A 51,246-nucleotide genomic window follows, 5' to 3' on the forward strand; every position below is an offset into this window, starting at 1 on the left:
ACCATCAGCCTGTCCATGATATCGTAGATGAAAATAGAACTTGGAGACACCTCGATTTTTGGGAATATAAGACATACTTACACGCTCGTCTTCCGAGGACGAAGTGTAAACAATGCGGAAAAACACGTACTGTCCAAGTGGAGTGGTCAAGACCAAACAATCATTTCACTTGGAAATTTGAATCTTATGTCTTATCGCTGATGAAAGAAATGCCCGTAGCTGCTGTTGCCAGAGAAGTTCGGGAACACGATACTCGATTATGGCGTATATTTCACTATTATGTGCATCGTGCGATGCAGGAATTAGATCTGAGTACAGTTAGACGAATTGCCATTGACGAAACGTCTGTCCGTAGAGGGCATGATTATATTACATTATTTGTTGATGTTGATACGAAAAAGGTCTTATTTGCAACTGAAGGCAAAGACTCCAGTGTTTTATCTCAGTTTAAACAACACCTTGAAGATAAAGGGATACCTGCTTCACAAATTGAAGAGTGTTGCTGTGACATGTCCCCCGCCTTTATCAATGGGATTGAAAGCACATTTCCGAATGCCAAAATAACTTATGACAAATTTCATGTCATGAAAATGGTCAATGAGGCGGTAGATACCGTTCGTCGTGCAGAACAAAAAGAAGTCGATGACTTAAAAAAGACACGATACATCTGGTTGAAAAACGAACAAAACCTTACGGCTAAACAGCGTGAACAGCTGATCAAACTCAAAGATACAAACTTAAAAACAGCTAGAGCATACAAGATTAAACTTGCCCTTCAAGACTTTTGGACGTATCCGGCAATCTTAGCCGATATATATTTCAACGAATGGTACAACTGGGCTATTCGTTCACAGCTTGAACCAATAAAAGAGGTCGCTCGTTCCCTTAAGAGACATCAAGAGGGTATCCTTCGATGGTTCCAAACAAAAATCACAAATGGCCTTCTTGAAGGCATTAACAGTCTCGTTCAAGCATCAAAACGTAAAGCAAGGGGCTATAGAACAACCAAAAACTTCATCAGTATGGTTTATGCAACGGCTAATAAGTTAGATGTTGTAGCTCAGCCCTAAGGGCTGGACTTATTCCTTGTCAGCTTAATAACACCCACCTCTATTCTCGGGAGAGCGGTCAAGCGGTTTGGGCTTGAGGGCTCTCCCGAGAATAGAGATACTATGAAAAGCTGACAAGGATAATCTTCTCTACTTCTTGCTAATTCCACAGTAAATAGCGAAGAGCCTAACATTAATTAAATAATTATGTCATATTTTATTACATAAATAGTGATTTTTTATTAAATTTTTATATTATAAAGAATAACAGAAATAATTTTTGACCATACATAATTTTCTGATATTTTATGTAGCGGTTAAAAATTAACTACTATTCATTCAATTTAATTTTTAAAAGTGATGGAGGGACGATGATGAAAGGAAAAATCTATCGAATCTTCTTAGTGGTTATGACAATTATGATGATTTTAAGTGCATGTAGCAACAGCAGCTCTAGCAATTCGACATCAGGTGGTTCGGATTCCTCTGAAAGTAATACTAAGCCAACATATGGAGGAAAGTTAGTTAGAGCAGCTATTTATGGTGACCCGCAGAACTTGGATCCTGCGATACGTGCACATGGAACCTCTACTTCTATGATTACATGGAATATTTTTGAACCTCTTATTCGCTTTGATGCAGTAAAAGGAGTGTTTAATCCTGCAAATGCTGAGAGTTGGAAAATCAGCGATGATGGATTGGTTTATACATTTAAGCTAAGAAAAGGTGTGTTATTCCATAACGGACGGGAAGTGACTGCGGAAGATTTTAAATATTCTTTAGAAAGAGTTTTGAATCCGAAAACTGCTTCTCCAAATGCCGGAAGTTTAACAATTATTAAAGGAGCCCAAGAGTTTATTGATGGGAAAAGCAAAGAAGTTAGTGGCATCAAAGTAATTGATCCATACAATCTAGAAATTACTCTTACTAAACCAGATAATACATTTTTAACCATTATGTCTCTTCCTTATGCAGCTGCTGTTCCAAAAGAGGTAGTGGAGGAAAAGGGAGAAAAGTTTGGACAAGAGCCGGTTGGAGCAGGTCCATTTAAATTTAAGAGCTGGATAAGGGATAGTGAAATCGTTCTTGAAGGAAATAAAGAGTATTATGGGGGAAGACCTTATTTGGATGAAGTAGTTTATAAGATTATGACGGATCAATCCACTCGTGACAATGCATTTGCTTCCAAACAGTTAGATATGATGGTGTTAGGTGATGCTCAATACCCTAAATATAAAAATGATCCTACTTTTAAAAATCAAATAATTGAAGTGCCTGAATTATTTACAAGAAACCTGAAGTTTAATTTGAAGAAAAAAGGCCCTTGGCAAGATGTTCGTGTACGACAAGCTATCAACTATGCTATTGACAGAGATTCTATTATTAAAGCGGTTCTTCAAGGAAAAGCTTATCCTGCGGTAGGAATCTTACCGCCTACGATTAAGGGATACAACAAGAATGTTACTACGTACAAATACAACCCAGAAAAAGCAAAAGAATTACTGAAGGAAGCTGGGTATGAGGATGGTTTTACCTTAAAAATCTTAACGACTGATCATCCTGCCTTTGGTTTACCAGCAGTTGAAGCATTAAGTGGATACTTGGAGAAAGTTGGAATTAAAGTGAAAATAGAACAAGTTGATTTTGCATCACTCTTGGATCGCGTTAACGCTGGAGATTTTGATGCGGCTATGTATTCAAACGGCGGGCAAACCCATCCTGTTGAATATCTCACACGTTATTTTCATAGTAAATACTTTGGAGCTTCGGGGAACACTGGATATTACAAAAATGAAAAAGTAGATGCCTTGCTTGACGAGGCGGCGCAAACGACAGATGAAGACAAAATGATTAGCTTGGTGCAGCAAGCGGAGGATTTAATTATGAAGGATGCACCTTGGTGGTTCTTTAACTACAATAAAGCAGTTATTGTACATCAACCGTGGGTTAAGGGTTTGCAGCCAGTGCCAACTGACATTGATTACCAAGATTTGACAAAAGTGTGGATTGACGAAAAAATGAAATAACCAAGGAGGGAGCTAGATGGTTGGCTACGCTGTCCAACGTTTGCTCGGTGCAATTCCGATATGGATTGCCATAACTTTGATTACGTTTATTTTGATGAACGTTATCCCTGGGGATCCGGTAACGCAATTAATGGATGCCCGCGGCGGTTCGATGGATAAAAAAGTAATCGAACAGATTCGTGAGGAATGGGGTCTTAATGATCCTCTTCCTTTACAATATTTACATTTTATTCAAGGGTTTGTACAAGGTGATTTAGGTACGTCTTATCAAACAAGAAGTCCTGTTACAGATCTTTTATTAGAAAGAATTCCTGTAACGGCACAAATTACATTCCTTGGATTAATTGTGGCCATCGTTTTTGGGATAACGATAGGTATCATTGGTGCTTTAAAACGAGGATCTTGGCTTGACTCTTTAGTAAGCTCATTTTCCATTGCTGGTGTATCCTTACCTTCTTTCCTTATTGGTTTGATTTTGATGTATATATTTGCTGTGAAGTTTCAACTATTACCTGCTTCTGGCTATGCTTCAGGAGAATTGAAATTTTTAATCTTGCCTTCGATAACTCTTGGATTGGGCGTATGCGGAGTAATTGCTAGAATTACACGGTCTTCCATGATTGATATCTTGAAAATGGATTTTATGACAACAGCATATGCAAAAGGGATCTCTTCTTGGCGTGTTGTTTTGCTACATGCTTTAAAAAATGCACTTCCTCCAATTATGACGATTATTGGTGTTCAGATGGGCTTTCTGCTTTCCGGAGCTGTTATAACGGAAACAATTTTTGCACTTCCAGGAATCGGGCGGTTACTTGTTGACGGTATTTTACAAAGAGATCTTCCTACAGTACAGGGATGTGTTGTTTTTATTACTAGCGTGTTTTTAATCATTAACTTAATTACTGATATTTTTTGCCGATGGATTGATCCGAGAATACGGCTGGATACTTAACAAGAAAAAGGAAATGGCATGAAAAATTCTATGAAAAACTCCTGTGGGAGCAGTTGCAGGAATACAACTTTTGGAGTGCTATGTCTGTAAATTAGGTTAATACAACAAACTTGCTACTTCCTTTACTTAGGTTAGGTACTTGGTGTACGTAGTAATCTCGCTATTAACTTAAAACAACAGGGATGCAAGTTTTTTATAAAGTACCGTAATTTCGATGAATAAAAAGGGGATGATCGTATGAATTTGGTAAATTCACCCGTACTGAAGCGGGAAGTTGTACAGCCGAAAAAAAATGAAAAGAAAAGGAAAATGCGTTTTTCCCTTTCCATGATTGGAATTGGAGCTATGGGAGCAGTGGTGTTAGGAACAATAGCTGTTCCACTCTTTGCTCCATATAATCCAAATGTCAATGATTTGACTCAAGTATTACAGCCACCTTCTGCAGCACATTGGTTTGGAACGGATCATCTAGGCAGGGATATTTTTACTCGCGTTTTATATGGGGGACAGAAGTCTTTGATTATTGCAATTGTCGTTCAATTAATTGCGGTGGTTCTAGGAAGTCTTTTAGGACTTTTAGCAGGCTACTTTAGTGGAGTTGTTGATAAGATTATTATGACTATTACCAATATTATGTTCAGTTTTCCGGGACTTTTATTTGCGATTGCAATCATGGCAGCATTAGGGCCTGGAATTGCCAATCTAATTTTGGCTTTAGCACTCGTTAGCTGGCCGGAAATCTGCAGGCTAGTTCGCGCTCAAACCCTATCACTAAAAGAAAGGGAGTTTGTTGAAGGGGGGTATGCACTAGGAGCAAGCACATTCCGCATTTTGTTTCGCTATATTCTGCCTAACTGTTATGGGAATATCACTGTAATCGCTACATTAGGGATGGCCTCGACAATTTTAGCTGAATCAAGCTTAAGCTTTCTAGGACTTGGAGTTCAACCACCCGATCCTAGTTGGGGTTCAATGATAAATCAAGGGAAAGATTACATGTTTAATGCACCATGGTTTCTTTTTATTCCTGGAGCAGTAATGTTCATCACAATACTGGGCATCAATTTGTTAGGAGATGCTCTTCGTGATTATTTTGATCCAAAAATGAAATCGAATAAATAATGTTGGAAAGGAGGAAGGAATTAATGTCCGCTTTACTTGATGTGAGGGATTTACGTGTAGGTTATTACAATAATGAAGGAATTACAGAGGTATTAAGAGGCGTTAACTTTTCCGTAAGAAAGGGAGAAAGCCTCGGGATTGTAGGGGAATCTGGATGCGGAAAGAGCATGACTTCCATGGCCGTTATGGGGCTTTTGAAAAACAAGGGATTAGTTGCTTTTGGGGGCGAGATTTTATGGGAAGGCAAGAATTTGTTACAACTAAAGAAAAAGGATTGGAGACAACTGAGAGGAAACAAAATTTCGATGATTTTTCAAGAACCAATGACCGCATTAAATCCTTTGTTAACGATCGGTCGTCAAATAACAGAACAAATTTGCGCTCACCAATCAGTCAGTAAGAAAGAAGCGGAAAAATTAGCCATTGAACTATTGCAGATGGTTGGAATTCCTTCTCCTGAGCAAAGGATGAGAAACTATCCGCATGAAATGTCTGGAGGGATGAGACAAAGAGTAATGATTGCAATGGCAATAAGTTGTCAACCTCAATTATTAATCGCTGATGAACCTACGACGGCATTGGATGTGACGATTCAAGCCCAGATTCTTGAGCTTCTTTCAAGTTTAAGAGAGAAACTAAATATGTCTCTTATCCTTATAACTCATGATTTAGGAGTGGTAGCAAACCATTGCCAAAGGGTGATTGTTATGTATGCAGGAAAGGTGGTGGAAGAGGCAAGCAAAGATGAGTTATTTAATAATCCAATTCATCCGTATACAAAGGGATTGCTGAAATCTGTTACTTCTTTGGAAGAAAAAGTGGATCGAATTTATTCCATTCCCGGTCGTGTTCCTTTACCAGGGGATATTAAGGAAGGTTGTGTTTTTCAAGATCGCTGTCCCCTTGCGGAAGGTCGTTGCTATACCCAAGAACCACCATTTGTACATGTAGAAGGTGCCAGGAAGGTGAGTTGCTGGAAATATAAAGAAAGCTCAGAGGAGGTCTTGTAAAATGCAAAGCCTACAAAAAAAAGAATCATTAATGGAAATTAAAAGATTAAGGAAATATTACCCTATTAAGAAAAACTTTTTTCAAAAATTAAAAGGAGAAAAAAATGGAATTATCAAAGCAGTTGATGATGTGAATTTCACTATTTATCGAGGAGAAACATTAGCGCTTGTAGGAGAATCAGGATGTGGAAAAAGCACAACCGGTCGTTCGATATTAAGACTCATTGAGCCGACAAATGGAGAAGTATATTTTGAAGGAAAGAATATCCTAAAGTATTCAGAAGAAGAATTAAAAATGGCTCGGCGTGAGATGCAAATTGTGTTTCAAGACCCATATGCATCATTGCATCCGCGAATGACAGTCGAAGAAATTATTATGGAACCATTGACGATTCATCGTATAGGCAAATTGTCAGAACGAAAGAAAAAAGTAGAAGAATTAATGGAAACAGTAGGCCTTTCTCCAAAAATGAAAGATCGATATCCACATGAATTTTCAGGTGGGCAGCGACAGCGCATTGGTATTGCAAAAGCATTAGCCTTAAATCCAAAACTAGTAATTTGTGACGAACCAGTTTCTGCACTGGATGTCTCTGTTCAAGCACAGGTAATTAATTTGCTGAAAGATCTACAGCAAAAATATTCCTTAACCTATTTGTTTATTTCACATGATTTAAGTGTGGTTAAACATATTTCAGATCGGGTCGGTGTGATGTATTTAGGGAAATTAGTAGAAATTGCCCACACTTCGGAGCTATTTGAGCGGCCTTCCCATCCTTACACTCAAGCCCTTCTTTCTGCTAGACCGGTTATTAATAAGGAAGAACGTCGAGAACGTATTGTTTTGGAAGGGGAGTTGCCAAGTCCGCTTAATCCACCAAGAGGATGTCGCTTCCATACCCGATGTCCGTTTAAAATAGCTAAATGTGAAGAAGAAGAACCGGTAATGAAAGATATAGGGGGGGGGCACTATTTAGCTTGTCACTTGAATTAAGACGAGCTATTTATTGGTTATTATATCACCTTTATTTTGGAATGAATAAATGCAATGACAAAAAAATCCTTTTATTTATTAGCTTTTATTGTATTTTTATCGATGACAGGATATGGAATCGTATTACCAGCCCTTCCCTATTTAGCAGAAGACATGGGGCTTAGCTCTTTCCAAATGGGTAGTCTTATTACTGGATGGGCTTTTGCACAATTTATCGTCGTTCCTTTTTGGGGAAGGATCATTGACCTAATAGGTAGAAAGCCCATTTTAATTTTTGGGTTATTTGGGTTTGGCATAGCTTTTTCCTTGTTGCTTTTTGCACACACGTATAGTCAACTGCTCTTGATTCGAATTATTGGCGCTATTCTTTCAACAGGGATGTTACCTGCTTCCTATGCGATGGTAATTGATTATTGTGGGAAGGAGAAGCGGGGACCTGCACTTGCAAAGTTAGCTGCCGCAAACGCTCTTGGATTCCTGTGTGGTCCAGTAGTTGGAGGGATTTTTTCTCCAATAGGGGTTTCGGTACCATTTATGATTGCCGGCTTATTAAGCTTTGCATCAATTCCACTAGCTTGGATTTTTCTTAAAGAACCAATAGAAAAACATTCTGAGAAAAATGTTTTGTCCTTTAAAAGCTCTCTAAGAATCATGTTCCACCGAGGTTATCGGGAGCTATTTATAATTACCTTTGGTTTAGCTGTGGCTGCTTCAAGCGTATTTTCGATGCTAGGTTATTTTATGATTGATCGATTTAATTCCACTGCAAGTGAAACAGGTATTGCTTTTAGTACTCAATCTATGGCAGCTGTCGTTATTCAGATGTTTATAATGGGGTTTATTTACAGGAAATTTAAGGAAGAAGAAATTGCGAAAATAGGGTTAGTACTAGAAACATTTGGGTATTCGTTTATTGCTTTTTCGTTTCAACTTTGGATGATCTTTATTGGCTGCGCTTTTATTGGAGCGGGTCAGGCATTAGCGCGTCCTACTCTGTTAGCTATTTTATCAAGACAAGAAAAGATGGGGAAAGGAATGGTGATGGGGCTGCAACAATCCATGGATAGCTTCGGCCGTAGTGTTGGACCATTGTTGGCTGGATGGCTTTTTACATTTGGTTCATCAGCACCGTTTATCGGTTCGTCAATCATCTGTTTTGCGCTTTTTCTTTTTTTCTTCTACCTCGGTGCACGTCAGCAAAATAATATTGAGTATCAAAATTCAGGAGGGAAAGATGGATATTTTGTTAAATGATTCCATTATTTCACGAGAAGATCTTACTATTGATCCAGAAGATCGAGGCTATCAATTTGGGGATGGCATATATGAAGTGGTGCGCATTTACGAGCGTCAGCTATTTGAATGGGAGGCACATGCCAAGAGGCTGGAATATAGTGCAAAAGAGCTCATGATTAGCTTGCCGGTAAGAATCGAGGAGTTATACCAAAACCTTTTAAAGCTCATCAAAAAAAGTAGTGTTTCAGTAGGCTATGTATATATACAGGTAACTCGCGGAACAGCTCCAAGAGCGCACGGATTCCCGGAAAATTGTAAGCCGAATTTAATCGCATATGCACGCGAAATGGCACGCCCGCTTATGAAAATGAAGAATGGAGTTCGGGCTGTTACGGCAGATGACATTCGATGGTTAAGAGTGGATATTAAAAGTTTAAATCTTTTAGGAAATGTATTGGCTAAGCAAAAAGCGATTGAGGCGAAGGCAGAGGAAGCAATTCTTATCCGTAATGGCATTGTAACGGAAGGGAGCAGTTCGAATGTATTTGCGATCCGCGAGGGGAAATGTTTTACACACCCAGCGAACCATTACATTCTAAATGGCATTACTCGACAGTTAGTTCTTCGGTTATTGAATGAAATAGGTGTAGCAGTCGAAGAAAGTCCTATTACCAAAGAAGAATTATTCGAAATGGATGAGATATTTATTACAAGTACTATACATGAGATTTGTCCAGTTATAGAGATTGATGGAGTGAAAATAGGGAATGGAGCCCCGGGAGTACTAACGGGGAAACTTCAATCGTTATTTGATAAACTTATTTTCCCTGCCTCTTCCATTCATTATTCATCATGACTAAAAAATCTAGCAAACCTGTTCAAAAGCATGTAAGTTAACTTACTTTATCAAACTTTCATTTAGGGAGTGTGGCCATATGCAAATAGCTCAAGAGTTTACATTTTCTAAACGTTTTCCTCATTTGCCTTTAGTCGGGGCAGCTTTTTCGGGCAAACAATCAAATGTAATCCCACTTTCATTCGGATTTCCTGCTCCGGAGCTGCTTCCTGTTAAACAATTGTCCAGCGCTTCAGTGACTGCACTACAAACACAAGGAAAGGAAGCTTTACAATACACGGGAGGAATTGGTCAGCAAAAGGTGATTCAATGGATTAAACAACGCGCTTTATTACGTTCCATTGAAGTAGAAGATAGCAATATTATGATTACTACAGGATCAATGCAGGGAATTGACTTAGTCACTAGGACGCTGACAGATCCAGGAGATCACGTTTGGATAGAATCACCTTCTTTTTTCGGGGCAATACGTTTATTCCTTTTAGCAGAAGTGCAATTAACCTCTTTTCCGATTGATGAATATGGATTAAGGGTTGATTTAGTCGAGCAAGCGCTTATTGATGCTAGAAAGAATAATAAACCCATACCGAAATTTTTATATGTTATGCCGAATTATCATAATCCTAGTGGAGTTAGTCTTTCGGTGGAAAGAAGAAAAAAACTTGCTGAACTTGCCTATGAATATAACTTTTTCGTGGTGGAAGATGATGCTTATGTCGAATTAAGCTTTTCAGGGAAATATCTCCCAGCCATTTATTCTTTTGGCCCGGAACGAGTTATCTATCTAAGTACATTTTCTAAAATTGTTGCACCTGGAATACGAATGGGATGGACAATTACTGATAAGCGAATACTAGAAAAAATGAAAATGTTAAAATCTGATGGTGCCACAAGTGTATTTGTACAGGAAATTACTTCTCAATTTTTAAGTAATATGGATTTTGATAGACATCTTAACCAATTAATCCATTGCTATCGTTCTAGGAGAGATGCAATGATCCAATCTATCAATGATTATTTTGGTGATAATGTTTCTTTTATCATCCCAGATGGCGGATTTTTCATTTGGTTAACATTTCCTAACGATGTAGATACGACCGGTTTTTTACAACAATCGATTGACAGAGGTGTCAGTTATATTGATGGAAGACATTTCTATTTTGGAAATGTAGAGACAAACCATCTCCGCCTTTGCTTCACATATTGTAATGAGGAGCAGATTCGGAAAGGAATTAGTTGGATAGCAGATTCCTACTTTGAGTACAAAAAGAAATTCGATGTATTAGGAGGAGGAGTGTAAAAATGTCTAATTTATCTGTCAAAACTAAGAAAATATCGCCAAATGTTTATATCAGGATTGACATTCCTCAAGAATATATCGATAAATTGAAAGAGATTTGTTCAATGGTAATTGTTGAACCATGGAAATACGGTCAACCAGAACCTGTTCCGAGTTCTGATTTATCTGAATGCAATGTAATTCTTACTTTAGGATTACATGATCCTCTTCATATTTTAAAAAATGCTCCAAATGTGCAATGGGTTCAGTCTATAAGTGTAGGGACGGATGCAATGATAAATGATGATGTTATTAACAGTGATGTGATTATTACGAATACTAAAGGTTGCACTTCTGTACCAATTGCCGAGCATACTATTGCTATGATCACCTCTTTCGCACGAGGAGTTCCTACAATGATTCGGAATCAAAAAGAACGAAAATGGGAAAGAATTCCTGTAATAGATTTGGAAAATGCTACTGTTGGGATTATTGGTTATGGAGAAATTGGTTTTGAAATTGCAAAAAGATGTCGATCACTAGGGATGCAAGTAATTGGTTGCCGGCGTAACCTAGGAAAAAAGAATCGCGAGTTTGAGCCAGCGAACATAGTAGTTGGGATGGACCAAGTTGACGACGTGATTTCCCATTCAGATTTTTTAGTGCTGGCTCTTCCTTCAACAAGGGAAACTGTTCATTTCTTCAATAGGGAACGATTAAGAAAAATGAAACAAGGAAGCTATTTGATTAATGTTGGCCGCGGAAATACGGTAGTGGAAGAAGATTTAATAGAATGCTTGATTAATAATAGGATTGCTGGAGCAGCTTTAGATGTTTTTGAGGTAGAACCGCTTCCGAAAGAACATCCTTTTTGGCAATTGGAAAATGTGATTGTTTCGCCTCATAATGCATACTATTCGCCGAAAACAATGGATCGATATATGGACTTGTTTATGCGGAACCTTAAGCTTTTTTCAGAAGGTAAGCCATTGATCAATATCGTAGATAAACAGTTGGGGTATTAAATAACTCAATTTTCACACAGTAAAAATTAATATCAATTCTTGATGTATATATAAGATTGATGATGTATAAAATTTTGTGTAAAGCATTTTGCTAGGCAAAAAGAAAAAAGGTAGGGTATTCTCTGATTTGAACCAAAAATCTTAGAGAAAGGAGTACCCTACCTATGTCTAAAAGTATACCGAATGTAGACTGGGCAAATCAACTGGAAAGTGTCATTCGTCAGTTTGTGAAGGAAAAATTAGAGCTGATTATGCGGGAAGAAATCAAACATTTCCTCGAAATCGAACAGGCGGACACATCCAATATGAGAAACGGCTACTATCAACGAAATCTAGATACGCAATATGGCCGGATTGAGGGTCTTTTGGTTCCAAGAGACCGAAACGGGGAATTTCAAACACAGTTGTTTGCCCCTTACCAACGGCACACCGGCTGGCTGGAGGAAGCAATGATTAGGATGTATCAAAGTGGCATGAGTACACGGGAAATTGGCAAGTTTATCGAACGAATTCTAGGAAGCACCTATTCTCCTGCGACGATCAGCCGGATTACCGATGTCGTGAAGGAAGACATCGAGAAATGGCACGCTCGTCCACTACACCAGCGTTATTCGGTCTTATATTTGGACGGCTTGTACGTGAAACTTCGCCGGGATACGGTAGAGAAAGAAGTTATTTATGTGGTATTAGGAGTGAATGAAGAAGGATATCGCGAAATTCTGGATTTCTTCGTGGGAGGACAAGAAAGCGCCTATGGATGGCGGGAGATTCTCCAACAGCTCTACAAAAGAGGCGTCAAGGAAGTGCTTCTGGGCGTATTCGATGGACTACCGGGGCTGGAGGAAGCCTTTAAGGCGGTGTATCCGAAAGCTGATGTGCAGCGCTGTGTCGTGCACAAAGTCCGCAACACCCTCAGCCGTGTTCGGAAAAAAGACCAATTCGAAGTGGCCGAGGATCTCAAGCTGATTTATCGCGCGCCGAATAAGGAGATGGCGTTACAAATGTTTCAACAGTTTGAGTCGAAATGGTCCAGCAAGTATCCGAGAGAAGTTCAATCTTGGGCAAATGAGTTGGATGTCCTTCTCACCTTTATGGACTATCCAAGCAGTATTCGAAGTGTGATTTATACGACCAATGCCATCGAACGAACGATCAAGGAGATTCGGAAACGCCTAAAACCGATGAACAGTTTGAGCAGTTTAGAAAAAGTCGTATATTTGACGATACAGGACTTTAACGAGAAATGGGCAGGGCGAAAGTTGCGAGGATTTGCCGAAGCGCATGAAGCCCTCGAGCGAATGTTTGAAGAACGTTATCATTAACCAAATACTGTAAATAAACAAAATAGGGGGATTCTCCCTTTCCACACATGAGACTGAATATTCAGTCTACTGTGTGGAGAAAATCAGTCCCCTATCAAATCAAATCCATTTCAGAGAAACCCTACCCCATTTACATTACACAAAATTCTTGACGGTACCACATCAAACCGACATTCATCTCCCACTTTCGCTTCGCTTAGAAGTGGGAGACTTCTGTCGGAGGTAAGTTAAAAGCCGACAAGCCATAAACTGTGACAGCCTCTATTCTGCTAACCAGATAAAGTAAGCTAAGAAGACAAAGAACAACACATACATCATAGGATGAACGTCCCTATATTCCCCTTTAAAGATTTTGGTCAACGGATACAAGATAAATCCTAAGGCGATCCCGGTCGCAATGCTAAAGGTTAAAGACATGGCAATAATCGTAATGAAGGCCGGAATGGCAAACTCAAGCTTGTTCCATTCAATAGATGCCAGCGCACTCGCCATCAACACCCCGACAATAATGAGCGCCGGAGACGTCAATCCTGGATGCTCCAAAAAGATTTCTAATAACGGGGAGAAGAAGAGAGAAACCAAGAACAAGCCCGCCACGACCATAGAGGTAAAACCGGTGCGCCCGCCCGCAGCGACCCCAGCCGAAGATTCAAGATAAGAGGTTGTGGTCGAAGTCCCCAGCACAGCTCCGGCAATTGTCGCAATAGAGTCTGAAGCCAGCGCCCGGTTCGCCCGGGGGAGCTTGTTGTTTTTCAAAAACCCAGCCTGGTTGGCTACCGCCATCAATGTTCCTGCCGTATCAAAAAAGTCAACGAACAAGAAGGTAAAAATAACAACCAGCATTTGGGCCGTAAAGAACTCTTCCGGATGACTTAAAGGATAAGTGATGGCCTCCCCAAATGTTGGCGCAATGCTGGGTACACTGGACACAATGGCGGATGGAACAGAAACAATACCTGCCACCATACCGGCCAATGCGGTTAAGATCAGCCCATAGAAGATGCCGCCTTTAAAACCACGGATCATAAACAAGGCGGTAATGACAAGCCCGAAAATAGCCAGCAATGTCGGAGGCGCAGTTAATTCACCCAAACGCACAAAAGTGACTTCATCGGCCTCGATAATACCAGCATTTTTCATACCAATGAAGGCAATAAAGAAACCAATCCCTGCACCAGCGGCCAATTTGAGCTGCAGAGGAATCGCATTAATGATCGTTTCGCGCACTTTGGTAATCGTCAAAATAAAGAAAATGACACCCGATACCAGTACACCTGCTAGCGCTGCTTGCCAGGGAATTCCCATGCCTATCACGACGGTATAAGCAAAGAAAGCATTCAGCCCCATGCCTGGCGCCAAGGCAATCGGATATTTAGCCCACAACCCCATAATTAAACAGCCAATCGCTGAGGCAAGTGCCGTTGCTACAAAGACAGCCCCTGGGTCCATCCCGGCATCAGCCAAAATAAAAGCATTAACGAACAAAATGTAAGCCATAGCCAAAAAAGTGGTCAAACCTGCCACAAACTCTTGCCGGTAAGTCGTTTGGTGCTTTTCAAATTCAAAATAACGCTCCATTTTGCTCCTCCTCATTTCATATAACTTGATGGCAAGAAAAAAGCCTAGGCTCTTTCTACCTAGGCTTTGCTACTGAGTGAAAATGACATGCAGAGATGCTGAAATGACAGAGGAGGACCTCTTCATTCCTGTTTCTCCGCACGTAGTCAAGCAATTTACGGTTGCCTGGTAGAGACACCTGAGCCATATTCTCAGGCATATACGCGCGAAACACACATATTTTTACACGGAGCACCCTGTTTTAACGAACGTGATGCATAAACACAAAACTGAACATCTTCAGTGTAAAAAATCGGTCGGATTTTGTCAATATAAAAGACGAACATTTTTTGTATTTGGTATAAAAAAGTTCGTGTAATACATTTCCGCATACACATCTTTCTGGTCTGTTACTCCCACTCAATCGTGGCCGGTGGCTTGGAGGTGATATCATACACCACGCGGTTGACGCCGGGCACTTCATTGCAAATGCGGTTGGAGATCGTTTCTAATACTTCATAAGGAATGCGCGCCCAGTCAGCTGTCATACCGTCCACAGAGGTTACAGCCCTGATTCCCACTGTATAATCGTAAGTGCGGGCATCCCCCATCACGCCGACAGAGCGTATGTTGGGCAAGGTGGTAAAGTATTGCCAAATCTCCCGCTCCAGGCCGGCCTTTTTAATTTCCTCCCGTAAGATATAGTCTGATTCCCGCACAATCTCCAATTTCTCTTCAGTCACTTCGCCCAGCACCCGGATAGCCAGGCCGGGACCAGGAAAAGGCTGACGCCACACAATTTCTTCTGGGAGCCCCAGTTCTTCCCCTAATTTGCGCACTTCATCCTTAAACAGCGTATTAAGGGGCTCAATAAGGTCCATCTTCATCTCTTCCGGCAGCCCGCCCACGTTATGGTGGGATTTAATCGTTTGGGCTGTTTCCGTTCCGCTTTCTATAATATCCGTATACAGCGTTCCTTGGGCCAGAAACTCAATGCCTTCTAACTTGCCTGCTTCCTCTTCAAACACATAGATAAACTCATTGCCAATAATTTTACGCTTCTGTTCCGGATCAGAAACCCCTTTTAGCTTTTGCAAGAAGCGCTGGCGGGCGTCCACTTTGATCACATTCATCTGAAACTTGTCGGAGAAGGTTTGCATGACACTTTCCGCTTCACCTTTGCGCAACAAGCCGTGGTCCACAAATATGCAAATGAGTTGGTCACCGATGGCGCGGTGAACCAGGGTAGCCACAACCGAGGAGTCCACCCCTCCGCTCAAAGCACACAGCACCTTTTTATCTCCCACTTGTTCCCGGATGGCTGCCACGGCTTGATCAATAAACGCACCCATCGTCCATTCACCTTGACAACCACACACGTCATAAACGAACCGTTTTAACATGTCCATACCATTTAAGGTATGTTTAACCTCGGGATGAAACTGAACAGCATACAACCCGCGATCCGCATCTTCCATCGCCGCCACCGGACAAGACGGGCTTTCCGCCGTAACGAGAAACCCGGAAGGAGGTTCTTTCACCAGGTCCCCGTGACTCATCCACACAACCTGCTCCTCTTGAAGTCCCTTAAACAAACGGGAAGTGGTATTTAAACGGAGTTTCGCCTTCCCATATTCCCGATGCTGCGCTTTTTCAACCTGTCCTCCAAAATGGTGAGACAAAAGTTGCATGCCATAACAAATCCCCAAAATGGGGAGGCCCAGTTCAAAAATGCGCTGGTCACAACGGGGAGCCCCTTCGTCATACACACTGTTAGGACCGCCTGAAAAAATGATCCCTTTGGGGTTGAGTTCCCGTATTTTATCTGCCGGCACATGGTAAGGCAGCAGTTCACTATACACCCCCAGCTCACGGATGCGCCTGGCAATCAGCTGGTTATACTGCCCCCCAAAATCAAGTACTACTATCATTTCAGCTGGTCTTTCCATTGAAGATGTCCTCCTATCTGTTTGAGTCCTCTCTGTCAAGCATGTTTGTTTTCTTTTTATTTCTAACAGTCCCCAAGCCAAAGGTCAACCTTCAATTTTTGCCTTGCTCATGATTTTAACTGCTTCATCACGGCCTGCCAGATCTGATAAACCTGTCTCATTCTTGAGACAGAGGGTTGGCGGTTGCCGTACCGGGTTTCTTCAAAGGAGCGGATTAAAGGATTGATGTTGTCCGGATCCAAATGGGTTTCCAGGGACAGGATGTATTCGCGCAAGGTTTGGGAAGGGTGCTTAGGTTTAATAAACCGTCCCAGATAACGAATCAACAGGGCGTAGGTGTTCAGCAGCCACTCACGGTCCATGCCTTGCCGGTAACGCCAGATCACCCAGGATAAGATCACTTTGCGCCAAAACAAGAGGACCGTCAAGCTGAGCAGCAACACACATACCAATCCCGCTGCCGCCATCCAACCTGCCGTCTTAAACCCGGCTGCTGAACCTTGTTCATCGGTTAACGCCGCTGCCGGCTCACTGTCCTCATGCTCCAAGCGTTCAGCCAGCTGTTGCTCCAAAAAGTCTTCCTCTACAGCAGCCATCTCCTGCTCTTGGCTCAGCTCCACATCATCTTGCACAAATTGATAAGGATTCTGAAACGTGCGGGTCGGCTCAAAGGGAACCCAGCCGGTACCCGGGAAGTACACTTCAACCCAGGAATGGGCATTTTTATTGCGTACCACTGTAGTCAACTTGCCGTCTGTGCGTTCCACTACTTCGCCGGAAGTAAACCCTTTTACCCAGCGGGCCGGAATATCCAAGGTGCGCAACATCACAACCATCGCTGAGGAAAAGTTGTCACAGTAACCCCGTTTTGTTTCAAACAAAAACTGGTCTACATAATCCTCATCAGGACCAGGTACAGGGACATCCTCTGTTTCATATTCATAGCCGTTCCGGCGAAAGTAGGACTCAATGGCCCGCACCTGGTCATACATGGTCGCTGCCCCTGCCGCCGCTTCCTGGGCCAGTTCCCGCACTCTGTCCGGCAGTGAATCTGGCAGTTGGGTGTAACGGTTCATGATCTCTGGAGGCACTTGTTCTTTGTTGGTTTCCTTTAAAGCCTTAACTGAATAGGACGGGTACTCGCTGACGAGCTCATACCCTGCAAGCGGGGCAGGCTGATGACGGCCGCTCCGGGCATAACTATACCATCTGCCAGAAAATATGTCCCAGCCGAGAACAACATCGGTATCGGCAAAAACGCGCAACTCAAGGGGGTCCCCTGGGTAGAACAGCTGGGACCGCTCCCCTTCATAATACAACTCTGCCCGGATGATCTCTGTTTCAGTTCCGCTTTCTGTTAAGGAAAATCCCATTTCTGTTTTGATTTGGCCTACTTCTTCAAAGGGAAAGAAAATTTCCATGCTGTCAGTATTTTCCCAGCCCCGGCCGTTGTAATAATCCCGCGATTCTCCCCGCCAATAATGAAGGGTATCTGTCAAGGCATGGAACACCACTGTATCATCCTGGATGAACGGGCCGCCCAGCACCTTATCCGAACCCCCATAGCCAACGCGCTGCACGCCCTTCTCCTTCATCCCGGAACCTTCCCCGTAGCCCTGAATAAAAGCTACCGGATCTGGCCAGGCAGGCTCCGCTTTTGGGGCTGTATAAGCCACACCTGCCGCCACCAAGATAATAATCAAACTCATCGCCAGCCAGCTCAAGGGCCGGGCGACTGATTCCAGCCGTTGTTGAGCTTCTGTTTGCCGGGCAATGCGCCACCATTGCACTAAGGACAGGAGCAAAAATCCGCTTATTACTGCACGAATAACCGCTGCTTGGGCCTCAAAGGGGGTAAAAGTATCCAAAACAGCCAGATAAGTGATGGTCATAACCACAAAGTACAACGCCCTTTGCCTAAGCAACACACTTTGATATAAGGACAAGGCAATCAGCCAAATAAGCACAAAAAAGAACAAAGTCCGGCTTAAAAAGGACACACTGACCCATTCTCGCTGCAAAATAAACAGGACAGCTCCAAGCACATCCTGGACGAGATAGGCTAACCAACTCACACTGAACAACGGAACGGTAAAGTATAACTGATGAATAAAGAAAAGTACCATGAAACTGAGCAGCGGAAGGGAGATATACCATTTCACACTTAGGACTTTTAACCCCAAGACAGCGGCAAAGAAAAGCACAAAGGGATAAACAGCATGTGTAGCTGTTAACAGGGGAAGCGGCCGCAACCACTCCCAAAACAGCAAGGTGAGCAAAATGATCATGGCCATAGCTGGAAAGGGATACAGTGGTCTAGCTTGGTGTTTGGGCAAAAGAAGCATCTATCTCACTCCTTGACAGGCGAGAGGGAAATGATGCTGATGCAATCATGTACACGGGGATACCCTCCTTGTGGAGTAGCAAAAGATATTGTTGCTCAGCCGGTGACGCCTCCCGACCCCCTTTAATCCAAAAAAATGCGGCTTTCATTTTGCGGTAAGATAAGTCGGCCAACAACATGGCCATTTGTTTATTAAGCACCGGTGAAAGCATAACGGCCGTTGTTCCCCTCGGCAAATGCACCACTTCACGGAGCACCGTGTTGCCAAAAGCATAGGTCGCATCAGCTTTAACATGGGCCAAATGTTCAAAAATGCGGTAGAGCTGCTCGCTTTCCCGCCTAGGGGGAAGTACAACAGGGGTCTGTCCGTAAGACACCAAACCGCAGGAAAAACGATGCTTTAAAGCATAGCGGGCCAGAGAAGCGGCCAGGGATACGGCCATTTCAAACAATGGATGTTCTTCATCTCCATAAGCTTGCCTTTCCCGGTCTAAAAACAGCATCACATCATGGCTGACCTGATGTTCGAATTCTTTTGTTTTAAGCCCCGCACTTTTGGCGCTGGCTTTCCAATGGATACGGGCCAGACGGTCCCCGGGGGCATAGTCCCTTGCCCCGATCACGGAAGCCGTTTCTTCCCTTTTTTTGACACGGGCGGCACGGACCATCCCTGAATGAAGATCATTTCCAATCGACCAGCTGACAATTTCCTGATAGCGAGGGTAAACAAGCAAAGTTTGCTTCTCTTCCACCGTTTTAGAGCAGCTGATCAGCCCAAACCAGTTCCCTGTCAGAAGCTCTAACCGCTGCCACTGGTAACTGCCCCGGGGAAGATTTTCGATCTGGTACGTGACTTTAAACGCGCGTTTAAACCAGGGATGGACCACAAGTTCAGGCCCTGATGTTCGTGCTTTCAGCTTTGCCGGAAGGTGATCCTTAAGCACGAGATAAACCAGGGGCAGTCTGTAAGGATTATGGATGACCAGAGTGACTTCGAGTGCTTCACCGGCCACACATCTCGTTTTATCCACCTTCCGGGTCACCGTCACCCCACTTAAGCCAAAAAAATATTGAAATAAGGAGACGGATGCAACTGGCAGATAGGCATAGAAAATAAACCAGCTGACAAAGCCACCTTGAAATTTGCCAAAGACATATGTGGCGAAAAGCAAAACCAAAATGGTAAACAATCCTCGAGAGGGGGGAGAAGACATGGGATCACTCCTAGCTTTTTTAACACTTTAGCTTTTCAACGCCTCTTCCACGACAGGAACCCGGATCTGTCCTAACACATCATCGATGACCTGTTCCACACTGGCCCCGTTCAAACGGGCTTCAGAGGTGAGAATGAGGCGGTGACCAAGCGTATAAGGGGCCAAAAGTTTGACATCATCCGGGATACAGTAGTCCCGGCCGCGGATAAAGGCTAAAGCTTGAGCCGCATAAAGCAAAGCAATAGATCCCCGCGGACTGGCTCCAAGATAGACGCTGGGATGCTCACGGGTGGCACGGACAAGGGAGACAATATACTCCTTCACAGAATCCTCCACGTGCACCTGGCGGACCTCTTGTTGCAGTTTCAACAGTTCCTCTACAGACATCACCGCATCTAACTGGTCAATGGGATGGCCCTGTTGAACCCGGGACAGCATGTGGATCTCTTCATCCTTGCCCGGATAACCCAGCTTTAATTTTAATAGAAAACGATCCAGCTGGGCTTCAGGCAAAGGATAAGTCCCTTCGTATTCTATGGGATTTTGGGTGGCCATGACCAAAAAGGGAGACGGCAGCAGACGGGTTTTACCGTCAACGGTGACACTGCCCTCTTCCATGGCTTCCAGCAAGGCAGCCTGGGTTTTGGGGGAGGTGCGGTTGATTTCATCTGCCAAAACAATGTGCCCAAAAATGGGGCCCGGCCGAAACTCAAAGCAGAGTTCCTTTTGATTAAAAATAGACACACCTGTGACATCAGAGGGCAACAAATCAGGGGTAAATTGAATTCGTTTAAAAGAGCAGCCTAAAGAGCGGGCCAAAGAGCGGACAAGCATCGTTTTGCCGACACCTGGCACATCCTCGAGCAAAATATGTCCTTTGGCCAATATGGCCACCAAAGTCAGTTCTACGATCTTTTCTTTTCCGATCATCACCTTGTGCACATTGTGCATGACTTCAGCTATTCTTGCATGATACCGGTCAAGTGAAACGAGTTTTGAATTTGTCATAAGCTCCTCCTTGTTTGGTCAATTGAACATTCCTACTATTCTATTAATACCACTCTTTGTCAGTCTCTACACCCTGCCTTGATTCTTAAGACAGCAGGAATTTTTAAGACGTAAAAAGAATAAATAACAGAATAAATTAAAGAATAAATTGAAGAGGAAAAGCGCTAGAATGGAGAAGAAAGCATGTATATTTTTATTGTAAATCCCATCGCAGGCAATGGTAAGGGGTTAAAAGTGTGGACAAAAGCAAGAAAAGAACTGGACAAGCGGGGGATTGCTTATCGCTCTTTTTACACTAAGCAGGCTGGTCATGCCACAGAATTGGCGAAACAACTGGCTGAGTTGTACAAAGAAAAAATAACGGCTATGATTGCTGTCGGCGGAGATGGTACCATACATGAAGTGATGAACGGTCTGTCCAAAAACGCCCATATCCCCTTTGGCGCCGTTCCTGCTGGATCTGGCAACGACTTTGTCCGGGGGTATGGATTACCTCGCCGTCCCTTGTCTGCCTTAAATCATATCTTAAAGCGTTCTTCCGCTTCGCTTCCACGCTATGACGTAGGTGTCTATCATTTGGGTCACAAACACAAGGGAAAAAGATATTTTATTAACGGGATTGGGATTGGGTTTGACGGAGAAGTGGCCAAATATACTAACCAAGCCAGCTATAAAAGATGGCTGAACACTTTGAAGTTGGGTCCACTGGCCTATTTCATTTCAGCGCTAAGATTATTGTACAAATACCAGACCAAGGAGGTCATTATAAGGGTAGACGGGCGGGAATACGTTTTTTCGGACGTCTGGCTCGTCGCCATATGTAACATCGCCTATTATGGGGGTGGAATGAAGATTATTCCCGACGCTCGCCCCAATGATGGTAAGCTGAACATTTGTGTCATTGACCGTCTTAAACCCTGGCAAGTGCTTCTGGCATTAGGCTCTGTATACTTTGGCTGGCACACACGCCTTAAGGCCGTTAAGCTGCTAAAGGGTGAAATGATTCAGGTCACCAGCGAGGAGCCAATGACAGTCCACGCCGATGGCGAAATCATCGGCACTTCTCCTATCGTTTTAACGATTGAAAAGAGATCCCGGATCATTTGTAAATAATGCGTTGTAACCTGAACAATTTAATGCGTAGGGGTCTTTTGCTTGGTATGAGTGGCAAAACGCTCTGGATCTCCCTCTGTTAAACATTTATAAATGGAACACCAGGAACGCTTGGCAAAATAAATGGGTACCTTCTGCTCTTTGGCCCGCTGTTTAATCACTTTGGATAAGTTGTGATTGATATAATCCGTTAAGACCAAAACAGCATCTATGTTCTTTGGAATCTCCCGTTTAACCTGCTGGCACTTGCGGCCTGACAAATGACAGATATGGCATACCCCCAACGCTTTTAGCTGGTCGGTAATATTACCCAAATGATCGCCACCGACAACCAGTAATGAACGCATGAATCATCCCCTCTTTTGTTGGGTTTATATTGTAAACTTGGATGATGAATCGATCTATCGACATGAAGATAATGATAATCAATATCAATTAGATTGTAAGAAAAATACACCCGCTTGTCAATGATAATGATTATCAAAACCAATAACCCATGGAAATCACAATGCCGCCAGCGAACAGGCGGAAAAAACAATCCCCTCGTGAACAAAAGAGGATTGTTTTTTCCAATAACTTGCTTTTACCAACTTTTGTTTAGCCATCCGCTCTCACTGTGGTATCCTCAGCTTTAGTCACAGAGAGGGAGCGCCATGCTTCAATGATGAGAAAGAGACACAGCACAAACAGGAAGAAGGCTGAAATGGCCAAGAAATAGTTGCCTTCCGCAAAATTCTCCCGCATTAACACAAACAGAGCGCTGATGGTCACGACAAACATAAAGATCATGGGGATAACGGTAAAGTAAGATTTGACCCCTTTCTTAATCAGCCATACAGACACAGCCAGCAGGGCGATGGCACCCAGCATCTGGTTGGCCGAACCGAACAAGGGCCATACAGTGGACCAAGTGCCGGACAGCGCCAGGGCACCTGCACCAATCAACACAATTAAAGTGGATAAGTGAATGTTTTTGGCTAAAGCCGGAGCCCGCTGCTCAGCCAGTTCCTGCACAGCATAACGGCCAAGACGGGTGGCTGAATCCAGGGTAGTGAACAAGAAGGCTGAAGCCGTCAAAGCAGCAAAGGTGGTTGCGGTTGCTTCAGCAATGCCCCAATGGGACATGAAGTAACCAATGCCTGCTGCAAACGTTCCGATGGGTCCGCCAAGTTCAGCCAGCCGGGCAGCATACTCTGCTTGAGTCAGATAGGCTACCGTACCAATGACAATGATGGCCAGGAAGCCCTCCAGCAACATGCCCCCATACGTGATAAATTTGCCGCTTTTCTCGTTATCCAACTGCTTGGCTGTGGTTCCCGAAGACACCAGGGAGTGGAAGCCGGAAATGGCACCGCAAGCAATAGTGATAAACAAAATGGGAAACAGATAGCCCAGGTTTTCATTATAAAATCCTGTGAAAGCTTCCATTTGAATGGTCGGAGCTGCAATAATGATCCCCAGTACAGCCCCAAACATCATCCCATATAGCAAGAAAGAGTTCAGATAATCCCGGGGCTGCAACAACACCCAGACGGGCAAGACGGAAGCAACATAAGCATAAATGAGCAAAATCCAGATCCATGTTGTGGCACTTAAATTTAACGGGTAGTTTATGCCCATCCATACGGAGGCCAGCATGGCAAGCATACCAATAACGGTGGCTACCACCAAATTCACCCGCAGCTGGTTTACCATGAACCCAAACAAGATGGCCAGCCCTAAAAAGAGCATTGACGCTGTAGCGGCCTGTGGTACCGCTTCAAATGTATTAGCTACAAGGATCGCAAATACACCCACAATTAAAATAAGGGCGGAAATAGAGAAAAGTAGGAATAAAATTTGCCCGCGGTTGCCAATATACTCCTTAATCACGGTTCCTATGGATTGGGCTTTGTGGCGGATGGACGCTTGCAAAGAACTGTAATCATGCACCCCGCCGACAAAAATGCTGCCAATGACGACCCACAACACTGCAGGCAACCAGCCAAATACGGCTGCTGTAATCGGCCCGACAATGGGTCCGCCACCGGCGATGGACGCATAGTGGTGTCCTAACAGGACGGGCTTTTTGGCCGGCACATAATCCACACCGTCGTGCATGGTATGGGCAGGTGTCGGACGGTTCGGATCAATGCCCAGCTTCCGGTCCAGAAATTTGCCATAAGTGAAGTAAGCAATAATGAAAATGACACCACAAATCAGCATTAACGTGAGAAAGTTCACCTGTTCACAACCTCCTCTTCAGTTGTTTTTGTAAAGGTTCAACAAACGGCTCCCCTTTGGGATGAATATGCACTTTTTTTTCAGCAAGATCAACAATGGCGAGATAAATTTCAGCCCACCCATGCCAACCATATTTGATAAACCTCAGTTTCCTAAACCGCCTCACCTCCCTCAAGAGTTCGTCTGCAACCGGCTGGTCCGTTACTATCACACCCAAAAAAATGGTGGACATGTGTTCCCGGTGCTGGGGAACAAACTGTTTGACACTCTTTAACAGTTCCTCTTTAAACTTGTCCAGAAATCCTTTTTCTAAGGGGATATGCGGTTGAGCAACGAATACGCACTGCTGATTCTCCACGGCCCAGATCTTGATGGATTTGGTCATCAGGTACCTTTCATCTCTGCGTTTATACAACGCCATAAAAGCGAGCGGGATTTGTCCCAATCTCTCTTCCCGGTACACGTCAAAGAAGTGGACAAACCGGTTGGCGAGCTTCTGGATATAATGTTCACTGCTCTTTTGTTGGGTCATGACTTCATCCCCTCTTCACCGGTCAAAACAGATCGACGCGATTAGCCACCACAATCGACTTAAAAGGGCCTAAAATGAGACGGTTAACTCTATCTTTTAAATTATCTGACTAATTAAATTATAGCATTGGCTAAAAAAACCTGCCACCCTAAAGGTGGCAGGCTAGTAGAGGAGAGGTTGAGGAGGGGGATTACATCATGCCGCCCATGTCAGGCATATTGTTGTTGTTTTTGTCTTCTTCTTCCGGCTCGTCAGCAACGATGGCTTCAGTGGTTAAGAACATAGCGGATACACTGGCTGCGTTTTGCAGGGCAGAACGGGTCACTTTAGCCGGGTCAACGATACCAGCTTCCAGCATATTGACCCATTCACCAGTTGCAGCGTTAAATCCGATGCCCACAGGTTCTTTCTTCAAGCGTTCAACAATAACAGAGCCTTCCAAACCTGCGTTTTGAGCGATTTGACGCACAGGCTCTTCAAGAGCACGCAGCACAATGTTCACACCTGTTTTCTCATCGCCTTCAACTTCCAGCTTCTCAACAGCCGGAATGACGTTAACCAGAGCCGTACCACCACCGGAGACAATCCCTTCTTCAACAGCTGCACGGGTAGAGTTCAGAGCGTCTTCAATGCGCAGCTTCTTCTCTTTCAGCTCAGTTTCGGTGGCAGCACCCACTTTGATTACAGCCACACCACCGGCCAGTTTGGCTAAGCGCTCTTGTAATTTTTCTTTGTCAAATTCAGAAGTGGTTTCTTCCAGTTGAGCGCGGATTTGGTTCACGCGTGCAGTAATTTTGTCGGAGTCGCCATGTCCTTCAACAATGGTGGTGTGCTCTTTGCTGACCACAACTTTAGCAGCGCGACCCAGCTGGTCAATGCGGGCAGATTTCAGCTCCAAGCCAAGGTCTTCAGTGATGACTTGACCGCCAGTCAGGATAGCGATATCTTCAAGCATGGCTTTGCGTCGATCACCAAAACCAGGTGCTTTAACAGCTACAGCGTTGAAGGTACCACGCAGCTTGTTAACCACTAATGTGGCCAGTGCTTCCCCTTCCACATCTTCAGCAATGATCAACAGCGGCTTGCCTTGCTGTACCACTTGCTCCAGGATCGGCAATACTTCTTGGATGTTGGAGATTTTCTTATCAGTGATTAAGATGTACGGATTTTCAAGGACAGCTTCCATTTTGTCCGTGTCTGTTACCATGTAAGGAGAGACATAACCGCGGTCAAATTGCATACCTTCAACAACTTCTAATTCAGTAGCAAAACCTTTGGATTCTTCAACCGTAATAACCCCGTCATTACCCACTTTTTCCATAGCTTCGGCAATCAGTTGGCCGATTTCTTCGTCAGCAGCGGAGATGGCAGCTACTTGAGCAATGGAAGATTTGCCTTCAATCGGTTTAGAAATCTTTTTGATTTCTTCAACAGCTGCGTTGATGGCCTTTTCAATCCCCCGTTTCAGCCCCATGGGGTTAGCGCCGGCTGCAACGTTTTTCAATCCTTCGCGGATCATGGCCTGGGCCAGAACAGTAGCGGTGGTTGTACCGTCACCAGCCACATCGTTGGTTTTGTTGGCCACTTCAGCAACCAGTTTAGCACCCATGTTTTCAAACGGGTCCTTCAGCTCAATTTCTTTGGCAATGGTGACACCGTCGTTGGTAATAAGAGGAGAGCCAAATTTCTTTTCCAGCACAACGTTGCGCCCTTTGGGTCCGAGGGTCACTTTAACGGCATCTGCCAATGCATCAACACCGCGCAACATGGCCCGACGTGCTGTTTCACTGAATTTAATTTGTTTTGCCATTACTTTCGCCTCCTGTATGTAGTATTTTTTATTTTACGCTCCATTCCATGACCTGATGGTCCCCAAAAGCTCCAGGTTAGCTTAAAATGGCCAGGATATCGCTCTCACGCATAATTAATAACTCTTTGTCATCAATTTTAACTTCCGTTCCAGCATATTTGGAAAAAATGACGCGATCGCCCTCTTTAACTTCCAAAGGAATACGCTCACCGTTTTCTAAACGGCCGCTGCCAACAGCGACAACTTTACCTTCTTGCGGCTTTTCTTTAGCCGTGTCAGGAAGCACAATACCGCTAGCAGTTGTTTCTTCTTTTTCAATCGGCTCAATAACCACACGATCGCCCAGTGGCTTCAACATGTCAAATGCCCTCCTTTAAATGGATTAATAGTGAACTTGGCTTGTTAGCACTCACCTTTTACGAGTGCTAACACCTAATATATTAATCATTTTATTCTAGTTTTGCAAGTCCCTTTTTTGGTCTTTTTTCATCTTCATTTAAGCATTTAACAGCTCAAATGTTTATGCTGTACACACTTATGAGTTTATCCTTCTTGATTGTCGTTTATGCATCCGACGGTAAGTCCATTGAGAAAACCATACGCTGATCTCATACAATATAATGAGTGGCACGGTCACCACAAGGTGGGAAAGCAGCTCAGGAGGTGTAATGAGTGCCGCGATCACAAACAGGGCAAAGTAGGCATATTTGCGGATCCGTTTCAGGACGGGCGGGGAAATCACACCCAGGCGTGTCAGAAAGAGCATCAAAAGCGGCATTTGAAAGATAAACCCAAAGGGAACGACCAAAGTAAACATAAACCGGAAATAATGGATCATACCGTACATTTCTTCCGCACCAAGCTGTTGGGCTATGCCTGTCATAAACTGCATGACAAAGGGGAACAGCCAAAAATAACCAAAGGCTAAGCCCACGATAAACAAGGCAAAAGCCCCCGGTATGAAAGCAAGGGTCGTTTTGCGTTCCTTATCGGTCAAGCCTGGGCTGACAAAGGCCCAGATTTGATATAAAGCAAAGGGGAAGGTGAGCACCAGGCCAACGACAATGGAGAACAGCAAAAAGACTTTAAAGGCATCGGTCAGCCCGATGACCACCCAGGGAATCTGGGCAGCCTCCGCTTGCTTCTGCATATATTGAATCACATCATCAGCCAGGAAAAACCCGATAACCATGGACACAAGAAAAAGGATCAAAATATAAATGACCCTTCTTCTCAACTCACCAATATGCTCCATGACAGTCATGTCATAACTTTTCTGGCGGTTCATGTTGGTTCGTTTAATATGTTTAGGAATGGAGCGTTGTTCTTGATCCATGTTGCTCATCCTCCGGCGTCGGGCATTTACAATTAAACACTTGTTTAACGCTCATTTTTCTCTTCCGTTTGTTTAGGTTTCTCATCGTCAACCAAACCATTGGTGGCATTTTTAAATTCACGCAACGTTTTACCAAAGGCCCGGCCCAGTTCAGGCAATTTGCTTGGTCCAAACAGTAATAAAGCCACTAAAATGATCAAGATTAAACTGACAGGTCCGATGGTTCCCATGTTTATCCCTCCAATTATTCTGCTTCCTGCTCCCCTGCAGGTAAAGGATAATGTTTTAAGAAGTAAATCAAGGTTTGCAGTTCAATGGTTAAATCAATATTGTGCAAGCGAATATGTTCAGGCACATCAATTCTGGCCGGAGTGAAATTAAGGATGCCCTTGATCCCTGCTTCGATCAGGCGGTCAGCTGTCACCTGGGCCACCTGGGCCGGAACGGTTAAAATGGCAATGGGGGTATCCGCCAAGCTCCCTTCCTTGAGGTCATCCATCGAATAAATGGGAATGCCGGCAATGGTTTGTCCAATCTTCTTTGGATCAACATCATAGGCCTTCATGATTTTGATGTTATGGCTCTTTTGGAAGTTATAATGCAACAAAGCCATGCCAAGATTGCCTACCCCGACCAGCACAACCCCCGTTTTATCATCCTGTTCTAAGATTTTCCGAAAAAAAGTCAATAAATACTCCACGTTGTAGCCGTATCCTTTACGGCCCAGCGCCCCAAAGTAGGAAAAATCACGCCGGATCGTAGCGGCATCTATTTTAACAGCCTTGCTCAGTTCCGTTGATGAAATGCGTTGCTTTCCCGCTCTTTTGACATTTTCGAGCACCCGGTAATACAAGGGCAGCCGCCTGGCTGTGGCTTGAGGAATCCGCTGCTCACTCATCAGCTATTGGCCCCTTCCTCCCCACGTAAAATGGTTAAAGCGTTAGGCAACTGATCGATAATGGCTTCCAGGCAGGTTTGGGCATCTTGAACCGCTCCGGGAAGATTAATAATGAGCGAATTTCCCCGGGTGCCGCAAATGGCGCGGGTAAACATGGCCAACCGGGACGCTTTCATCGCTTTGCGCCGCATTTCTTCAGCCATCCCGGGAACGACGCGGTCAATCACTTGACTGGTCGCTTCAGGGGTGACATCATCCGGACTTAATCCCGTACCGCCCACCGTGACCAAAAGGTCCACCTGATAACGGTCTGTAATCTCAATCATATTCTCCTTCAGGGTTTCAATACAGTCCGGCAAAATACGGTAAGCAATCACCTCGGCGTCAAGGTGCTGGGTTAACACGTCCTTGACAACCGGACCGCTGTCATCAACCCGCTCACCCCGTGAGGCTTTATTGCTGGCTACGACAATGGCCACTTTCCACATCTTAAAGTTCCTCCCTCTCGAAATCTCCGCTTTTGCCCCCTGTTTTTTTCAGCAGGTAAGTGGGGCCAATCACCAATCCCTTATCCAAGGCCTTACACATATCATAAATAGTCAGGGCGGCTGCCTGCGCGGCTGTAAGTGCTTCCATTTCTACACCCGTTTTCCCCGTTGTTTTCACTTCCGCATAGATTTTAATCACAGCCTGCCCCTCTTGCCGTACCGGCTCAAAGTGAATGTCGATGCCTGTCAACGGCAACGGGTGGCACATGGGAATCCACTGGGCCGTATTTTTGGCCGCCATCACACCGGCCACTTGGGCAACACCCAGGACATCCCCCTTTTTCACTTTGCCTTGTTCAATGTGCTCCAATACATCAAGGGGCATTTGAACTTGGCTAAAGGCGACGGCTGTCCGCTTCGTTTCCGGTTTATGGGAGACATCCACCATCCTTGCCCGTCCCTGTTCATTAAAATGGGTAAACGATGACATGGTTTAGCCGGACCTCCTCATGTCTTGCCAGATCCACGTGTTAATCATACCCACACGTTACACCCCTACACGCTTCTTTATTATATTGTACATCATTTCACATTTGCTTGTCTTGCCGTGATGCCAATTCTAGCTTAAAAAATGGTGAACTTTTTTTGAACAAATGCGTAGGCCTAAAAACTCCCTGTCTTTGACCACGCTTGAACGGTCTGAGCCCCTCAGGTACACTGTAAGGAGTATGAGGTGATAGACATGCTGATGCTCAGGACGCACCGTTTGACCAAAACTTATGCCGGCCTGCCAGTGCTGACAGACATATCCCTAGACATACAAGCTAAAGACAGGATCGGACTGGTTGGTCCCAATGGTGCCGGCAAATCAACCTTGCTCAAAATCCTGATTGGCGAGACCTCTTATGACAGCGGGGAGATTTACCGCCCTAAAGATGTGACAGTGGGTTACCTGGCCCAAGATGCAGGACTCGACTCATCCCGCTCGATCTGGGAGGAAATGCTTACCGTTTTTCAGCCGCTCATTGAAGAGGAAAAGCGTTTGCGCCAGATGGAGCAGCTGATGTCCCAAGCTGAGCTTCGCCGGGATCAGAAGCATTACAAGCAGTTGCTTGAAAGTTACAGCGAGGCCCAAGAAGCTTTTAAAAACCGGGGCGGATACCAATATGAAGCCAAGATTCGCAACGTCCTGCACGGATTGCGGTTTGCCCATAAAGATTATGCGGAACCGGTGTCCGCTTTGAGCGGAGGGGAAAAGACGCGCTTGGCCTTGGCCAAGCTGCTGCTTAAAGAGCCGGATCTTTTAATGTTAGATGAGCCGACCAACCATTTAGATTTGGAAACCCTGTCCTGGCTGGAGCACTATTTATTGTCCTACCCCGGTGCCCTGCTGATCGTCTCCCATGACCGCTACTTTTTGGACCAGTTAACCACGGCAATCTTTGAACTGCACGAGACCAAAATCACCAGGTATCAAGGTAATTATTCCGCTTTTATAAGACAAAAAGAACAGCGGATCGCCCAGCAGTTAAAACAATACCGCATCCAGCAGCAAGACATTGCCCGTGCGGAAGCATTTATTCAGCGGAATATTGCCCGGGCTTCCACTTCTAAGCGGGCCCAGTCCAGACGCAAAATGCTGGACAAAATGGAAGAGCTTAAGCGCCCGCGCACAGAGCAGAAAACCGCCCGCTTCCGCTTTGAAGTTAAACGTCCCAGTGGTTATGATGTGCTGCAAGTGGAAGATTTAAGCATCGGCTATGACACGGAACATGTGCTGGCCCGCCATATCTCCTTCCGTGCCAACCGCGGTGACCGGATTGCCATTGTGGGTCCTAATGGGATTGGCAAAACCACACTTTTAAAGACCATTATTGGCCAACAACCCAAACTGGCTGGGAAGATTCAGATTGGGGCTCATGTGACATTCGGTTATTTCGCCCAAGAACATGACAAGCTTCATCCCCATAAAACGGTACTGGCTGAACTATGGGATGACTATCCCCATCTCCCTGAGAAAGAGGTGCGCTCCATCCTGGGGCAATTTCTGTTTAGCGGAGAGGACGTGGATAAATCCGTCTCGGCCTTAAGCGGCGGGGAACGGGCCAGACTGGCCTTGGCGAAATTAATGTTGCAACAAGCCAATACTTTGGTCCTGGATGAACCGACCAACCACTTGGACATTTACGCCAAAGAGGTACTAGAGCAAGCCTTGGCTGAGTTTCCCGGAACCATCTTATTCGTCTCCCATGACCGTTATTTTCTGAACCGCCTGGCCAATAAGGTATTGGCCTTGACGGCCAACGGAGCAGAGATGTACCTGGGCAACTACGATTACTATGTTGAGAAGAGACAAGAACAGGCGGAACTGAGAGAGCTCCGTCAAGCTCAGGATCCAAAAGCGCCGGGCAAAACACAGCAAGCCAGTTTTGAAGTGGAAAAGGCGCGTCAGCGGGAATTAAGGCGGCTTAAACGGCGCAAAGAACAGCTGGAGCGTGAGATCGAGCAAACTGAAGCTGCCATTAAAAATTTAGAGGAACAACTTTACTCTCCTGATGTGTACCGAGATTACCATAAAGCTGATAAGGTTCAACGGGAAATTGATGCCGCACAGCACACCTTGGATCAGCTCTTGGAAGAATGGGCAGAACTGGAGGAGAAACTGTCCTGAGTGAACATTTCAAGTTAACCAAGAAAAAATGGGTAGCCGCTCTTGACCAGCTACCCGTTTTGTTTCACACCCCCAACGCCTGACGTACAGATTCGGGGAGATGGAAACAGGCTTTGAGGATTCCTTTGTTGACATACTTGGCCTCTTTATTCCACTTGTCCTCCAACTGCTCTGGCCAGTACTTTTTCGAACCAAGGGTAAAACTCCACAATCCCCCCGGATAAGTGGGCACCACAGCTTGATAAACGCGGGCAATCGGGAAAAGCTTGCTGATTCGTTCATAGGTCTGCTTCAGGACATCCATATGAAAAATGGGGGACTGACTCTGGCACACCATCAACCCGTCTGGTTTAAGTGCCTGCTCTATATCACGGTAAAACTCGTAAGAAAATAGCTGTTCAGCCGGACCAATGGGATCAGAGGAGTCCACAATAACCACATCATACGTACTGTTTTGATTTTTAACAAAGGCGGTCCCATCTTCATAGATAAAGCGAACACGGGGATCCGACAAGTTGCCTGACACCTCAGTTAAATATTGTTTTGAGACCTTGACCACTAATTCATCAATTTCAACCATGTCAATGTGCTCCACCTGTGCGTATTTACATACTTCACGGGCCGCTCCGCAGTCACCACCCCCGATGATTAATACCCGCTTTGGATTGGGGTGGGTTAAAAGGGGAATGTGGGTGATCATTTCATTATAAATATGGCCATCTCTGGATGTGGTTTGGATCACACCGTCTAAAACAAGCGTCGGCCCAAATTCGTATGTATCCACAATCATCACATGCTGAAAGGGAGATTGTTCAGCATGGATGACTTCTCTAACCCGGTAGTGTAATCTCAAATTTTCCTTCTCATCTTCCACGAGCCACAGCTGACCGTCAATTTCTTTCAGCCATTCAAACTTGTCCTTCATCCATTCAAGCTTCGTGCTCATCAGACGCCCTCCTTTATCGCCAGAAATTTATAACTGAGATGGGTTACAGAGATCTCTTTTATCTTAACACGAACTAACCGGCAGGTTAAGCCAAACCTGAAGAAGTGGAATCTGCACGGATGGAATGGCGGTTAAAGCGCAGGAAAATAAAGGGGAATGCCAGAAAAATGATCGTTGTCGCCGCTGCCACAATACCGGAATCGTTAGCCATTAAAATGACCAGCGCACCAACGATCATGGTGCGAAATCCTGTCATCCACAGGTTATGCTGGGCCATGTCCTCGTAATTTTTGTACAATGGCTGGCGCCTTAACCGAAAGGAAACAAGCCCCATCACCATCAAGGCGGTGGTAAACAGTTTTCCCCACAATGACACTTTAATCAGCCTCCAATTCATGGCCAGCTTACGGCTAATTACTTCCTGGATGGCCTTAAGGTCTCCGTTCTGGGCAGCCACGACAAACGAACCGATGTGGGTATGTTCCCCTTGCAGATGCAAATGGACCAAACCAGCCATACTTAGCATAACAACCCCAAATAACGGGAGCAGATAACGCAGGCTGATTTTGAGACGAAACAAAAAGAGCAAGGATACCCCATAAGTTAATAAGGCCGCAATGGTAGCACCCGCATTGGTTCCTAAACGGGGCGCGGCCATGCTGTAAATAATCACAAGGTAAAACACACACATAAATATCACCAGCAATCCTTTGACTCGGCGTTTAGGCAACCATCCGTTACGGGCCAACCACACACTGATTCCCGTCACCGCCAAGAGGGAACTGCCAAGCAAGATGCCGGCATATTCATTTCCCAGCCCATAGAAACGGGCCCCGATCAAGGGATCATAGCCTAAAAAGGAGCGCCTCATCCATATACTCCCGCGCCATAAATCAAACAGGATGATCAGCGTATTGGTCAGACCAATTAAAGTTAAAAACCACACATGACTCACCAGCTGATACAAAACAAAGCTCGTGACAAAGGCGCTAAAAAACAAAACCACAATCCATTTGTAAGGACCGATAACCTGAATCAGGGGGGTGAGCCATAAAAAGTAGATGGGGGATAACAACACGGTGCCGATCAGCACCTGCACCAGCCTGGCCCACCAATATTGCTTAGAAAACCACCAGTAGCAAGCAGTGGCAATGAGCAAAAAAATCATGCTCAGCAGGTAGACACTGATAATGATTCGCCTGGTTCTATAGATGGCGAACAAATACCGGAGGTGGTCAAAGAACGGATCAAAGAGAGATGAGCCGGGTTGTGTAGAGGGTTTTAGGGTTTCCTTAAGTTGGATCACCTGTCCGTAGGCCTGGCTAGGGGCAGGCAGTTGATAATAGGCCAGCAACGTAGGCAAAAAATCGACATTGGCCACCACACCGTTCTGTTTCGTGGTCAAAGAGCTCAAAATTCCTCCTGTTTGTTCTGGATGCCAGGTGATAAATGGAGTTAAAAGCTGCCCCCGTAACTTGGCTTTATTGGAGACAGCCGGCGTCATGATCCAGATGCTCACCCCACCATCCTGGTTGTGCTGGATATGCCGGGTTGTGTCCATAAACCAGTTTCGCCATTCCCTCAGCCATTTGTCTTTATAGATTTGGCTTATCCGGGCGCTTTTGGGAACCTTGTCATACGTTTGTTCAATTCGCCACAAGTCGCCCAGTTCAACAACTGCCAGCGTGGGTTGTTCAATCTTCCATATTTCTTCCAGCTTCATGGATAACTTATCCCAATCCGTCCGCCATCCCCCTGGCTCGTAAGGAGCCGGAGTTAAGATGGTTTTGTCAATCTGCCCCCGGGCGTAACCCTTGTTGTCCATAATGATGGTCGCTCCCATCCGCCTCATGATCTGGCGGGTATCACTGTTACCAAAGGCAACCGTATACACCTGGTTCTTTTTTAGCGTTTCCCCCAAGAAGTAATCCCAAGGAAGGGACTCAGCGGATAATAAAAAACCAGAACGCTGCTCTTGTTGCTGTCTTAACTTTTGTACCGGGTGAATAATCGTTCCGCCCCTCAACTGGTAACCATTCCAAAGAGGGGGGCCTTCTGCAAATTGGCCTGTGGAGATGGTAAACAAGTTATTGACCCAATCCATGCGTCCGGCAGTACGCATGGTCATACCGGCTAGCTGAATATGGGATTGAATCTCCTCTGGCAACCCCTCCATCCACTTTTCCACTTCTTCAAAACCAAGAGCAGGTACCATCAGCACCACTAAATGTTGGGCAGTCCGCCCGTCCGTGCCACCCTCTGTCGGTTGGGCATAACTTACAGAGCCCCCAACCCAGCCTGTCCAAAAACATAAGGATAACAGCATCAGTATAACTCTTCCTGCTAATCCATTCCTCTCCAAGGCCACAGCTCCTTTTTTCCACACGTTTTTCCACAACCAATGGACCTACTGTTATCTTTTCACCCCCCGGAGAAATCATACCTCATCGAGCCCAAGTGCCAACAAAAACAACAATATATCCACAACATGTGGATAACTTTAACCACATCTGTGGATAAACAGCTAAATACACAGCCATATGTTTCACAACCTCAAATGCTAACAGAAAAGGCACGACTGTCAGCCTTCCAGTTACGATTGTTACCATTTTCGTTTATAATAGGGAAGAGAAAAGTGAGCGAGGAGAGCGACAATGAAATTAGTGGCTATTGATTTGGACGGGACATTGTTAAACCCTAAAGGACAAATAAGTGAAGAAAATGCATGCGCGCTGCGCAGGGCAGAACAGGAAGGTTTGCAAGTGATCATCGCCACCGGGCGGTCCTACCCCAATGCCAAAGAACTGTTGGCCGCAGCCGGTTTACATCCGCCGATCATTAGTGTCAATGGGGCGCTCTTGCACTCGGAGGCAGGCAAACTCATGGCTTGCCAACCGCTCCCTGGTTCTGTGCTAAAACCTGTGTGGGCTAAGCTGGCCGCACAGGATATCTATCTCGAAGTTTATACAAACAGAGGGATCGTAACCAAAACCAAGAGCAGGACTGTGCTGGAGTCACAGTGGAAAAACTTCCGCTCTGCACTCCCCTCTCTTACGGCTGATCAGTTTTACACCATGCTTGATCACCATCTGGCCCAGACCACACAGGTCAAAGACCGGGAATTACAGGAGATGTTCACCTCTAAAGAGCTGGAAGTTTATAAACTGTTGCTGTTTTCCTTTGATCAGCAACAATTAAAAGAACTGAGACAGGAGCTTATTGAAATCGAGGGGCTTAACATCACCTCATCAGATCGTTACAACTTAGAACTGACCAGCCTTGAGGCAACTAAAGGGAAAGCCTTAAAAAAGGCAGCCCATCTCTTGCGCATTCCGCTCAGTGAGGTGGTGGCGATCGGAGATAATCTCAACGATGTCTCTATGCTGCAAATCGCGGGATTTAGCGTCGCCATGGGCAATGCCGCAGAAGAGGTCAAACAAATATGCGATTTTATCACACTGACCAATGACCAGCATGGGGTGGCCCATGTGATTGACAGATTACTCGGTGGTCAACTTCCCCGCAGCCGCCGAGCACAACAAAACGCCTAGCGCTGAGCCAGGCGTCGTACCTTCTTTGTTCATAAAGTTGTACGCGAATCTAATGGCGTCTTCAGCCGGCCTTATGTGCCACCAAGCATCAAACCGGGATGGGCGTTAAGATCCATTTGTTCACGGTTCCCTTTGAGATACTCAATGTAACCTGCCGCGGCAATCATCGCCGCATTATCCGTACATAAATAGGCAGGCGGAATCACCAGTGGCAGCCCCTGCTCAGCACAAGCTTGCTTCATCTCTTCCCGCAAACGGCTGTTGCAGGCTACGCCTCCCGCCAGTAACACTTGCTTGGCCCCATAGGCTTGGGCTGCATGGACCGTTTTGGTCACAAGCACCTCCACCACGCTTTCCTGAAAGCTGGCGGCCACGTCTGGTTTAGGAATAACTTCTCCTCTCCGGCTGGCTTGATTCAAATAGTTAAGCACAGCTGATTTTAAACCACTGAAGCTAAAGTCATATGAACCCGCCTCCAGCCAGGCCCGCGGAAAGTCGATGGTCGCTTCCCCTTCTTTGGCCAGACGGTCAATTTGGGGCCCCCCTGGATACGGAAGCCCAAGTGCCCGGGCCACTTTGTCATATGCTTCACCTGCTGCATCATCCCTTGTTTCGCCCAAAATATGATACTCTCCGTGTTCTTTCATCAAGATCAGTTCCGTATGTCCCCCTGACACAACAAGGGTTACATTGGGAAATTGAAACTCCGTTATTAAACGGTTAGCATAGATGTGACCCGCTATGTGGTGAACACCGACCAAAGGAATCTGATGGGCATAGGCCATCGCTTTGGCTGCAGATACCCCGACCAAGAGGGCGCCTACCAGTCCGGGCCCTTTCGTAACCGCAATGGCAGACAGCTGGTCAGGGGAGACATTGGCTTTTTTCAGAGCTTCCTCGATCACGATGGTAATGTGCTCCACATGCCTGCGCGAAGCCACTTCCGGCACCACACCGCCAAACCGCTTATGAATCTCCATTTGGGAAGCCACTTCGTTAGATAAAATCTCACGCCCGTCACGAACCACACTAGCAGCGGTTTCATCACAGCTGGTCTCAACTCCTAAAATGATCACTGGTTCCTGTTCAGCATGGGCATGCTGGCTTGTTTCACTGCTTTTGTTGTAGTCCATTGCTTTCACCTTTTTCTAAACTGTTTTCTAACCAGTCATCTGCCAGGCAGGGCTCCAGATCGGCCCACATAATCAGCGCATCTTCCTGGTTATCTGTATAATATCCTTTGCGCTGGCCAGTGATCTTAAAGCCCAGTTTGCGGTACAAATTTTGAGCGACATGATTGGAAACTCTCACTTCCAGTGTTATTTTTAAAGCCCCTTTTAAACGAGCCAACAGCATCATACTGCGCAACAGGCGTTCTCCCACTTTGCGGCCGCGAAAATCAGGATGAACAGCAATATTGGTGATGTGGGCTTCATCCACGATCACCCATACCCCGCAGTAACCAATGACTCTGTTCTCAGTTTCCGCCACCATATAGTAAGCAAACCGGTTGTTCGTCAGTTCGTTGTAAAAGGCCTCTTCTGTCCACGGGGTTCTAAACGAGACCTGTTCCACTTCCAACACTTGCTTAATATCCGCCAAGTCCATCAGACGTATTTGGATGGTATCGGCCATCACTTGACACCCTTCCCACATCCTCTTATCCTGCACCGGTCTTAGGACCCATATGGACAAGACCAACAATAAGGGATGATCACAAATTCTGTTTTTCCAGCCACTTCTTCTCCGCTTCCGCCAATTGCAGATATTGGGGAGCAAAAGCATGGATATTTCGTTGTGCTTCTGCTCTGTAATGCCAAGCCAGTTCAGCCAGTGAACGTCCCCGGGAATAGCTGTCACTCTCCGGGGCATAGTGTGCCCGGTCTCCCAACACTTTGGCAATCGCATGACGATGAACCGGCACACCTTCTCCTATAAATAAAAAGGGACCTTCTCCCGCCTGCTGAACTTCCTCCAAGAACTGCTGCAGGGGCTGAATGCGGTCTTTCGCCACCGGTTTGGCCAGATGGTCTTCAGGCTTATAGATCCCCCCGTAGACATGTTCCCGCCTGGCGTCAAATATGGGAACGATGAAACCTTTAAAATCTGTCCTGTTTTGGGCTATGGTCTGCAAGCTGGATAAACCGAGTATGGGCCGCTGCAGGCTCCAGGCCAGGGTTTTGGCTGTGGTGACGCCGATGCGCACACCCGTGTACGAACCCGGGCCATGGGCGACAGCTACAAGATCCAGGTCGGAAGGTTTTAAGTCCAGTCCAGCCAGCAGCTGTTCAATGGCCGGCATCAGGCGCAAAGAATGATTTTTTTGCACATAGGTGTTAAACTCTCCCAGGAGGCGTCCATTGTCCGTCACACCAACAGCCAAGGCCCAGGTTGATGTATCCATGGCTAATATCTTCATGCCAACACCTCTTTAACCAGCTTGACAAAACGTTCTCCGTGCGGAATCAAATAAATGTTCCGCTCCGTTTCCCCGCGCTTTTCGATACGGATGTGTAAACGCTCCTCAGGCAGATGGGACGTAATCTGTTCTGGCCATTCGATCACCGTCACACCGTCTCCGTAAACATACTCCTCTAGACCAAAATCTTCCGTTTCATCTTCCAAGCGATAGGCATCTATATGATAAAGGGGGAATTGGGTCCCTTGATATTCTTTTATAATGGTAAAAGTGGGACTGTTTACATTCCGTTTCACTCCCAAGCCACGGGCCAGCCCTTGAACAAAACTGGTTTTACCCGCCCCTAAATCTCCGCTTAAGGTAATCACGGCTCCCCCAGTGAGCTTGTGAGCCAAAGCCTCGGCCAAGGCCTGAGTCTGTTCAACGGAACCACTATAAAACACATATTCAGATGTTTGCATCACTTAATCCCTCTTTTGCCTGAAATGATTATACCCCATGGGATCCAGACGAACCTTGCCCTGTTTTCCTTCCAACCACACACAGCCTGTGCCTTCAGTTGTGTAACCAATCGGGTAAAAAGGGAAATTTTGGGCCGCAAACGCTTGTTTCATGCGCTCAACTGCCTCAACGGGTGCCGTGCCTACCAAGACAAAATCCTCTCCTCCACCAAGCACCCAAGTATAAGGATCTATGCCGCGTTTGTGAGCATAGTTCAAGAGTATACGGCTGACTGGGAGCTGCTCCTTGCGAATGACCACATCGACTCCGCTGGCTGCGGCAATCTCATTGGCTTCACTGGACAGCCCGTCGCTTACATCGTTGAGGGAAATCGCGTATTCCCGGGCAAATTGGGCCAGCAGACGCCCTTGAGCCACATGGGGCTGCGGCTGCTGATGGGCATCAAGGAGCAGTTGCAGTGCTTCTGGGAGTGGGTAACCATCAGCTGGACGCCCGTGAAGTAGAAGATCTAAACCCGCTGCAGCATTCCCCAGCTGCCCGGTGACAAACAGAATCTGTCCCGGTTTGGCCTGGGAACGGAGCAACTGGACATCTTCTTCCACCTCACCGATTGCCGTCACACTGATCACCAAATGGTCAGGAATAGAAACGGTATCCCCGCCAAGCAAGTCGACTTCAAACTGGTCGGCCAGGTGTTTCATCCCTTTATAAATCTCCAGCAGCTCATCAAGCGTCCAATCATCGGGAATGGCCAAAGATATAATAAAATAGGTGGGTCTCCCCCCCATAGCGGCAATGTCGCTCAAATTGACGGCCAAAGCTTTATAACCAATCTGCCAGCAAGACATCGTTTCCCGTTTAAAATGAATGCCTTCCACCATAGTGTCAGCCGTCACCACTTGTCCCATTCCTTCAGCTGGGCGGTAGACAGCTGCATCATCCCCGATAGGGACAAGCGTCTGTTTGGCCCGATAAGGCTTGAAATAGGAGGAAACCTCTTTAATGAAGGCAAATTCATGATCCAGCTTTCTGTGACCCGCCACGACCATTCCCCCAACTTTTGAAAACATGCTTACTCTTTGATTATATCCCATTTAACCGGTACAATAAAAGTGACGGGACATAAGGAGGTGGCAATATGGAGCTCCATGTGACTGAAGCAGCCTTGGCTGAGTTGCAAGATTATACCATTCCTGAAGGGAAAGGGTTGCGTATTGATGCCGAAATAACCGGTGGATGAAGCTCCACAGTGGATATACAGCTGGCTCTGGATGAGCCCAGACCCAATGATAAAATCATCAACGTTGCACATCTCACCTTTTTTATTGACCGGTTTACCCAGCGTTACATTGGCGAAAAACTCACCCTTGATTTTGATCCGGCACAGGGCTTCCGGTTATCCAACCCCAATGAAATCTTGTGCCAAGGAATTACGATTTATTAGCACATTTAAGACATTGCACCGCGCTTAAAAGGGCTGCCTCAAACACTTTGAGACAGCCCTTTTTGCATGCCAATCCGCTGTATCTTGCAAATAAAAAAAATGGAGCGGGTGAGGGGAATCGAACCCCCGCTGCCAGCTTGGGAAGCTGGAGTTCTACCACTGAACTACACCCGCTCGCTAACCGGATCTATCACATTGCAGAATTAACTATAGCACAGGTTGATTTGAAAGTCAAATCTATTGAACTGAACCTCTCGAAGTATATTTTGCCAGAAATGTGTCAATGATGCTAATAGCCTGGCCTTTTGGCCCTGGCAGCTAGATGATAATCTAGCCATCTTCGAGAGGAGGGATAGTGTGCGAAGGATGTTACTAAGCCTCACAGCCCTGGCGGTGATCCTGGTCGTACCTGGGATAACCAGCGCCTACATGATACAGCCTGGTGATACATTGAGTGAACTGGCTCAAAGGTTTGGCTTAAGTGTGGATGATATCCTTAAACTTAATCCTAACATTAAGGATCCCGATCTCATTTATGCCGGTGACTCTCTGAATCTACCGGGCCGTGAGTCTGAAGCGAAACAGAGCAGGAAAAGTGGCAACAAAGTGTACAAGATGTCTGCCAAAGAAAAGGATTTGCTGGCCAGAATCGTTCACGCCGAAGCAAAAGGTGAACCTTTCGCCGGTAAGGTTGCCGTGGCCCACGTGGTTCTGAACCGGGTGGAGCACGAGGCTTTTCCGGACACCATCACCGAAGTCATTTTTCAGCCCAGACAGTTCCAGCCAGTCTCTAATGGGGCTATTAACCAAAAGCCAGACGAAGAAGCCATCAGGGCTGTTGAGGAAGCACTAAAAACCCGCAGCAGCAGTCAGGGGTCCCTATATTTCTACAATCCCCGGACAGCTACCAATTCGTGGGTTTTTTCACGTGAGACGGTCAAAGTAATAGGCAACCATGTTTTTGCCAAATAGTTTCATGTACCAGAAATAATAGACTTTAAGTTGTAATGACTGAATACTCCACTTCTTTGTTCCGCCATCCCCTTTCCCCTTTTACATTGGGAACAGGGACAGCACAAAGAAGTGGATCTTTTTGTGCTTGATATGGACTTCCGCTAATGATGCACAGCAAGTTCCATGATTGCTTTCCATCCCTTTTTAGCTTATTTTTTATCAAAAGGGAAAACTTATTCCATCTAAAACGAATGCCCAACCTATTGATTGGCAAGAAAGACTGAGGTGATGTAATGGAAAAGGCAGTCCTTGATCGAGTAGTCGACGGAAAACATGCCGTGCTGCTGGTAGGGGATGATGAGCGGGAAGTGATGATTCCCTGTCATCAGCTCCCTCCAGGCGCAAAGAAAGGAACTTGGTTCAAGGTGACATTTCATGACGGAAACATCACATATTTAGAAATTGACGAAACTGAGACGGAAAAAGTTGAAGAAAGGATCAAGGCCAAATTAGCCAATCTGCAGCAAAAGAAAAAGAGCCATTTCAAGAAAAATTGAATGCATGCTATAAAAATGGGGGACCTTTTGGAGTCCCCCAAGTTTTTTAAATCAACAACGGCGATCTAATAGCTGGCACTAATGCAACTCATACCATATAAAGTTCTGGCTATCCTCCATCGTCCACTTGTCTGTTTTCACATTCCATCGTCCAGTCGCCTTCCGTTCTCCTAACTGGAGCTTACCCTCCTGTTTCAACTTCAACACAATGCGTCTGACTTCTGACTCACTCCGGCCAGTGAACCGGGCCAATTGCCGATAACCGGGTGGAACACCTTTGGAAATAATATGGTTTTCAATGATGCGCAGAATTTTGCGTTCAATGTCAGACAACACGTGGCAGCTCTCCCTTCATCGCCGCTAGGATGTTTGCAAGGTGAAATGTTTTGGTTTAGTTCATACAGAACATTTGTTCTTATTAAAGGCATAAATAAAATCCCTTGTCTACCAAGGGATTCAGGACGTGATTATGTATGGTGCGGTCGGTGGGATTTGAACCCACACGCCCAAAGGGCACTGCCCCCTCAAGACAGCGTGTCTGCCAGTTCCACCACGACCGCAATTGACAAGTATGCATAATATAAAGGTGGCTGGGCCGGCTGGATTCGAACCAGCGCATCACGGGGCCAAAACCCGTTGCCTTACCGCTTGGCTACGGCCCAATAATCATGGCGGAGCTGACGGGATTCGAACCCGCGATCTCCTGCGTGACAGGCAGGCATGTTAGGCCTCTACACCACAGCTCCACCTTTAAATGGTGACCCGTAGGGGATTCGAACCCCTGAATGCCGGCGTGAAAGGCCGGTGTGTTAAGCCACTTCACCAACGGGCCACGAGCGTTCATCATTCATGAAGAATGGCGGAGAAAGAGGGATTCGAACCCTCGCGCGGCTATTAGCCGCCTACTCCCTTAGCAGGGGAGCCCCTTCAGCCAACTTGGGTATTTCTCCGCGCATGGCTCCGCAGGTAGGATTCGAACCTACGACCAACCGGTTAACAGCCGGTTGCTCTACCACTGAGCTACTGCGGAATAAAATCATGGTGTTTGGATTTATTCATAGACAAAGTTCACATCCAAGTTATCTGATGTGAACATCTGTTATATTACTATGTCTTGGCCAAAAATGCAAGCCTTTTTTGTAAAAAATCGCTGGAAAATAAAGTGGCACCTCCGCCAGTGATGCATACACTGCCATAAGCGGAACTGTCATAAGCTGACTTGTCCTGATGCAAGTGGTCATAATTTACCAGATGACCGGAAAGTTTGTGCGGAGGTGCCACCTTATGCCTAGATGGCTACAAAAGCAACTGCAGCGTGCCTTTTATGATAAAGATATTTATCAAATCCGCCTGCTGAACGAATGCTGGTATTTATATTACACCCGCCAGCAGTCAAAGTTTAGGCGTCACCACTTTGGTTAGACAGCGGTGGAATCAAGGTTAAACTCACCCGCTCCCGCTCCAGGTCCACTTCTTTTACCCATACGGTGACAATATCACCCACTGAGACCACATCAAGGGGATGACGGACATAATGCTTACTAAGTTGTGAAATGTGTACCAGTCCGTCATTTTTAAGCCCAATGTCCACAAAGGCTCCAAAATCAACCACATTGCGGACCGTGCCTTCAAGTTGCATCCCTGCTGTAAGGTCTTCAATTTTCAAGATGTCTTTCAGCAACAGCGGCTGGGTCAGTTCATCCCGAGGATCCCGCCGGGGCTTTTGTAAAGCTTCAATGATATCGGTTAAAGTGGGTACCCCAATATCCAGCCGGTTCGCCCAGTCCTCAATATCCACACCTTGCAGGGCCTCAATTAACTGGGGGGACCCAATCTCATGTTTCTCAAATCCCAGTTCAGTTAAAAAACGCTCTGCTTCCGGATAGGATTCAGGATGGATAGGGGTTTGGTCGAAAGGATCCTCACCGTCAAAGATGCGCATAAATCCAACAGCCTGTTCATATGTTTTGGCTCCTAAACGGGGGACATCCAACAGTTGACGGCGGCTGGTCAGCCTGCCATGTTGTTCCCTGTATTTCACAACTTCCTTGGCCACCGATTTGTTTAGGCCTGACACATATTGCAACAGGGACACAGAGGCCGTATTCACATCCACACCAACCTGGTTGACCACTGTCTCCACAACAAAGGACAAACTTTCACTTAACTTGGTTTGCGATACATCATGCTGGTACTGGCCCACTCCGATCGATTTTGGATCGATTTTAACCAGCTCAGCCAAGGGATCCTGCAGGCGTCTGGCGATGGAGATGGCACTTCGCTCCGCCACGTCAAGATCGGGAAATTCTTCTGTGGCAAGAGGAGACGCTGAGTAAACACTGGCTCCAGCCTCATTAATCATGATATAAGCCAGCTCATGTTCGGTTTCCTGAATCACTTGGGCCAGAAATTGCTCTGTTTCCCTGGAGGCGGTGCCATTGCCAATGGCCACAATGTCAACCTGGTACTTGTCCACCAAGGCCAGCAATTTCCGTTTCGCTTCCTCTATCTTGTTATGGGGCGGAACAGGGTAGATGACATCAATTGCCAGCACTTTCCCCGTGGGATCCACCACGGCCAGCTTACATCCCGTGCGGTAAGCTGGATCAATGCCCAGCACAGTTTTGCCCCGCACAGGCGGTTGCAACAAGAGGGCACGCAGATTCTTGGCAAAGATGTGGATGGCTTGCTCTTCAGCCTGCTCCGTTAATTCCCGCCGGATCTCCCGCTCGATCGCCGGGGCAATCAAGCGTTTATAACTGTCAACGATGGCCTGGTCTATGTATGACGCGGCAGGGGAACGTTCATTTTTCACCCAGCGCTTCTGGAGGTACCGCTTGATTGTTTCTGTCTCAACTTCAAGCTTAACTTTGATCACTTCTTCTTTTTCCGCCCGGTTAATGGCCAGCACCCGGTGAGAAACAAGCTGGGGGATTGGGCTTTGATACTCATAGTACATGCGGTACACTTGCCTGGGATCATGTTCCTGGTTCTTCAATTCTGTGACCAGCCGTCCATTGGCAAACGTATAATCCCGAATCCACTGCCTGACCTCAGCCTCATCGGCGATCCACTCGGCAATAATGTCCATGGCGCCTTGCAAGACATCTTCCACCGTATGGAGTTCATGTTCCGTGGAGAGATAGCGTTCCGCTTCTTTTTCTGGGCTTTCAAGGGAACAGTTGACAAGCCACTCGGCTAATGGTTCCAACCCTTTTTCCTTGGCCACTGTCGCCCTGGTTCTGCGTTTGGGGCGGAAGGGCCGGTAATAGTCTTCCACCTCTTGCAGTTTCTCAGCCCGCACGATTTTTTCCTTCAGTTCTTCAGTCAGTTTTCCCTGTTCAGCGATAAGACGCAGCACTTCCTCTTTACGCTGCCACAAGTTTTGAAGATAACGATACCGTTCCTCTATGGCCCGGATTTGTTCTTCGTTTAATCCGCCGGTGACTTCCTTGCGATAGCGGGCCACAAAAGGAACGGTATTCCCCTCTTGTAACAGTGCGATTGTTCTTTTGACAGCTTCCTTTGGGATGTTAAGTTCCTGATGCAGGACATTAAACAACGCTTCCTCCATTTTCAAGTGGTCATGCTCCACTATACCTGTCATTCTTCCACACTCCTAACTGCTTTGAGTCAAGGTGTCTGTTTTTTTCAACAGCTCTCTTAACTTGTGCAAAGCTCGCCTTTGCAAACGGGAAACATGCATTTGGGATATATTGAGCCGCTCCCCAGCCTCCCTTTGACTTAAACCCTCAAAAAAAGTCAGCCTGATGACCTGTTGTTCCCTTTCCGATAACACGGGCAGCAATTTTTCCAGCAACATGCGCCTGTTGACCTGTTCATAGCCCTGTTCTGTCTCACCCACCATATCAAGGAGGTTCACCGTGCTGCCATCCTGGCCAGCCTCAAAATCGCTATCCATGGACAAGGCCTGGTAACTGCGGCTGATTTCCAAAGTTTCCAACACTTCTTCTTCCGACGCTTCCACCCGTTGGGCAATTTCTTTAATCTGTGGCGAACGGCCCAATTCAGTGGTTAAATCATCTATCGCTTGTTTAATTTTGGGTGCCAGCTCTTTAATCCGTCGCGGAACATGAACACTCCAAGTTTTGTCCCGGATATAGCGCTTTATCTCTCCCACAATGGTGGGAACAGCAAAACGTTCAAACGTCCGTCCGTATGAAGTATCATAACGGTCCAAGGCTGACAATAGACCGATCATGCCGACTTGAATCAAGTCATCAAGCGCTTGCTCGTTGCTGGCAAACTTGCGGGCCAATGAATGGACAAGGGGTTCAAAATGCAGCACTAGGCGGGTCTTAATCTCTTCGTCCGGCTCTTTCTGGAAAGCCTCAATCAGCCGGTAAATGTCATCTTTATGATGAAGATGACGTTTGGACTGGACGGTCATTAGATTCCACCTCTTTAAATTTGGTCATTTGGATCATGATTCCGTCCTTCTTCTGGATCTCCACGCGATCCATCAACGCTTCAATTAAATACAGTCCCAACCCTCCTTCATACAACGTTTGAATTTCTGTCTTGTGGCTGATCGGTCTGGAATACCGTTTGATCTGATTCACTTCGAAACGTTGCCCGTGATCAATCACCACGATCTCCAAACGGTTAGGATAAGTCAGACATTTAACCCGAATGCTGCCCTCCTGCTCCTGGTAAGCATGAGTAACGGCATTGGTACAGGCTTCGGCCACGGCCACTTTCATATCCTCAATTTCATCGAAGGAAAAGCCCAACCGGCTGGCCAAGCCAGAAATAAGCAGCCGAACAACTCCAACATATTCAGGTTTTGCTGGAATATTCAGTTCCACCACGTCATTTGCCTGCATCTTGAGTACTCCTCCCTACTTGTTAAACGCTAGTAAGTATGTACCCTTATCTATCAGGTTAGAAACATCATTATGGAATAAAATCCTTAGAACAAAAATAAAAAGCCCTGTTCGAACGGGCTTTCGGCTACATTCTGCCGCTAATCAGCTTAGGCCAGCCATGCTGCCTTAAAAATCGATTAACCCTAAGCTGATCTGCAAGGCATCATCCACTCGTGCCATCATCTCCTCATCAAGATGGGTAATCTTATCTGTCAGGCGCTGTTTATCAATGGTGCGTATTTGCTCGAGCAGAATGACAGAATCTTTTTCAAACCCATACATCTTGGCATCAATTTCAACGTGTGTGGGCAGTTTGGCTTTTTGAATTTGGGCTGTAATAGCTGCCACAATAACAGTGGGGCTGAAGCGGTTGCCAATATCGTTTTGAATCACAAGTACGGGGCGTACGCCACCCTGTTCTGACCCTACAACAGGTGACAGATCCGCAAAAAAAACATCGCCACGTTTAACGATCAAATGCTACACCCCGCTCACTAAGCGGTCTAAGGTGTGATCTGCCTCTTCCTCAGCAAGAAACGCTTCCGATGCCATGTTTAGATTTATGTTGGCCATTTCCATATATCCTTTTTTCATGCTTTCCCGCAGCTGACGTTTCTTACGTTCCCGCAAGTAAAATTTCATTGCTTGGCGAATCAATTCACTCCGGTTGGACTGCTCCTTCTTCGCCACCCCGTCCACTTCTTTAAGCAAGTTTTGGGGAAGGGTAATCATGATTCGCTTTGTTTTGGAATTAGACACGATCAAAGCACCTCCAACAATTGCCGTACAACCAATATTATGTTACGCATTCATTAAATATACTACCATTATAGAGCCGAAGGACCAAATTTATACGTCAACACTCTCTTCCCCTATCGATTCTAACATGGGTGCAAATAGTCCTGCAACACATATTTTTGCTATACCAGATGGCGGTCTTTGCTTAACAGATCCTGCACTTCCGGTTTGGAGCCCACATACACTCTGGGCACCCGCTTGGATATCTGGCAAGGGATTTCATAGTTAATCGTTCCGATCAAGCCAGCCAGTTCATCCACGCTCACTTCGCTATCCTCTTCTTTGCCGATAAGGGTCACACGCTGGTTACGCTTATAGGGACGGTCCAGCTTCACCATCATTTGATCCATGCACACTCTGCCCACCACGGGATAACGCCGTCCATCAATCAGCACATGGGCCCGGTTGGACAACAACCGGCTGTAGCCGTCAGCATAGCCGATGGGGATGGTGCCGATCCATTCCTCTTCCCGGGCCCGGTAAGTACAGCCGTAACTGATGCCGTGACCCACTGGGACCTGCTTAACCTGGCTCAAGGCGGAGTAAAGCGAAAAAGCAGACTGAAGTTTAAACGGCAAAAGACCGCCCATCCAATCCGCCGGCAGCAAGCCATACATGCTGATGCCCAGCCGGACCATATTGGTGTGCCGGCCTGTCGTTTGTCTGATCAACCCGGCACTGTTAGCCAGATGAATGAACCGGGGTTTAATCCCGCTTTTAAAAATCAGTTCCACCCTCTCATCAAAACAAGCCAGCTGGCGGCGCAAATAGGCGTCATCCTGTTCATCAGCCGTAGCTAAATGGGAGTAGACGCCCTCCCAGTTCAGCAAGTTGTGATCTGAAGCATGATTCAGCCTCATATAGGCCTGCACCATCTGTTCCAGTTCATCAAGAGACGGGATACCCAGCCGGCCCATGCCCGTATCCAATTTGAGATGAAAAGAAAGGGGAGGTTCCTCTGAGCTGACCCGGGCTGCTATATCTTCAAAATAGGCGTAGTCGGGAACGGTGACAGACAGCCGGTGCCGCTGGGCCAAGGGCAAATACTCAGGCAGCACATAGCCAAGTACCAGTACAGGCGCTTGAATACCTGCCTGACGCAATTCAATGCCTTCCTCCAGCAAGGCCACCGCCAGCCAATCCGCTCCTGCCCTGAGAGCAGACTGAGCCACCCGCACAGCGCCATGACCGTAGCCATCCGCCTTTACGGTGGCCATCAGGGCTTTATCTTTAGCCAGATACTTTTTGAAATTTGCTACATTGTCATAAATGGCATCCAGATTAATTTCCGCCCATGTTTGCCGATAAAACATCCCGCTTCACTCTCTTCGCTTATGCTCTATTATTACTTTTTTATCATATTTATACCATACCATCCCAACAAAAAAGAAGAATAGGTGATCTGCGCCTATTCTTCCCACAACAAGCAACAATCCCTAGTCATAAGAATTTTGCTCCCCGTTGTTTATTTATCCGCTTGACCTGCCATCGACTGGGCAATAGCCACCATTTCTTCTTTAGGCAGGTCGCCCGTCAACCAGAAATCGACACCTTCATAGGTCCAGATTAAGCTTCTATCTGACATTACTCCCACGGCAAAGCCGAGGTCAACCGGTTGGCCTTCGGGCATGCTCACCATTTTAGAATGTTGGGCATGTTGTTGAATGATGGTATAGTGATAATCTCCGGCATAGCGAAGAACCACTTTAGCCTCGCCATCTTGGGCAATCTCTTTCTCTTCCACCAGTTCCACATTTGGGGGCTGATAGGCCGGATAGAACGTGCCTAAACTTCTCTTCTCATTCGCTTCCTCTTCATCGGACACGGCGGGCAAAGCGTCCCGGTGAGCCCCTTGCATGTTCCGCTCAATGTCAAAGGCGTCATCTTCAAAGGTATAATCTACTTCTACATTGGTAAAGTGCACTTCCACCAGCACATTAAAGTCCGCATCCATGAGATGCACCTTGGTTGGCTTTAAGTCTTTATCCAGCCAGATGCGCTGGTGCTTCAGCGTCTTATTATGATAATTGGCTGCTGTATCAAAGACGTACTGGTCCCCTTCGACCGCAAATTGGCGGTTTGAATCGCTTAAGATATCCCTAATCAACGATTCATACAGATAAACCTGGGGCTGGTTGCCAGGCCAGTTGCTCTGGAAGCGGAAACTTTTGTTCAAATGGGGAGTAAGGACAAAGACACCATCATCATTCTTAAGGATTATTTGGGTAATATCCCGCGCCTTGTTGGTCAAACTGATGCGGTAGTAGTCCGGCTCTTTGTGCCACACCTCCACATCGTATTCATGGGGCTCACGGCCAGTTTTAAGTACCAGTTGAATCTCAGCCTTATAACTCTTTAAATCGTCCAGACGCTTGCTCAACTCTCCCGCCACTTCCTCCTCGTCTTTCGCGCCGCAGGCGGCAAGAAGAGAGAAGACCATGACCAGTAAAGCGAGGATCAGCCATGCCTTTCGCATATCATCATCCCTTTCACTCTTTTTACACTCCATATCTATGAGAGGAAAAGGGAAGATATGCAGACTAGCATGACATGCTTAAAAAAATATCATTGTTCAAGGATCACTTGGGCTAAAGCATAGTGGCGGGTATGGGAAATGGAGAGATGGACACGATAAGGGCAGGCCTTCCCATCATCCCACGGAGAGTGCCAGCTAACCACCGGCGCCCCGTCAGACTGACTGAGAATGGAAACATGATGCCAGGAAAAACGCTGGCCCACCCCACAGCCCAAAGCCTTGGCCAGCGCCTCTTTGGCCGCAAAACGGCCCGCCAGATACTCCACTTGCCTCCATTCAGAAAGCGGGGCATATTGGGCCTTTTCATCCGGTGTGAGAATGCGGGCCACAAAACGCGGCTGCCTGTCTCTGAGACGCCTGATCCGTCCCAGCTCCACCATATCAATTCCTGTGCCTATAATCATTCTTTAAGCCCCTTTTCCTGTTCATGATTATTCTTTCATGATTATTCTTTCATGATTATTCTTCCTGCAAAATATGATACAATATGGGCAAGTGTCCTTTCTGGAATCAGCTGTGAGTTGTGAAAGCGAGGTATTAAAGGTATTGAACACTCCCACCACCTACGCTTCGCTTAGAGGTGGGGGATTCTTGGGAACAACAGCCTACCAGCCGTTTATTGACCAAGCGATCCCCGTGTGTCCCACGGTTCAGTTGACTAGGAAGCCAACA

The 51,246-nt window shown here is 46.0% G+C and carries 49 protein-coding genes, 7 tRNA genes and 1 riboswitch; of the genes, 18 read left to right on the plus strand and 38 right to left on the minus strand.

Annotation, left to right across the window (positions count from 1 at the left end; translation table 11 throughout):
• From IEW48_RS09535 to IEW48_RS09585, 11 genes are all read left to right on the plus strand, one after another.
• A partial coding sequence (locus IEW48_RS09535; protein ID WP_188623571.1) for an ISL3 family transposase occupies positions 1–1,070 on the plus strand: 1,070 nt, incomplete at its 5' end.
• A gap of 353 nt (positions 1,071–1,423) precedes the next feature.
• The gene (locus IEW48_RS09540; protein ID WP_188623572.1) at positions 1,424–3,076 is read left to right on the plus strand and encodes an ABC transporter substrate-binding protein; all 1,653 of its coding nucleotides are present in this window, start codon (positions 1,424–1,426) and stop codon (positions 3,074–3,076) included.
• Between the two features lie 16 nt (positions 3,077–3,092).
• Positions 3,093–4,031, plus strand: coding sequence for an ABC transporter permease (locus tag IEW48_RS09545; RefSeq protein WP_188623573.1), 939 nt, complete (start codon positions 3,093–3,095; stop codon positions 4,029–4,031).
• Positions 4,032–4,268: 237 nt separating this feature from the next.
• Positions 4,269–5,153 (plus strand): ABC transporter permease, encoded by an 885-nt coding sequence (locus tag IEW48_RS09550; protein WP_188623574.1) that lies wholly within the window; start codon positions 4,269–4,271, stop codon positions 5,151–5,153.
• A gap of 23 nt (positions 5,154–5,176) precedes the next feature.
• On the plus strand, positions 5,177–6,163 hold the full coding sequence (locus IEW48_RS09555) for an ABC transporter ATP-binding protein (RefSeq protein ID WP_188623575.1): 987 nt from the start codon (positions 5,177–5,179) through the stop codon (positions 6,161–6,163).
• Position 6,164: 1 nt separating this feature from the next.
• Positions 6,165–7,157, plus strand: a complete 993-nt coding sequence (locus IEW48_RS09560) for an ABC transporter ATP-binding protein (protein ID WP_042383787.1) — start codon at positions 6,165–6,167, stop codon at positions 7,155–7,157.
• Positions 7,158–7,211: 54 nt separating this feature from the next.
• Positions 7,212–8,411 (plus strand): MFS transporter, encoded by a 1,200-nt coding sequence (locus IEW48_RS09565; protein WP_188623576.1) that lies wholly within the window; start codon positions 7,212–7,214, stop codon positions 8,409–8,411.
• Positions 8,392–9,249: a D-amino-acid transaminase gene (gene dat, locus IEW48_RS09570; protein ID WP_188623577.1), complete on the plus strand. Its 858-nt coding sequence runs from the start codon at positions 8,392–8,394 to the stop codon at positions 9,247–9,249. The genes IEW48_RS09565 and dat overlap by 20 nt, the downstream gene beginning before the upstream one ends.
• 79 nt (positions 9,250–9,328) lie before the next feature.
• The gene (locus IEW48_RS09575) at positions 9,329–10,549 is read left to right on the plus strand and encodes an aminotransferase-like domain-containing protein (protein WP_188623578.1); all 1,221 of its coding nucleotides are present in this window, start codon (positions 9,329–9,331) and stop codon (positions 10,547–10,549) included.
• A 2-nt stretch (positions 10,550–10,551) separates the two neighbouring features.
• Positions 10,552–11,553 (plus strand): D-2-hydroxyacid dehydrogenase, encoded by a 1,002-nt coding sequence (locus tag IEW48_RS09580; RefSeq protein WP_188623579.1) that lies wholly within the window; start codon positions 10,552–10,554, stop codon positions 11,551–11,553.
• A gap of 164 nt (positions 11,554–11,717) precedes the next feature.
• Positions 11,718–12,875: an IS256 family transposase gene (locus IEW48_RS09585; protein WP_188623580.1), complete on the plus strand. Its 1,158-nt coding sequence runs from the start codon at positions 11,718–11,720 to the stop codon at positions 12,873–12,875.
• A gap of 261 nt (positions 12,876–13,136) precedes the next feature.
• Here IEW48_RS09585 and IEW48_RS09590 read toward each other — a convergent pair whose 3' ends face one another.
• The 5 genes from IEW48_RS09590 to IEW48_RS09610 all read right to left on the minus strand — a co-directional run bounded on the left by IEW48_RS09590 (position 13,137) and on the right by IEW48_RS09610 (position 20,947).
• A complete protein-coding gene (locus tag IEW48_RS09590) occupies positions 13,137–14,453 on the minus strand; it encodes an NCS2 family permease (RefSeq protein ID WP_188623581.1) in 1,317 nt (438 codons plus the stop codon).
• Positions 14,454–14,576: 123 nt separating this feature from the next.
• Positions 14,577–14,678, minus strand: a riboswitch (purine riboswitch).
• Positions 14,679–14,842: 164 nt separating this feature from the next.
• Complete coding sequence (gene guaA, locus IEW48_RS09595) at positions 14,843–16,381, minus strand: glutamine-hydrolyzing GMP synthase (protein ID WP_188623582.1); 1,539 nt, start codon at positions 16,379–16,381, stop codon at positions 14,843–14,845.
• Positions 16,382–16,488: 107 nt separating this feature from the next.
• Complete coding sequence (locus IEW48_RS09600; RefSeq protein WP_188623583.1) at positions 16,489–18,726, minus strand: transglutaminase TgpA family protein; 2,238 nt, start codon at positions 18,724–18,726, stop codon at positions 16,489–16,491.
• Positions 18,698–19,939: a DUF58 domain-containing protein gene (locus IEW48_RS09605; protein ID WP_188623584.1), complete on the minus strand. Its 1,242-nt coding sequence runs from the start codon at positions 19,937–19,939 to the stop codon at positions 18,698–18,700. The genes IEW48_RS09600 and IEW48_RS09605 overlap by 29 nt, the downstream gene beginning before the upstream one ends.
• A gap of 27 nt (positions 19,940–19,966) precedes the next feature.
• The gene (locus tag IEW48_RS09610; RefSeq protein ID WP_188623585.1) at positions 19,967–20,947 is read right to left on the minus strand and encodes an AAA family ATPase; all 981 of its coding nucleotides are present in this window, start codon (positions 20,945–20,947) and stop codon (positions 19,967–19,969) included.
• 183 nt (positions 20,948–21,130) lie between these two features.
• Here IEW48_RS09610 and IEW48_RS09615 point away from each other — a divergent pair, with 183 nt between their 5' ends.
• Positions 21,131–22,060, plus strand: coding sequence for a diacylglycerol/lipid kinase family protein (locus IEW48_RS09615; RefSeq protein ID WP_007504473.1), 930 nt, complete (start codon positions 21,131–21,133; stop codon positions 22,058–22,060).
• A gap of 20 nt (positions 22,061–22,080) precedes the next feature.
• Here IEW48_RS09615 and IEW48_RS09620 read toward each other — a convergent pair whose 3' ends face one another.
• The 10 genes from IEW48_RS09620 to moaC form a co-directional block, all read right to left on the minus strand.
• Entirely contained in the window at positions 22,081–22,407 is a 327-nt protein-coding gene (locus tag IEW48_RS09620) for a DUF2325 domain-containing protein (RefSeq protein ID WP_007504472.1), read from the minus strand.
• A gap of 250 nt (positions 22,408–22,657) precedes the next feature.
• Entirely contained in the window at positions 22,658–24,283 is a 1,626-nt protein-coding gene (locus IEW48_RS09625; RefSeq protein WP_188623586.1) for a carbon starvation CstA family protein, read from the minus strand.
• Positions 24,284–24,287: 4 nt separating this feature from the next.
• Positions 24,288–24,815 (minus strand): DUF8052 family protein, encoded by a 528-nt coding sequence (locus tag IEW48_RS09630; RefSeq protein WP_188623587.1) that lies wholly within the window; start codon positions 24,813–24,815, stop codon positions 24,288–24,290.
• Positions 24,816–25,005: 190 nt separating this feature from the next.
• A complete protein-coding gene (gene groL, locus IEW48_RS09635) occupies positions 25,006–26,625 on the minus strand; it encodes a chaperonin GroEL (protein WP_188623588.1) in 1,620 nt (539 codons plus the stop codon).
• A gap of 76 nt (positions 26,626–26,701) precedes the next feature.
• A complete protein-coding gene (gene groES, locus IEW48_RS09640) occupies positions 26,702–26,983 on the minus strand; it encodes a co-chaperone GroES (protein WP_007504466.1) in 282 nt (93 codons plus the stop codon).
• A gap of 177 nt (positions 26,984–27,160) precedes the next feature.
• Positions 27,161–27,961, minus strand: a complete 801-nt coding sequence (gene tatC / locus IEW48_RS09645; RefSeq protein ID WP_229704009.1) for a twin-arginine translocase subunit TatC — start codon at positions 27,959–27,961, stop codon at positions 27,161–27,163.
• A 44-nt stretch (positions 27,962–28,005) separates the two neighbouring features.
• Positions 28,006–28,191: a twin-arginine translocase TatA/TatE family subunit gene (locus tag IEW48_RS09650; RefSeq protein WP_007504464.1), complete on the minus strand. Its 186-nt coding sequence runs from the start codon at positions 28,189–28,191 to the stop codon at positions 28,006–28,008.
• A 14-nt stretch (positions 28,192–28,205) separates the two neighbouring features.
• Positions 28,206–28,859 carry a redox-sensing transcriptional repressor Rex gene (locus IEW48_RS09655; protein ID WP_007504463.1) on the minus strand — a complete coding sequence of 218 codons (654 nt, stop codon included), beginning with the start codon at positions 28,857–28,859 and terminating at the stop codon, positions 28,206–28,208.
• Complete coding sequence (locus IEW48_RS09660) at positions 28,859–29,347, minus strand: MogA/MoaB family molybdenum cofactor biosynthesis protein (protein WP_188623589.1); 489 nt, start codon at positions 29,345–29,347, stop codon at positions 28,859–28,861. The genes IEW48_RS09655 and IEW48_RS09660 overlap by 1 nt, the downstream gene beginning before the upstream one ends.
• Position 29,348: 1 nt before the next feature.
• Entirely contained in the window at positions 29,349–29,837 is a 489-nt protein-coding gene (gene moaC, locus IEW48_RS09665; protein ID WP_007504460.1) for a cyclic pyranopterin monophosphate synthase MoaC, read from the minus strand.
• A 252-nt stretch (positions 29,838–30,089) separates the two neighbouring features.
• On the opposite strand from moaC, the gene IEW48_RS09670 reads away from it, so the two are divergent.
• Positions 30,090–32,018: an ABC-F family ATP-binding cassette domain-containing protein gene (locus IEW48_RS09670; RefSeq protein WP_188623605.1), complete on the plus strand. Its 1,929-nt coding sequence runs from the start codon at positions 30,090–30,092 to the stop codon at positions 32,016–32,018.
• Between the two features lie 64 nt (positions 32,019–32,082).
• On the opposite strand, the gene speE is transcribed toward IEW48_RS09670, so the two are convergent.
• Together speE and IEW48_RS09680 are read right to left on the minus strand one after the other, a co-directional pair.
• Positions 32,083–32,943, minus strand: coding sequence for a polyamine aminopropyltransferase (speE, locus tag IEW48_RS09675; protein ID WP_188623606.1), 861 nt, complete (start codon positions 32,941–32,943; stop codon positions 32,083–32,085).
• Positions 32,944–33,049: 106 nt separating this feature from the next.
• Positions 33,050–35,290: a hypothetical protein gene (locus IEW48_RS09680; RefSeq protein ID WP_188623590.1), complete on the minus strand. Its 2,241-nt coding sequence runs from the start codon at positions 35,288–35,290 to the stop codon at positions 33,050–33,052.
• A gap of 328 nt (positions 35,291–35,618) precedes the next feature.
• Here IEW48_RS09680 and IEW48_RS09685 point away from each other — a divergent pair, with 328 nt between their 5' ends.
• The gene (locus IEW48_RS09685; protein WP_188623591.1) at positions 35,619–36,515 is read left to right on the plus strand and encodes a Cof-type HAD-IIB family hydrolase; all 897 of its coding nucleotides are present in this window, start codon (positions 35,619–35,621) and stop codon (positions 36,513–36,515) included.
• Between the two features lie 71 nt (positions 36,516–36,586).
• On the opposite strand, the gene tsaD is transcribed toward IEW48_RS09685, so the two are convergent.
• The 5 genes from tsaD to thiL all read right to left on the minus strand — a co-directional run bounded on the left by tsaD (position 36,587) and on the right by thiL (position 40,439).
• Entirely contained in the window at positions 36,587–37,648 is a 1,062-nt protein-coding gene (gene tsaD, locus IEW48_RS09690; RefSeq protein ID WP_188623592.1) for a tRNA (adenosine(37)-N6)-threonylcarbamoyltransferase complex transferase subunit TsaD, read from the minus strand.
• Positions 37,626–38,150 (minus strand): ribosomal protein S18-alanine N-acetyltransferase, encoded by a 525-nt coding sequence (gene rimI / locus IEW48_RS09695; protein ID WP_188623593.1) that lies wholly within the window; start codon positions 38,148–38,150, stop codon positions 37,626–37,628. Before rimI ends, tsaD begins: the two co-directional genes overlap by 23 nt.
• A gap of 79 nt (positions 38,151–38,229) precedes the next feature.
• On the minus strand, positions 38,230–38,934 hold the full coding sequence (gene tsaB / locus IEW48_RS09700) for a tRNA (adenosine(37)-N6)-threonylcarbamoyltransferase complex dimerization subunit type 1 TsaB (protein ID WP_188623594.1): 705 nt from the start codon (positions 38,932–38,934) through the stop codon (positions 38,230–38,232).
• Complete coding sequence (tsaE, locus tag IEW48_RS09705) at positions 38,931–39,395, minus strand: tRNA (adenosine(37)-N6)-threonylcarbamoyltransferase complex ATPase subunit type 1 TsaE (RefSeq protein WP_188623595.1); 465 nt, start codon at positions 39,393–39,395, stop codon at positions 38,931–38,933. The genes tsaB and tsaE overlap by 4 nt, the downstream gene beginning before the upstream one ends.
• 3 nt (positions 39,396–39,398) lie before the next feature.
• Positions 39,399–40,439, minus strand: coding sequence for a thiamine-phosphate kinase (gene thiL, locus IEW48_RS09710; RefSeq protein WP_188623596.1), 1,041 nt, complete (start codon positions 40,437–40,439; stop codon positions 39,399–39,401).
• 206 nt (positions 40,440–40,645) lie between these two features.
• Between thiL and IEW48_RS09715 the strand changes: the two genes are divergently transcribed.
• On the plus strand, positions 40,646–40,840 hold the full coding sequence (locus tag IEW48_RS09715) for an iron-sulfur cluster biosynthesis family protein (protein ID WP_007504442.1): 195 nt from the start codon (positions 40,646–40,648) through the stop codon (positions 40,838–40,840).
• 100 nt (positions 40,841–40,940) lie between these two features.
• On the opposite strand, the gene IEW48_RS09720 is transcribed toward IEW48_RS09715, so the two are convergent.
• Positions 40,941–41,014, minus strand: a tRNA-Gly gene (locus IEW48_RS09720).
• A 192-nt stretch (positions 41,015–41,206) separates the two neighbouring features.
• Here IEW48_RS09720 and IEW48_RS09725 point away from each other — a divergent pair.
• Together IEW48_RS09725 and IEW48_RS09730 are read left to right on the plus strand one after the other, a co-directional pair.
• A complete protein-coding gene (locus IEW48_RS09725) occupies positions 41,207–41,812 on the plus strand; it encodes a cell wall hydrolase (RefSeq protein WP_229704010.1) in 606 nt (201 codons plus the stop codon).
• Between the two features lie 275 nt (positions 41,813–42,087).
• Positions 42,088–42,351 carry a DUF3006 domain-containing protein gene (locus IEW48_RS09730; protein WP_007506675.1) on the plus strand — a complete coding sequence of 88 codons (264 nt, stop codon included), beginning with the start codon at positions 42,088–42,090 and terminating at the stop codon, positions 42,349–42,351.
• Positions 42,352–42,429: 78 nt separating this feature from the next.
• Here IEW48_RS09730 and IEW48_RS09735 read toward each other — a convergent pair whose 3' ends face one another.
• The 7 genes from IEW48_RS09735 to IEW48_RS09765 form a co-directional block, all read right to left on the minus strand.
• On the minus strand, positions 42,430–42,687 hold the full coding sequence (locus tag IEW48_RS09735; protein ID WP_007506676.1) for an Lrp/AsnC family transcriptional regulator: 258 nt from the start codon (positions 42,685–42,687) through the stop codon (positions 42,430–42,432).
• 138 nt (positions 42,688–42,825) lie between these two features.
• Positions 42,826–42,911: transfer RNA gene (locus IEW48_RS09740), tRNA-Leu, on the minus strand.
• Between the two features lie 27 nt (positions 42,912–42,938).
• A tRNA-Gln gene (locus tag IEW48_RS09745) sits at positions 42,939–43,013 on the minus strand.
• Positions 43,014–43,020: 7 nt separating this feature from the next.
• Positions 43,021–43,097: transfer RNA gene (locus IEW48_RS09750), tRNA-Asp, on the minus strand.
• Positions 43,098–43,106: 9 nt separating this feature from the next.
• Positions 43,107–43,183, minus strand: a tRNA-Glu gene (locus IEW48_RS09755).
• A gap of 25 nt (positions 43,184–43,208) precedes the next feature.
• Positions 43,209–43,301: transfer RNA gene (locus tag IEW48_RS09760), tRNA-Ser, on the minus strand.
• Positions 43,302–43,306: 5 nt separating this feature from the next.
• A tRNA-Asn gene (locus IEW48_RS09765) sits at positions 43,307–43,381 on the minus strand.
• 254 nt (positions 43,382–43,635) lie between these two features.
• On the opposite strand from IEW48_RS09765, the gene cmpA reads away from it, so the two are divergent.
• Complete coding sequence (gene cmpA, locus IEW48_RS09770) at positions 43,636–43,773, plus strand: cortex morphogenetic protein CmpA (protein ID WP_188623597.1); 138 nt, start codon at positions 43,636–43,638, stop codon at positions 43,771–43,773.
• On the opposite strand, the gene IEW48_RS09775 is transcribed toward cmpA, so the two are convergent.
• The 8 genes from IEW48_RS09775 to acpS form a co-directional block, all read right to left on the minus strand.
• Entirely contained in the window at positions 43,751–45,958 is a 2,208-nt protein-coding gene (locus IEW48_RS09775) for a Tex family protein (RefSeq protein WP_371874857.1), read from the minus strand. The genes cmpA and IEW48_RS09775 overlap by 23 nt on opposite strands.
• A gap of 12 nt (positions 45,959–45,970) precedes the next feature.
• On the minus strand, positions 45,971–46,762 hold the full coding sequence (gene sigB / locus IEW48_RS09780; protein WP_188623598.1) for an RNA polymerase sigma factor SigB: 792 nt from the start codon (positions 46,760–46,762) through the stop codon (positions 45,971–45,973).
• Positions 46,728–47,198: an anti-sigma B factor RsbW gene (rsbW, locus tag IEW48_RS09785; RefSeq protein ID WP_188623599.1), complete on the minus strand. Its 471-nt coding sequence runs from the start codon at positions 47,196–47,198 to the stop codon at positions 46,728–46,730. The genes sigB and rsbW overlap by 35 nt, the downstream gene beginning before the upstream one ends.
• A 168-nt stretch (positions 47,199–47,366) precedes the next feature.
• On the minus strand, positions 47,367–47,717 hold the full coding sequence (ndoA, locus tag IEW48_RS09790; RefSeq protein ID WP_188623600.1) for a type II toxin-antitoxin system endoribonuclease NdoA: 351 nt from the start codon (positions 47,715–47,717) through the stop codon (positions 47,367–47,369).
• A 3-nt stretch (positions 47,718–47,720) separates the two neighbouring features.
• Entirely contained in the window at positions 47,721–47,972 is a 252-nt protein-coding gene (locus tag IEW48_RS09795; protein WP_042685257.1) for a CopG family ribbon-helix-helix protein, read from the minus strand.
• A gap of 188 nt (positions 47,973–48,160) precedes the next feature.
• A complete protein-coding gene (alr, locus tag IEW48_RS09800; protein ID WP_188623601.1) occupies positions 48,161–49,351 on the minus strand; it encodes an alanine racemase in 1,191 nt (396 codons plus the stop codon).
• Positions 49,352–49,503: 152 nt separating this feature from the next.
• Entirely contained in the window at positions 49,504–50,514 is a 1,011-nt protein-coding gene (locus tag IEW48_RS09805) for an outer membrane lipoprotein-sorting protein (RefSeq protein ID WP_188623602.1), read from the minus strand.
• An 89-nt stretch (positions 50,515–50,603) separates the two neighbouring features.
• Entirely contained in the window at positions 50,604–50,978 is a 375-nt protein-coding gene (gene acpS, locus IEW48_RS09810) for a holo-ACP synthase (protein ID WP_188623603.1), read from the minus strand.
• Between the last annotated feature and the right edge of the window lie 268 nt (positions 50,979–51,246).

It is taken from the genome of Caldalkalibacillus thermarum, from assembly GCF_014644735.1.
Classification (GTDB): domain Bacteria; phylum Bacillota; class Bacilli; order Caldalkalibacillales; family Caldalkalibacillaceae; genus Caldalkalibacillus; species Caldalkalibacillus thermarum.

Excerpts from the sequence above, each read along its gene's own strand:
- alr (WP_188623601.1), bottom strand. The coding sequence starts at position 49,351 with ATGTTTTATCGGCAAACATGGGCGGAAATTAATCTGGATGCCATTTAT.
- IEW48_RS09795 (WP_042685257.1), bottom strand. The coding sequence starts at position 47,972 with ATGATTACCCTTCCCCAAAACTTGCTTAAAGAAGTGGACGGGGTGGCG.
- IEW48_RS09555 (WP_188623575.1), top strand. The coding sequence starts at position 5,177 with ATGTCCGCTTTACTTGATGTGAGGGATTTACGTGTAGGTTATTACAAT.
- IEW48_RS09545 (WP_188623573.1), top strand. The coding sequence starts at position 3,093 with ATGGTTGGCTACGCTGTCCAACGTTTGCTCGGTGCAATTCCGATATGG.
- IEW48_RS09575 (WP_188623578.1), top strand. The coding sequence starts at position 9,329 with ATGCAAATAGCTCAAGAGTTTACATTTTCTAAACGTTTTCCTCATTTG.
- IEW48_RS09550 (WP_188623574.1), top strand. The coding sequence starts at position 4,269 with ATGAATTTGGTAAATTCACCCGTACTGAAGCGGGAAGTTGTACAGCCG.
- moaC (WP_007504460.1), bottom strand. The coding sequence starts at position 29,837 with ATGTCATCGTTTACCCATTTTAATGAACAGGGACGGGCAAGGATGGTG.
- IEW48_RS09630 (WP_188623587.1), bottom strand. The coding sequence starts at position 24,815 with ATGACCCAACAAAAGAGCAGTGAACATTATATCCAGAAGCTCGCCAAC.
- IEW48_RS09730 (WP_007506675.1), top strand. The coding sequence starts at position 42,088 with ATGGAAAAGGCAGTCCTTGATCGAGTAGTCGACGGAAAACATGCCGTG.
- IEW48_RS09600 (WP_188623583.1), bottom strand. The coding sequence starts at position 18,726 with ATGCTTCTTTTGCCCAAACACCAAGCTAGACCACTGTATCCCTTTCCA.
- IEW48_RS09655 (WP_007504463.1), bottom strand. The coding sequence starts at position 28,859 with ATGAGTGAGCAGCGGATTCCTCAAGCCACAGCCAGGCGGCTGCCCTTG.
- guaA (WP_188623582.1), bottom strand. The coding sequence starts at position 16,381 with ATGGAAAGACCAGCTGAAATGATAGTAGTACTTGATTTTGGGGGGCAG.
- IEW48_RS09725 (WP_229704010.1), top strand. The coding sequence starts at position 41,207 with ATGTTACTAAGCCTCACAGCCCTGGCGGTGATCCTGGTCGTACCTGGG.
- groES (WP_007504466.1), bottom strand. The coding sequence starts at position 26,983 with ATGTTGAAGCCACTGGGCGATCGTGTGGTTATTGAGCCGATTGAAAAA.
- cmpA (WP_188623597.1), top strand. The coding sequence starts at position 43,636 with ATGCCTAGATGGCTACAAAAGCAACTGCAGCGTGCCTTTTATGATAAA.
- sigB (WP_188623598.1), bottom strand. The coding sequence starts at position 46,762 with ATGACCGTCCAGTCCAAACGTCATCTTCATCATAAAGATGACATTTAC.
- IEW48_RS09685 (WP_188623591.1), top strand. The coding sequence starts at position 35,619 with ATGAAATTAGTGGCTATTGATTTGGACGGGACATTGTTAAACCCTAAA.
- IEW48_RS09580 (WP_188623579.1), top strand. The coding sequence starts at position 10,552 with ATGTCTAATTTATCTGTCAAAACTAAGAAAATATCGCCAAATGTTTAT.
- IEW48_RS09670 (WP_188623605.1), top strand. The coding sequence starts at position 30,090 with ATGCTGATGCTCAGGACGCACCGTTTGACCAAAACTTATGCCGGCCTG.
- tsaB (WP_188623594.1), bottom strand. The coding sequence starts at position 38,934 with ATGAAGATATTAGCCATGGATACATCAACCTGGGCCTTGGCTGTTGGT.
- rsbW (WP_188623599.1), bottom strand. The coding sequence starts at position 47,198 with ATGCAGGCAAATGACGTGGTGGAACTGAATATTCCAGCAAAACCTGAA.
- rimI (WP_188623593.1), bottom strand. The coding sequence starts at position 38,150 with ATGGCCGATACCATCCAAATACGTCTGATGGACTTGGCGGATATTAAG.
- IEW48_RS09680 (WP_188623590.1), bottom strand. The coding sequence starts at position 35,290 with ATGCTGTTATCCTTATGTTTTTGGACAGGCTGGGTTGGGGGCTCTGTA.
- IEW48_RS09620 (WP_007504472.1), bottom strand. The coding sequence starts at position 22,407 with ATGCGTTCATTACTGGTTGTCGGTGGCGATCATTTGGGTAATATTACC.
- IEW48_RS09775 (WP_371874857.1), bottom strand. The coding sequence starts at position 45,958 with ATGACAGGTATAGTGGAGCATGACCACTTGAAAATGGAGGAAGCGTTG.
- speE (WP_188623606.1), bottom strand. The coding sequence starts at position 32,943 with ATGAAGGACAAGTTTGAATGGCTGAAAGAAATTGACGGTCAGCTGTGG.
- IEW48_RS09585 (WP_188623580.1), top strand. The coding sequence starts at position 11,718 with ATGTCTAAAAGTATACCGAATGTAGACTGGGCAAATCAACTGGAAAGT.
- IEW48_RS09605 (WP_188623584.1), bottom strand. The coding sequence starts at position 19,939 with ATGTCTTCTCCCCCCTCTCGAGGATTGTTTACCATTTTGGTTTTGCTT.
- tsaD (WP_188623592.1), bottom strand. The coding sequence starts at position 37,648 with ATGGACTACAACAAAAGCAGTGAAACAAGCCAGCATGCCCATGCTGAA.
- tsaE (WP_188623595.1), bottom strand. The coding sequence starts at position 39,395 with ATGCAAACATCTGAATATGTGTTTTATAGTGGTTCCGTTGAACAGACT.
- groL (WP_188623588.1), bottom strand. The coding sequence starts at position 26,625 with ATGGCAAAACAAATTAAATTCAGTGAAACAGCACGTCGGGCCATGTTG.
- IEW48_RS09610 (WP_188623585.1), bottom strand. The coding sequence starts at position 20,947 with ATGACAAATTCAAAACTCGTTTCACTTGACCGGTATCATGCAAGAATA.
- acpS (WP_188623603.1), bottom strand. The coding sequence starts at position 50,978 with ATGATTATAGGCACAGGAATTGATATGGTGGAGCTGGGACGGATCAGG.
- IEW48_RS09615 (WP_007504473.1), top strand. The coding sequence starts at position 21,131 with ATGTATATTTTTATTGTAAATCCCATCGCAGGCAATGGTAAGGGGTTA.
- IEW48_RS09540 (WP_188623572.1), top strand. The coding sequence starts at position 1,424 with ATGAAAGGAAAAATCTATCGAATCTTCTTAGTGGTTATGACAATTATG.
- IEW48_RS09560 (WP_042383787.1), top strand. The coding sequence starts at position 6,165 with ATGCAAAGCCTACAAAAAAAAGAATCATTAATGGAAATTAAAAGATTA.
- IEW48_RS09660 (WP_188623589.1), bottom strand. The coding sequence starts at position 29,347 with ATGTGGAAAGTGGCCATTGTCGTAGCCAGCAATAAAGCCTCACGGGGT.
- IEW48_RS09590 (WP_188623581.1), bottom strand. The coding sequence starts at position 14,453 with ATGGAGCGTTATTTTGAATTTGAAAAGCACCAAACGACTTACCGGCAA.
- IEW48_RS09565 (WP_188623576.1), top strand. The coding sequence starts at position 7,212 with ATGACAAAAAAATCCTTTTATTTATTAGCTTTTATTGTATTTTTATCG.
- tatC (WP_229704009.1), bottom strand. The coding sequence starts at position 27,961 with ATGGATCAAGAACAACGCTCCATTCCTAAACATATTAAACGAACCAAC.
- IEW48_RS09650 (WP_007504464.1), bottom strand. The coding sequence starts at position 28,191 with ATGGGAACCATCGGACCTGTCAGTTTAATCTTGATCATTTTAGTGGCT.
- IEW48_RS09805 (WP_188623602.1), bottom strand. The coding sequence starts at position 50,514 with ATGCGAAAGGCATGGCTGATCCTCGCTTTACTGGTCATGGTCTTCTCT.
- dat (WP_188623577.1), top strand. The coding sequence starts at position 8,392 with ATGGATATTTTGTTAAATGATTCCATTATTTCACGAGAAGATCTTACT.